Below are 57,224 nucleotides of genomic sequence, written 5' to 3'. Positions count from 1 at the left end.
CACCTTGATACGCGCAGCGGTGCGAGTAGGGATTAAGAGAGGCCCAGCCGACAACCTGATGATCAGCCTCAGCCACTAGCACCGCATGTCTTCCTTGATGCCCTTCAAACCATTGTTGAATATAGACCTGATCCTTCGGATCGGTTTCCAGCGTAGCGATACGGTCTTCAATCCCTTGATTGTATATCTGCAGGATGCTCTCCAAATCTTCGATCTTTGCACTTCGGATCGCAACATCACTAGATACTACCATTATTTCCCCTCCAGCTCCCCTTACGGTTTAATGGCTTTGATTACAGCTGAGACAATATATTGTTCGATATTCGTACCCGGTACCCATTCCTTGATAAAAGATCTGGATTCGTCCTTCGGCTCAATTGAGATATCAACAAATCCGCTGCTGCGGAGCATTTCTTCGAGTTCCTGCACCGGGGATGCTCCGGAAATACAACCCGAATAATAGTCGGCCATATCGTTCTTAATATCAGCAGGCAACTCGGCAGTTGTGACAATGTCGGAAATCGCCAGACGCCCTCCGGACTCCAGCACCCGGTAAGCCTCATGAAAGACTTGCTGCTTGTCAGGAGAAAGATTGATCACACAGTTGGAAATAATGACGTTCACGGAATGGTCTGCTACTGGAATATGCTCGATCTCCCCAAGCCGGAAATCCGTATTGTTAAACTTCCCTTTATCGGCGTTGCTGCGTGCCCGGCTGACCATTTCCGGAGTCATATCTACCCCAATAACCGTACCGGTTCCCCCAACCTGTCGAGAAGCTAAGAAGCAATCAAAGCCCCCGCCGCTTCCCAGATCCAGTACAACCTCGCCAGGCTTGAGCTCTGCAATGGCCTGCGGATTCCCGCAGCCCAGACCGAGATTGGCTCCTTCCGGAACAGCCGTTAAATCATCATTTGAGTAGCCTAGTTTAGCCGAGATATCATTGAAATCCAGTGGGGAATTGCAGCAGCTGCTTGCTGTATGCTGAGAAGTTGGCTTTACCGCAATCTTTTGGTATCTTGCGCGAACATTCCGTCTGATCGCATCATTCGAAATTTTGCTCATGCATATCACTTCCTTAAGCTTCAGTTTCGCCATTAACAGGATGGCAGCAACGGTCGGATTTGGCCATCGCATCATTCATAAGCTGAATCGAACGGATGACCATATCTTTCTCAAAATCGCTCATATAGGAAAAAACTTCATCCAAATAAGCATTCATCTGCTGATCAATGGTGGCGGCCACATATTTACCTTGAACAGTAAGGGAGAGGATATAGACACGACGGTCAATCGGGTCTCGCGACTTGTTCACCAGTCCCATCTTAATGAGTGATTGTACTTGCCGGCTAAATGTGGTGATATCCGTTCCAAGGGCTTCCGCAATTTGCTGCATGGATGGGTTATGCTGCCGGTCTACCTCATATAAGATGTGGCTTTGCACAGGCGAGATATCACAGCCTCCAATCGTACAGCAAAATTTATTAAGCAGTCCAAAACGTCTTGTCAAAATTTGAAAAAGCTCGCGAGTGTTGCTCAAGGGAATTCACCTCTGAGTTAGTTATACCTCTTTTACTTGCAAAATGCAATTATAAAATCCGATGAAAAATGAGGTGGGGAGTACTGAATTACTCGCAGAGCCTATCCAACAAGGCTCCCAACTGTTCAGCCAATACGATATGGTTAACAGGCCTTTCGTTCATAAACCACCATTCGACAACCCCCACATACGAGGATGCCACAAATTGAACGATGAGATCTTTATTTAGTCCCTCATTTTTCCCCTTGGTGGTATCCACTTCATCTTTAAATTCTTCAATAAGAAACTCCAGAAAACGACTACGGAAGTAGGGAGCACCCTTGCTAGCCAGCATCGTGGAGAAAAATGCGTAATTAGCCTCGAAGTATTCCGTCCAAATGACGGACCCTGTAACAAAATCCAAATCGGCTGCTGCTTCGCATCGCTCCCGAAGTTCTTTGATATGGGTCTCGATCAGATTATTCAGCAAATCATATTTATCCATGTAATGGAGGTAGATCGTACCACGGCTGACGTTTGCTTTATCCGAGAGATCCTGAATGGTGATATCATCGAAATTTTTCTCAGCCATGAGTNTTTAGTAATAATTGCATCCGATAATGAACACTTTTAAGTATTTTATTCATTACTGAACAAATCGCTCCAAATTAACAATAGGCAACAATTTCGAGAAGATTATAATAATAGACATGTGCACATTAAAGTAATTATGCATATTAACTATTCATTTGAGAAGAAAGGGATGCTGTTAAAATGTGTAATCATAATCATGATCATAACATTACTACTCGAGTGTTAAGCGTTCCAAGCGCGAAAGCCCCGTTTGAACAAGCTACAATTGAGCGGAGAGCTTTGCGACCGGATGATGTGTTAATTGATATTCAATATTGCGGTATTTGCCACTCCGATATCCATAATGCACATAATGATTTTGGCAGAGGGGTATTCCCGATGGTTCCAGGTCATGAAATCGCGGGCGTTGTTGCGGCTGTAGGCAGTGAAGTAACAGCATTCGCTGTAGGGGACCGTGTCGGCGTGGGCTGCTTTGTGGATTCATGCGGAGAATGCGACTTCTGCCTTAGAGGTGAAGAACAGTTCTGCAGAAAAGGTGTAGTCGTTGTATTTAATTCCATTGGTTATGACGGAGAGCTGACCTATGGCGGATACAGCCAGAAAATCGTTGTTAAAGATAAGTTCGTTGTACGTATTCCGGACGGTCTGGAACTGGATGTGGCAAGCCCGCTGCTCTGTGCAGGCATTACAACATACTCGCCGCTGAAACACTGGAATGCCGGACCAGGCAAAAAGATTGCCGTACTCGGAATGGGCGGCCTCGGCCATCTGGCTGTTCAATTTGCCCACAAGATGGGTGCTGAAGTGACGGTACTAAGTCATAGTGCGAACAAAAAAGACGAAGCCTTCGCTTTTGGCGCAAGTCAATATTATGTTACAACGGACACTGCAACGTTCACGGAGCTGGCCGGTCAATTTGACCTGATATTAAACACGGTGTCTTCAAATATTAATGTTGACGCGTTTCTGTCCATCCTTAATGTAGACGGCGCTTTAGTCAATCTGGGTCTGCCCAACAAGCCGGACCAATATAATGTGTTCTCTTTGTTTGCCGGTCGCCGGAGCATTACAGCTTCCAACGTTGGCGGTATCAAAGAAACCCAGGAGATGCTCGACTTCTCGGCTGAGCATGGCATCGCCCCCATGATCGAGGTGATCCGTGCCGACCAGGTTGACGCGGCATATGAACGTGTCCTCAGCAGTGATGTACGGTATCGGTTTGTCATCGATATGTCTACACTATAGTCGTCTCTTTTGACAGGAACCGAAATTTAACGGAAGGAGAGGGAATAATGGGAATTACAGATGCAGCGAAGCAGTATCATGAGAGAATGTTTCCGGGTAATGAATCCAAGTTATTGGAGACTGATCCGGAATTTATCGAACGCTTTGATAACTTCGCGTTTGATGAGGTCGTGGGTCAGGACGATTTGGATGATCGTACCCGCATGATGGCCATTCTGTCTGTCTTGATCGGCTGTCAAGGCATTGACAAGTTCAAAGCCATGCTGCCGGCGGCCCTGAACTTTGGGGTTACTCCTGTTGAAGTTAAGGAAATTGTCTATCAGTCTGTCGCTTATCTTGGCATCGGAAGGGTATTTCCTTTTCTGCATGCGGTAAATGAGATCCTGATGGCAGGAGGCGTTGAGCTGCCTTTACCGGGTCAGGCCACAACAACCACGGATAACCGGCTGGAAGCGGGAATTCAGGCGCAGGTGGACATTTTTGGAGACGGCATGCAGGATTTCTGGAAATCGGGTCCGGAAGAGAGCCGGCATATCAATCACTGGCTGGCAGCCAACTGCTTTGGAGACTACTATACCCGAACAGGGCTTGACTACAAGCAAAGGGAGATGATTACCTTCTGCTTTCTGTTGGCCCAGGGAGGTTGTGAGCCTCAGTTGACCAGCCATGCCGCCGCTAATATGAGACTTGGAAATGACAAGTCGTTCCTGATCAAGGTTCTCTCCCAATGCTTGCCGTTCATTGGATATCCGCGCACTTTGAATGCTCTGCGGTGTGTGAATGAAGCAGCGGCGAAATCGGAATAGGAGATGAAGTTAATATAATGAATCGCACTTGGCTGATTACAGGTGTCAGCAGTGGCTTCGGTTATGAGATGACGAAGCAGCTCTGCCGCATTTGCGCGCTCAGGGTGGCGGCCGTATTATCCAGCTGTCTTCCTATGGCGGTCAGGTAGCCTTCCCTGGTAATTCCATGTACCACGCAACCAAGTTTGGCATTGAGGGCTTCTGTGAGTCGGTCGCTCAGGAAGTTGCGCCATTTAACATCGGTGTTACTTTGGTGGAGCCGGGAGGAGCCCGTACCGAGTTCCGTTATGGAAGCGCACAGGTAGCCAATCTCATGCCGGAATACGACGGAAACCCGGCACATGGCTTTTTGAAGATGCTGGACGCCTTCAACGGACTGGCTCCCGGTGATCCTGTGCGGATGGCTGCCCGAATCATAGAGAGCGTCCGGCAGGAACCCGCTCCGATGCGAATGGTGCTCGGCTCTCAAGCGCTGACCAACACCATTTCAACCCTGAAGGCCCGCATTGCCGATTACGAGACGCAGACTGATCTGGCAGCTTCTACTGACTTTCCTGCGGGGGGAGTAGCGCTGTGATTTTGTATAGAAGGAAGGTATTGAAGATGGAGAACGAACAGCTTAGCAACAGTACGATTTTTCCGTTGGGGGAAAGGGTGGCGGCCAACTTTACGGGAGACGCTTACCTGCAAATGGTGTTTACAGATCCGGCCCCGCTTAATACCGCAATTGGAAATGTTACCTTTGCTCCAGGAGCGCGGAATAACTGGCACGCCCATCGGGTGGGACAGGTTCTGTTGGTCACCGGCGGTAAAGGCTGGTATCAGGAAGAAGGCAAGCCCGCACGTCAGCTCCAAACAGGTGATGTGGTCAATATTCCGCCTAATGTTAAGCACTGGCACGGTGCGACAAAAGACAGCTGGTTCGTACACCTGGCTATGACTCCAGGAGAAACCGAATGGTTTGAAGCAGTCGATGATGAATGGTTCAACAAGCTGTAGATAATCACGCGAAACGGAGGTTTTCACTGTGGACTACATTAAATTTGGCAATACAGGAATGGACGTCTCCCGAATCTGCCTGGGCTGTATGAGCTTTGGAGAAGCACGGCCGGGATGGCATCAATGGGTGCTGAATGAGGAGCATAGCCGTCCTGTTATAAAAAAAGCGCTTGAGCTTGGCATCAACTTTTTTGATACCGCGAATATTTATGCGAACGGAACCAGTGAAGAGATTACCGGCCGTGCGCTTAAGGATTATGCCAACCGTGATGAAATCGTCCTCGCGACCAAGGTCTGGGGACGCATGCATCAAGGCCCCAATGGTGCAGGGCTGTCCCGGAAGGCCATTTTGAGCGAAATCGATAACAGTCTGAAAAGACTTGGAACCGATTATGTAGATCTCTACATCATTCATCGTTGGGACTATGACACACCTATTGAAGAGACTATGGGAGCCTTGCATGATGTGGTGAAGTCGGGAAAGGCCAGATATATCGGGGCATCCGCGATGTATGCATGGCAATTCCAGAAAGCCCAGCATGTGGCGGAAATGAATGGCTGGACCCGGTTCGTATCCATGCAGAATCACCTGAACCTCATTTACCGTGAGGAGGAGAGGGAGATGATGCCGCTCTGCAAGGACCAGAAAATTGCTGTGACTCCTTACAGCCCGCTTGCATCGGGTAGACTGATCCGCGATTGGTCGGAAACCACGCTCAGATCCGAAACCGATCATATTCAAAAATCCAAGTACGATGCAACCGCCGAAGTAGACCGGGTTATCGTTGAGCGTGTGGCGTCCATCGCAGAGAAGCACGGTGTGCCCCGTATTCATATCGCGCTTGCATGGCTGCTGCAGAAGGAATCGGTCGCTGCTCCTATTGTGGGCGTTACGAAAATCGCGCAGCTCGAAGATTCAGTGGGCGCTCTATCGGTGAAGTTAACCGCTGAAGAAGTTTCATTCCTGGAGGAACCCTATGTTCCTCACCCAGTCGTGGGTGCCCAATAAAATTTGAGGAGGACTTAACATGGAATATGTAACATTAAATAACGGAGTAAAGATGCCTATTTTGGGATATGGCGTATACCAGATTCCAGATCCGGTGGAGTGCGAAAGATGTGTGTCTGATGCGATAAGCGTCGGTTACCGGTCCATTGATACCGCTCAAGCCTACCGGAATGAAGAGGCGGTAGGTCGTGCGATCAAGAAAAGCGGGGTACCCAGAGAGGAGTTCTTCATCACCACGAAGGTCTGGATTTCGAATGCCGGATATGAGAAGGCGAAAGCATCCATTGAGGAATCCCTGAGAAAGCTTCAGCTTGATTACCTGGACCTGCTCCTGATCCACCAGCCATTCAACGATTACTATGGAACGTACCGCGCGATGGAGGAACTGTACAAAGCGGGTAAACTCAAAACAATCGGAGTAAGCAACTTCTTCCCCGACCGGTATATCGACCTTGTTCAATTCAGCGAAGTGGTTCCGGCTGTCAATCAGGTGGAAACCCATGTCTTCAACCAGCAGGTAACAGCAAATGAAATTATGAAGAAATACAATACACAGATCGAATCCTGGGGTCCTTTTGCAGAAGGTCGGAACGAGTTGTTCACCAACCCTACGCTGCAAGAAGTCGGCGGTAAATACAACAAATCCACGGCCCAGGTCGCGCTCCGATTCTTGATTCAGAGAGGCGTGGTGGTCATTCCGAAGACGGTAAATAAAAGCCGGATGGAACAGAATTTCAACGTATTTGATTTCGAGTTGACGGCAGAGGATATGGAAAAAATAACAGCGCTCGACACTGGAGAAAGTGCATTTTTCTCCCACTATGACCCGCAAACCGTTGAGTTTCTAACCAATTACGCTAAACAAGGTCTGGAATAATTGACTGATAAGGCGGGTTATCAGCCGCGTTGGTGTTCCGGCGTTCCACAAAGTTGCCGCGAAATGGACAAGTAAAGCACTCAAAGTATTGATTAGACCTTAATCAGGGTATTTGGCATGACATGATAGAACAATGTCGCTTACGGATAATTACAGAGCGTTGTTCATCAGCTAATATATAGCTTATCCAAAGAAAGGCAAGCAGAAATAGCTTGCCTTTTTAATATGGAGGTTTATCATCTTTTTAAAACACATCCTAATATGGGAGGTTCTGGATGGACATTGCGTTTTACCGGCTGTACAAGGACTTTTCCCCGCAGGTTCGTCCGTTTCTGCCCCCGGATCAAGCGCCGTATGTGCTGTTTGATACGATTAAATGCAATCTGTACCCCGGGGAAGAGCCGAATGCGGAATTATGGGAGCTGCTGATCGAAGCCGCCCGTTTCCAACTGAACACCTATGGGATCGACGGCTTTAGAATCGACATCGGGCAACAGCGAACTGCTGGACATCCTTATTCCCGCACTGGAAAAATCATTGGTCGAGCAGCGGAACAGCAAATCCATTACCGAGATCGTGAAGTGGATAGTGAAACGTAACCTCGACGGGGGCGCCCCGATATTAAGGATATCGCTGTAGAGCTGGGGATCAGCGAGCGCACCTTGCAGCGCAGACTCTCGGATGAAGGCACAAATTTAAAACAGTTGGTCACCGACTCCAGGCACGAGAAAGCGATCGAGTATTTGGCAGACCCAATGCTTGATATTAAAGAAGTCGCCTTCCTGCTTGGGTATGCAGAGCAGAATTCTTTTTACCGCGCTTTTCGTCTTTGGGAAGGCGATACACCTTCAAACTGGCGCGCTGTACGATTAGGAATCCAGTAAGTAGAAACCGGGTTTTTGGCGTATGAAGCTATAACAATGGCGTGTGATTTTGGAGTCCCAAGGACGTATCGCCGGGAGTGCTTCCGCACTGCTAGGTATCTTACCGTTTTTATTGGGTTCAATTACTTCTCCATTAGTAGGAATCAAGGGTGAATATTCTGCAATCTCATTAGGGATTATCATTTTTATCACCACTTCATTGGCCATATTCTCATACTTAATCTTAGTAAAAGGAGCCCGGATAGTACAAGAGAGAGGCTGATCCTCTGTGTATATTGACGCCAGAACCGGTGTCGTAATGGAAGATGGAAGCACCTATACTGCGGGTATGTACGTAACGTATAAACATACACGAATAGATGAGAAGCATACTGCTTGATAAGCAAGAGAAAAAGACTGTTGGCGAAATCTGCCGGCAGTCTTTTTTTCAGTGCGTCATGCATGGCTAGTCATGATTAAGCTATCGGATCCTATAGTTTTCTTGCCTTGATTACGAAAGTGACAGGAAGCATCTTGGCTTTTTTTGCAAAATCATCATTATCGTCCCGCGATAGTATCATTTCTTCATCAGATTGCTCAATCATTTGCTCAATGACGAATCCCGCTTTTGACAACGCATTCACATAAGTTGATAGTTTGCGATCCGATAATGTTAGCGTACTTTCGTCAAGAGATACCGAATACCATGACTCATCGAAATAGTTTTTCTTAAAGACAAGCCTATCATTCTCTGCTACAACACATTTATGAATTGGGTGAGACCAGCTGAAAATAAATGCGCCGTCTTTTTTTAGGTAAGAAGCAATCCGGCTAAAAGTACCCTCAAGGTCGGTTGTCCAGCCTATGGCATAAATCGAATAAACAAAGTCAAAATATTCCTCTGGTATACCACATTCTTCTTCCATGGGAGAACAGATTAATTTTGCTGAAAGACCGCTCGCCGTCAAATATTGCCTTGTCTTCTCGATTTGGTTCTCTGACAGATCTATGCCCCATAGCTCGGATGCTTTGCGTTCCCCCTGATATTTCAAGGATTCACCACTTCCACAACCGATCTCCAGCATCTTTTTTCCTGAAACATCGCCAAAAAGCCGGCATTTTTCTTCTGAGAGAAATGCTCCATATAGAGGAAGTGCGGTAGCTCCTAAGACATCATTTCCTTTGGTATCCCAAAAGATGCTGTTCGTCTCATGGATAGAATCTTGGTCCATGTCGACCGTGATAGCGCTCCCAACCTCGCCAGCGCCAATAATGTTTGTTCTATTACTTGAACTCTTGTCCATGCAGACACTCTCCTCAAAATGCGTATTAACCAAAGAGTAATCTACCATTTTTCTTTGAATAAATCCACCCATAATCTTCCACTTATCCTTTTTTCCGGATTGGCAGCGATGAGATTGGTAACAGATAGGATACAATAATAAATATATAGTTTGTGGAAGCTCGGTAAGTACAATTAAACTGTAGGAATGGAACTGAGTGCGTGTTTAGCTAACTTTATAAACCAAAAGGAGAAAAGACATGAACAAGGAGCAAGTTCTGGAGAAAACCAGACAATTTGTGAAACAAAAACTTGAAGGAGAAGGCTCTGGACATGATTGGTGGCATATTGTCAGAGTATGCAATAATGCATTGGACATAGCCAGACAAACAGAAGGAGTCGATAGCTTTATTGTAGAATTGGGAGCGCTGTTTCATGATATCGCCGACCATAAATTCGGATATACGGATGAGGACCGGAGAACCATCATATCTGAATGGTTAACCAAGCTGGATGTGCCTGCTGCAATCATTGAAGAAGTCGTTTACATCGCTAACCACATTTCATTTAAAGGCGGAACCAATAAGCACGAATTGAGAACCGTAGAGGGGAAAATTGTTCAAGATGCGGACAGGCTTGATGCAATCGGAGCTATAGGTGTAGGAAGAACCTTTGCTTACGGTGGGCATGTCAACAGAACCATGTATAATCCGACCCTTAATGAACAGACGGCAGCAGTGATGGATGGGCATTCAGAAAGTGATACCATTAGTCATTTCTATGAGAAGTTGTTTCTGCTGAAGGATTTAATGAATACGGAAATTGGAGCACAAAAAGCGCAAAGAAGACATGAAATTATGGAAGAATTCTTAACTAACTTTTACGCTGAATGGAATGGGGAAATTTGACTGCCAGAATAATCACTACAGAGCTCCCAACCATATGGGTCAATGTTGGACCTGGCGGGGCTGTCAAGATTTTGGTGTAAACTCATTTCAAGCAATCCCCTTAAGGGGGGATTATGGCGATTCTAATCCCCCAGGAAAACAATACTATTGGCAGGGTCGTACATTTCCTTTAACTGCTTCACATCAGACTTGGGTGGTGAACCAAACATCCGGGAATATTCACGGCTGAACTGGGAAGCACTCTCATAACCGACCCGGTATGCAACTTCAGCAGCTTCTGCAGATTCGGAAAGCAATAAACGGCGTGCCTCCTGCAATCTCAATTGCTTCTGAAATTGTATAGGACTGAGACCTGTCACTTCCTTGAAGTTACGGTGGAAGGAAGAGAGGCTCATATTCGCTGCTTCGGCAAGCTCCTCAACACGCATCGATTGGGCGAAATTGTCATATATGTTGTTTCCGAGATACATACATATGTACAAAATACGGGTTTTGTGAAGAAGTAGAAATGTAGAAATCAGGATGAGTATTTGACTGTTGTTTATTTGGCCGTTTTGGCTGGTTTAAGCTTGATTCCACTAAATCCACAAACCATGCTTTTTCACTAGAAATCATCGCTTTACTATCTCTAAATGTGCTTTTCATCAATTTCGTAATCTTGCTTCTGAAATAAGTTGCTAGTGAAACTGCGTGTGACGTTCACGGATTTTATTTTGTTGTGAATCCAATCCCGATATTGAATATATTTCGGCAGTTTTACGTCTCAGGCTTATTATTGGCCATCTGTATCCATGTAATTCATAAACAACAGCCAAACTATGGTTAGTTCAAGCGGCGCGTCCGATTTCTTCGATTTCATAGTCATTTCATAGTCAATGTATGACTTGGTTTTTGCGATTGAATTCTTCAGCACGCCAATAACCGCCATCAATTACTGATCCATCTTCTATAAATGTAAGCGTTATCATGCCATGTGCAAAAAGGAACTCCGTCAGCCCCTCTCACATGATCGGCAGCCACTGGATGTTCCTTTTTTTGATCCCCTTCATCAGTCCCGGATATGAAACAGCTGATATTTCGTATTCTTATCCCAGCCCAAATCGAACGGAACCCGGTAGCGGTCCGCTGTATGGGAATTAACGAGCGGATAGCCGTGCGCGTCATATCCAACTATGATCGAGAAATGATCGGTGTCGTCATTCTCCATAATATACCCGATTAAGTCGCCAGGCTGCAGCTGCGAGATCGCTCCATCCGGATATTTGGCTGTCGGCGCCACAACTTGCTGATAGGTTCCCTTGGCAACCAGTCTTCCGCAACCCGAATACATGAGATATCGGCTGAAGGAGTCGGTCTGCACCCAGGATTGAGTGCCGCCGGATTTATTAAAATACCGCCAGCTGCCCCACATGGGAAGACCTCCGCCTTCCTTCGGATCTCCGATAGCCTGGGAGGCAAAATTCGTGCAATCCCCGCCCTTTCCGGTGTAATCCAGATAATGGTTATTATACCGATGGCGGTTTCCCGCTCCCCAAGCCGCTCCGGCATATTTGTTCGCATAATGGACGGCACTCGCTCGTTTGTACTTGTTACCGTCATGCACTTCCTCGTTCGCCTTAACAGAAGGCACCAGGCCCCCAGGCCCCACAGCGATCTTCTCCGGATTCTCTTCCAGCGGGTCCAGATACCATTCCTTCGCAATTTTCCAGGCACCGTCCGTCTTCCTGAGTGTCAGAAAATGCCGGGTGCCGACGCCGAACCACTGCTCCGGAAGAATCGTATTGCAGTACACATAGCCAATTTTTAAAGATTGAACGAGCGACACTCTGGCTGTATTTCCGCTTAGGCTCAGTCGATTAATTCGGACACCGCTATCTGCGCGGCTGATCTTGATAGCACGCTTATCCGCCCACGCATGAACATACCGCATACGCTCCTTCTCATGCATGAACGCAAACCGGCTGAGCTGCTCGGCGGTATAAAAAGGCTTCATCGATTCCATGCTCCCTGTGACCAGTGACTCCGCACGCAGATCAAAGATATGACTGAGCTCGGCTTCGACCTCCCGGGCTTGACTGTTTTCTGCCGCAAAGCTGATGTCTCCCCATAAAGGGGTTACCATAACCAACAACACCATCATCCATATGATTCGTTTAAGTACGATCATTTCATTCCGCCTAACTTTGCAAAAATAACGAGTCTATGTTCATGTTCCTTCTTCTTTCGGCTATATCTGCCCGTACAGGTAATGAGGTTCAACCGCCGATCACCACTTGGCCCGAAGATCCGTTCGAGCGGCGCTTCAGTGGGCTTGAACACCTCAACCGATTCCACCTCATAGGTCAGCTTCCGGCCACCGGCGCCGGTCAGAATGATGTCATTGCCGGGAAGCAGTTTCTTCAGACGGAAGAAGACGGCAGGCCCTGTGTAGCTGTCCACATGCCCGTCTATGATTACATTCCCCAGCTGCCCCGGGAGGATACCGGGATACAGAATACCGGCAATATCCGTGTCACGGGGTACGTCTACCTGGCCGTTCTCAAGCACGGTGACGGGCTTCAGCTTCGTATCAACATGGATCGCGGGAATGATGAGCCTGTCCGGCAGAAAAGCTTTCGGCTCCGGAAGCGGAGCGGTATTCTTTTTCAGAAGCTGAGGTGCGCTTGTCTGCAATGGGCTCGGCGACGGCAGAGCTTCCGTTTCCGTTCTCGATCTTTCAGCAGCTGGAGCATCGTCCCCGCCTCCTCCAAAGCATCCCGTCAGCCCAAGGCATACAACGGCCGCCATACCGGCATTTATCCATCGTCTCATCATATGAACATAAAAGAGGGGGAGAATTCCCCCTCTCCGACCCTCCTACTCCGTCTGTTCGCTGGCGCCGCCAAATCCGGATTTCGGCAGTTCAGTAGCCTTTGTACGAATGCTCTTTGTTTTGAGGCTCTTGGCTTTCATACCTTTTTCGTGAATGATCTTGCCAGTTGAGCTCTTGGCTTTCAGATGTTTGGTGTGCTTTTTGACTTCTTTCTGATGCAGTTTATGAGCTTTTTCCTTGTGTACCTGCTCTGCATGGATCTTCTTCTCATGTTTCTCATGCTCGACAGGTGCAGCGGATGCGGAAGCGGCAGAAGTCAGAACAAAGCATGCAGATAAAAAAGCGACCATCCATTTTTTCATTGCGATATTGCCTCCTGTAATTTGATTTTCCCCGATTACTACTATCCCCATTTTTGCCGCAAATCGTGCTGTAAGTTTTCGCCAGTCCGCTGCTGTTAAACATTAGTCATTAGAGGATAGTTGAGAAAAAAACAGATTTTTGATAAAATTAAGACATCTAAAATTTAGATATCTAAATACTTATCATTGTAGGATCAAGGAGGAATAAATAATGGGACGGTTAGATAACAAGGTTGCTATTATCACAGGTGGTGCCTCGGGAATAGGTGAAGGCATGGTGGATCTTTTCAGTCAGGAAGGGGCTACAGTTATTGCGGCAGATATCAATGAGGCGGCACTTGAACTCGCAAGTCAGAAACAGAATGTGCATGGCATGAAACTAAACGTCGCTTCTGATGAAGATTGGGTTAAGTTAGTTCAACAGGTGAATGATCGCTTTGGAAGAATCGATATCCTTGTTAACAATGCAGGGATCTCTTCGGAAAAGCCTTATCAGGATATTGACATTAACGATTGGCAAAAGATGCTGTCCATTAACGGTTATGGCCCTTTTGCCGGGATTAAGCATATTGCACCCTACATGTCGGCCCAGAAGAAAGGTTCAATCATCAACATTTCGTCATATACAGCTCAGATCGGCCAAGGATTTAACCATTATTCCGCTTCAAAAGGAGCCGTTCGTGCTTTGTCCAAAGCGGCTGCAACGACTTTTGGCCGGCAAGGTGTTCGTGTAAACACACTTTTTCCTGGTATAATCGAGACACCAATGACTTCAGCGCTAAGCACATCAAAAGAACTCCTGACTCACTTAATTCAAGCAACGCCATTACAACGGTTAGGTCAACCTGATGATATTGCAAAGGCTGCGCTGTTTTTTGCTTCGGATGATTCGTCGTACATTACAGGTGCGGAATTGGTCATCGACGGAGGGTTTTCTGCACAATAAGCAGGTAGCATAATTGTAAAGTCCCCCTTTATCCATTATGAACGAGGGGGACTTCCATCAAGAAGGAGATTCACTATGACAGAACAGACAATCTTCGAACTCATTCATTCCATGGATCAAATCACGAACCGTTTGATGGTTCACTGGAACAAAGAGTTCAACGAAAATCTTGGCGTCTCACATATTCTTGTTCTTGCTCACTTGAACCATAATGGAAAAAGCAGGCCTTCCGACATCGCCAAAGCTCTGGGCCTTACTCCCCCTACTCTTACACACTTATCAGATAAGCTTGTAAAAAGAGAACTCGCCGTTCGTCTTGTTGATGAAGAAGATCGCAGGATCATCTACCTGGAAATAACCAATAAAGGTGAAGAGGTTCTAAATAAGGCTCAAGAAAAAGGGAAAGCTCTGCGAATGAAACTGTTCGATAAATTAACAGAGGACGAAAGACAATCATTATTGGCTACATATGATAAACTGATTCACCTTTTGGATGAATTCTCCCAGTGACCTGGATTCCGGATTAAAGTCTACGCTCGTTGTCTAAAAATCTGCATGATCCACTGAACGCAAATCCCCAAACTTAGCAAGCTGATAAACAGCTGCCACAGCCATCCCAATACAGGGATATTGCAGAAAGCCGCCGCTACGAGGCTGCCAAGCAGAATCTTTTGCCAATCCGGTAAATGTGCCGCAAGCTTGAGGCTATCCCCTATCCGATATCCGATTACTGCCATCCCCGGAATGAGAGGAATGCAGCCAATCAGGAGCACGATCAGTATGAACGGGATGCCGACGATGCTGAGCAACAGCAGGATGGATATCGCCAGCAGCAGAAGTCCGGTGAAGAATCCGATATACAGCATCCGTCCTGTCTGTTTAATAGCAAAACGCCCCACAAAAGATTCCAGTCTCTTTCGAAGCGCAAGGCCAAAGACTGTCGGGAGAAGGATGAGCAGGAGACTCCCTCCCAATTGCAGCAGCCACACGCCGAGAACAAGTCCGCTGCCAAGCAGCAGGCTGTTCTGCGTGCCGCTGTCCAGCGACAAGCTATATACATCGTCCCCGATAACGGCGCCCGGCGATTGGGTGACTTGTCCGCCAAGAACAAGCACCATCCCGTCGACCACAGCCGTGTCGGCCAGCACTGCGTTTCCATTAACGACTACAACAATCCCCTGAACATGGCCCCGGATGTCCGCGTCTCCGCCAACAATATACACATCGTCCACCGTTTGACCCGCAGGAACCGTTGTATGCTGGTGCTCAAATACACTGCTCGCCGACACCGTACCCGGGATCAAGGCAGCCAGCAGGATCAAAGCTAAGATCACAATCCATTTGTTACGCAACGCCTTTCCTCCCTTCTTAGCTTGTCGTGGTCCGCAGCAGCCGATGCAGCGAAACTGCAGACAGCGCGAGTACAGCCACTGCGAACAGTATTACAACGCCCAGCAGAAGCGGCATATCGGCAAGCATGTGAGTCGATAAGAATAGCAGCGGCTTCATCAGTTTAACGGCTCCCGCAAACATTTTAATATAAAACGCGCCCATGATTAGACCGATCACGGCAAACAATGAAATCGCCGACAGCGCAAAGGAAAGCATCCGTTTCAGCACGGGTAGCGGCTGAGCCTCTTTGGAAATAATAGCGGCAATCGAAGCTTCAAGGTCATCCGGCGGGCTTATTGTCTCAAAAGCCGAGAACAGCAAACGCTGATCATTCAACAGATCCTCTGCAAGCATCCTGCAATCCGGACATTCCTTCAGATGGGATTCCACCAGCAGCCGATCCTCTTCGTTCAGCTCGCCGTCCAAGTATGCCGACAGCTGTTCTTCAGGATGGTTCTCCGGATGGTTACTCATTTCAGCCCTTCCTCCTTTAACTCGTTACGCAGCGCCATTCGGGCCGCGAACAGCCTGGATTTCACCGTTCCTAGCGGCACATGCACCAGCTCTGCAATTTCATCATATTTGAACCCTTGCACATCATGCAGCAGCAGAACCTCTCTGTGATCGACGCTAAGACGGCCGAGTGCTTCGTCCAGGGACAGCTTCCCGATCAGATCAGACCCCGAAGGGTCCGGGACCGTTTCATCCGGAGGCGGGGCTTCTTCATTGCGCGTCTTTCCTCTTTTTCGTAAATAGTCCTTGCAGAGATTGGATACGATCCGGAACAGCCAGGAGGTAAAGGCATAGTCATGCTCCAGTGCATCCAGGGAAAAATAGGCCTTTACAAATGCCTCCTGAGTCACGTCTTCGGCATCGGACCGGTCGCCGAGCATGCCTGCTGCATAGCGGTAGACTCTTCCCTTGTACCTGGTGACCAATTCCGAAAAAGCCTCCTGGTCGCCGCTTCTTGCCCGGCGTATCAGTCGATTCAGTTCTTCATCCACTTGCGTTTTCACTCCTGCCGCATACACGGGTACGTTCATTAAGGAATCTGTTCAACGGTTTGCAGCCTTCTCGTCACTTCCAGCAGGGTAATATTGAGACTTACCCATACACCGCCAAAGACATAGCCTGCGGCGACATCGCTCGGGTATTGAACATGGAAGTAGATTCGGCTCAGACCGACGAGAAGGCAGATCAGCAGAACCGCCGCGAAGGCCAACAGACGCTGTGCATGGCTCCCGGAATGCCGGACCAGCAAATAAGCGGAGAAGCCGCACACGATAAAGGTGGTCAATGTCTCCGTGCTGGGAAACGTATTGAATAAGCGGTACCCCGCCAATACCGGTCCAGGCCGGTGGAACAGCTCGCGGAGACCGGTATCCAGCAGTTCGCCGCCCAGCATTACCCACACCAGAAACCCGAGTTCCAGCAGACGGTCTTTATTATGCAGCAGAATACGCAAGGCCGCCAGCAGGATCACTGGGCCGTAAAATATTACCGTACCGAGCTGGGAGAACAGATTCATCGCATCTTTCCATCCTGGACCGAAACCTGTCAGGATGAGGTAGGACGCCAAATCGTCAAAGGTATCAAAATCCCGCGCCAGAAAATCCTGAATGAGGCCCAGCATCAGCGATACGAAGCCGACGAAGGCGAGAAACGAAACCAGTACGAGAAACCGTACCTTGCCCAGGGAGCTGAAATGAAGCAGCGCGGTGCGCAGCAGCGACATTGCCCCTTCCAGAATTCTCTTCTTATAACGGCGAAATGCATAGACAGCTGCTGCCAGAAGCGCCGAGCCAATGCCGAAGATCAGCATATAACGGTTCACGGTGGAATGATAGACTTCCCATTTAGGTCCGAGCACTTTGCCAAGCGTAATGAACACCCCGGTCCAGAATAGAGCGCCCGAGAATGCATAGCCTGCGAAGCGCCGGAAGGGCATCTGCGTAATTCCGCAGAAATACCCCGTGATGTGGCGGACGCCTGGAATAAAGAAAGCGATAAATAGCAGCTTGTTGCCGTATCTGGCGAACCATCGGGTCATGGCATCCATCTGGGGCTCGCCGAGATGAACTTTATGGCCATGCTTCAGTACGAACGGCTTACCCAGCCGGTAGCCGATCCAATAGGAGAGCGAAATCCCCACCGAGACACCCAGCCATGCGGCGGCTATGCTCATTCCCATGTTCAGCTTTCCTTCATAGACGAACAATCCGGCATAGCTCATCATCATTTCCCCCGGAAGGGGCAATGCCAGCATCTCCAGCAGCAATGCCGTGAACAGGATGCCATAGCCGTAGTGCAGAAGAAGCGTCGTTAAATGGAGCATCCTGCATGCCTCCCTTCCACTCTTTATGAATCAATAGCAGTTAAATGATTTTCGTTTGCGCGCTTCGCGTGCATCCATTCATAGATGATCGGAATGATTACGAAGCTGTTTAACGTCGAGGTCACCATACCGCCGATGACGACAAGTCCCAGCACCTGTGAAACCACTGAATCTGAGCTCTTGGACAACGCAAGCGGAGCAAGAGTCAGGATCGTAGTCGCCGCAGTCATCAGAATCGGACGAACGCGGGACAGGCTGCCTTTCATCACCGATTCTCGAAGCGGGAGTCCGCTGCGGCGGTTTCGCTCAATCTGGTCAATCAGGACGATACCGTTCGTTACGACAATACCCGTCAGCATCAGAATGCCGATTAAAGCGGCGAGATTCCATTGTGCCCCGGCTGCATACAGCGTGATCACGACACCAGACAGAGCAAGCGGGATGCTGATCAATACGGCAAGAGCAGGCTTCCAGGCTTTGAATACAACGCGCGTGATGCCCAGCACAAGAAATACCGATACAGCTACCGCAATTGCAATCTCAACGATCATCTGCGTAACCTGCGCTGAAATTCCGCCCATCGAGTACATGACGCCAGAAGGAAGCTGCACCTGCCCCAGCGCCTGGTTCACCGCCTTGGAGACCCCGCTGATGTCTTTGGAAATGATCTGGGCGGATACCACCGCAAAAGGTTCACCATCCCGCTCCTGGATCATGGACACGGCCGTGCTTTGCTCAACGGAAGCCAGCTGATCAATCCGGTACGTCGCACCGTTCGTGCCGGTTACCGTCTCGGCCTTCAAGGCTGCGAGTACCTGCTCAGGCTTGTATACCGGGAGCTGCGTGTTGTCAGATGCTGCATTTCCCAGCGGATCGATATATACATCAACCGGAATGCTTCCGTTAACGGAAGATGAGGTCTGGGGAATGTCGAAGTCTTTTGCCTTAGCCATATAGCGGGCCAATATCTTGTTGATATCTCCGCTCTTGACGCCGTCCTGCCGGATGGCTTCGCGGTTCAGCGTCACACTGAATTTTGGAACGCCGTTCGTTAGATCGCTCTTGCCCGCCACACTGAGTCCCGAAATACCGGCAAGCTTGCCTCTGACAAGCTGTGCGGCCGATTCAAGCGTCTTGCTGTCTCCGCCGGTCAGCATGATATTCAATGTGGAGTCGTCTCCCGACAGCTGCTGGTTGCTTACCGTCACAACGGCGCCTGTAGATGCCGTCGACAGCGCCGACTGCAGTAACGGGATATCTTCATCCGTCTTCCGCTCATTTTTCAGCGAAACTGACAAATTAGCCACATTCGGCTGCTGTAAATAGCCGCCACCCTGGTCAAAGACGTCATCCGCCTGTGGCGTGAACGAAGATCCATAAGTCGCCGAGTAGTTCGCGATATCCGGGTTCTGCTTCAAGACGGCTTCAGCCGCTTTCACCTGCTGACCCATAACGGATAGAGGCGTTCCCTTCGGCATCTCAATCTTGACGGCGATTTGGCCGCTGGTAGAGCCGGGAAGCAGGCTGAACGGCAGCTGTGCAGCAAAATAGACGGAAATCAGAAACAACAGCAGTGAAGCCGAGACAAATGCTGCCCGATGCCGCAGCCCAAGAGCCAGGAAAGGCCGGAATACAGGTTCCAGATCGGCGGCGGCCTTACCCGGCTCCCGCCATCCGGAGTAGGCAAATGCAGGAATGACGAGCATCGCCACCAGGAAGGAGACGGCAAGCGATATAACAACCGCCCAGGCGAACCCTGAGTAAGAAGCCCCTATAATGCCTCCGACCAGCGCGATCGGAACATAGACGGCAATTGTAGTCGCTGTCGAGGCCAGAATAGCGGGGATCATCTCGGCAGCGGCAGCAGATAGAACGCCGAGCGCCGGCTCACCGCGATGCTCCCGAACCCGCCGGTGTATGTTATCCAGTATAACGATTGCGTCATCAACGATGCGCCCCATAGCGACAATCATACCAGAGACAGTAAGAATATTCAGCGTAACCCCCAATTCCTTCAGCACAGCCGTGGCGGCAAGGAGAGCAATCGGAAGGGACACGGCGATCAGCAGCGTTGAACGCACATTCCGGAAGAAGATCAGCACAGACAGAACGGAGAACAGGCAGCCAAGCAGCCCTTCCCGTATGAGTCCCAGCAGTGAAGCGTTCAAATCATGGGCTCTGTCCACCAGCAAATTAAGAGAGACATCCCCGCTCTTAACAAGGGGAACAGTGGCGGCCTGCTCTTTAACCTGCTTCGCTACCCCGGTGATGTTCACGTTTGGTGTCTTCATCACATTCAGGATTACGCTCGCCTGTCCGTTGCTCCGCGAGACGGTCTTCACATCCGTAAGGGAGGTTGAGATCGAGGCAACGGAAGACAGCGGAAAGATGTTCCCCTGTTTATCCTTGATTGGCAGCTCCTTCAGTTCATTCTGGCCAAGATCCCAGCCTTCGATCCGGATCGGAAAAGACGATTTCACATTTGCGGCGCTGCCCTCCAGAGCCGGAATATCTGCAGCAATCGATTTATTGAAATCGTCCACCGTCAACCCGTTCTTGACCAGGTCCTTCATACGGATCAGAACAACATAGCCCTTAATCGCTCCCCCGACCGTCTGTACGCCGGACACGCCGGGAACGGCTTTTAGCCGGTTCACGATATCAGTCTGAACCGTAGACTCAAGCGTCAGATCATTGATCTTGTCTGAAGCCGCGGTCAGGCTGTAGCTCAGAACGGGAAAGCTGTTCGTCGTCAGCCTGCTGACCGAAGGCCGGTTCACGCCATCCGGCAGTTCCGCCTGACCGATGGCTTGATTAACCGCACTTTCCGCTTTGGCCATATTATAGTTCATCGGATAGTAGAGATTCATCAACAGGCCTCCATCATAGGAGGTAGTCTCCACATTCAATATCCCATTTGTTCTGCGGATGGCATCCTCAAGGGGAACTGCAATGTCCTGCTTGACCTGGTCGGCTTGATAAGAAGAAGCCCTTATGGAAACCATTAAAGTTGTATTGTTGATGCCCGGCAAGTAATCCCGCTGCATCTGAAACGCCGATATTCCTCCCCATACGAGAATCAGCAGCACACATATCAGGATCAGCCCGCTTTTTTGCATGGCGGCTTCCATCACTTTTTTCATCCTAAAGTCTCTCCCTCCATTGAACTCTTAGAAAAAGACTCAAGGAAGCTGCTTATTGTTCATTGTGCGGAAAAATTTTTTTGGAGAGTTTTTTACCTCCCTGGATTGGAAGCAAACAACAAGATAAAAACACCGGGCCTGTCAGGCCCAGTGTCTGAAGATGAACTGCTATGTACATATGCTTACCGGTAATTCATCGTCCAATCTCCGATATCGCGGAAACCGATCCGCTTGTATATGGAGGCAGCCTTTGGATTGTCGTAGAAGAGGCACAGGGATTTGCCTTCTGTGGTAAGCTCGCTGCACAGGGCGGTCACTACACCGGAAGCAAGACCCTTCCCCCGGTAATCCGGATGGGTAGCAACGCTTATTACCATGGCTGAAACCGAGTTCTCAGCGGTAGTGGAAGCTGTCGCGATCACTCTTCCCTCGCGTTCCACAAGATAAGTCCGGCCCGTTCCGGTCTCAAGTGTCCGTCTTAAGCTGGATCTTGAGCTCTCAGGGTTAACCTCGAACTCTTCAATAATGTCGGTCAGTGTGCATACGGCTTCGACGTCCTCAAGTCCCGCCCGCCGGACGACCGCATCTCCCGGATCGGATACAGCGTCCTCATTAACCTCCTTGAGTTCTGCGAAATACATCTGCTTCCGTTTGCGGAAGTCAAGGAGGCTTAAGTATGGTTCCACAAATTCCGAGCCTCCGGACAGCATCTCCATATGGGGATCATTCCGCAGAATCTCGGCAAATCCCTCCGTGTCAAAGCGGCCCTGCGCATACGACAGATAGCCTTTTTCATAGCGCAGCAGCACCGCAATCAGCTGTCCTTCTGCATCAAACTCTCCCCACAGCTCTTGAAAATCCCGGTTGAATCCGAAGTTCTCCACATCCGAAATAAAAAACAGATTGCGCGCCGGCTCCTTTCCCAGGAATGCCAGCAGTCCTTTCCGGTCTTCTTCCGAAAGCTTGCGTATCATCTGATTTCCTCCCTCTTCCATTTTTATCTTTTCGAATGAATCTACCATAGCATGGAATACTCATCCGGTAAACGGAAGTACGGGAAATGAATTTCAATTCGGCTTAGCTATGCGCGGTTTCGGGCTGGTTCTTTGGCGCAGTCGAGGCAGTTGAACTGTACCCGTAGACCGGCCTTTCATTCAGCACGCGAAGCACTTCATTCACAATGGCGCCGGCAGCGTCGCTCCGGGAGAACTCTTGCATCTTCAGCTTCAATGACTCAAGGGCTGTATCGGAGTCCATGCGGCGAAGGCGGTCCATCAGTTCCTCTTCGTCGCCTGCCACAAAGATCGCCTCCCGGCTCTCCAGCGCTTTGGCATTGCCGGCCTCCTGGCCCGGCAGCGGCTTATATACGATGACAGGCAGCGACATGGCAAAAGCCTCGGTCAACGTCACGCCTCCCGCCTTGGTTAGCAGACATGAAGAGAGCGACATCAGCTCATGGATGTCCTCCGTATAGCCGAGCACTCGAACGCGATCACTGGCGCCGTACTGCTCCATCAGCGACCGGCGCAGCTTGTGGTTGCTTCCGCAGAGAACCAAGAGATCCAGTTCGGTCTCCCGGAGCACCCGTCTGATAAGAGCGCGAATACGGCTTGTGACGCCATAGGCTCCCGCCGACAGCATCACATACTTCCGGTCCGGCTGCAGACCGTGTTTCCGGATCAGCTCCGTGCGTTCCTGCGGAAGGGTGAACGCTTCGCGGACCGGGATTCCGCTGACTTCGATCCGCTCCCCGGAGACGCCGGCCTTCAGCATATCGTCCTTGATATAGTCGGCAGCGATAAAATATTTGGACGTTGTCGGATGAATCCATCTGCCATGCAGACAATAGTCCGTTACCACCGTAAAGACCGGAACCCCTTCCCCTGGGCCGGCCGACAGCTGGGAGGCGGCCAGATAAGGGAATGTGTGAATAATGGCATCCGGCCGAAGCTCATTGAGTATCCGCCGCACTTTATGTCTTCCGAGGGAGTGCAGCATCCGGCCGAACGGATATTCCGGCTTCATGCCGCTGGTCATGTTATAGAGAGCGCCGTATACATGCGGGGCGTACTCGGAGCTCTTCAAATAGAACGCGCGGGACAGTCCATTCAGCACCGGATGGACTTCGCCAAATAAATCCAAGACATGCACCTTGGCTATATTCCGGGAACGGAAAGACTGCTCGATCGCCTGAGCGACTTTGGCATGGCCACCGCCATACGCCGCCGATACAATTAGCACCACTGGATCCGGATTCATGGGAAGTCTCCTTTTTGAGGGTATGGGAAGCCTTACACTCCACTAATCATTAAATACCCTTTAGTAATCCCAACTGCTAAAAGTATAATGCGCCTCACGTCCAAAACATGAAAAACCTGCCGCGAAAGTTGTTGCGGCAGGTTTTTTTTCAGCGGATATAATTGTCCAAAGCCTTGTTGAGATCCTCCAGAACCCTGGATTCATTGCCATGATGGACAGCCTTGACCACGCAGTTCTCCAAATGATCCTTGAGAAGCAGCTTGGCCGCCTTATCCAGCGCTTTCTGAACAGCGGCGATTTGCAGCAGCACCTCCGAGCAGTCCCTGTCGCCTGCGGTCATTTCCTTAACAGCCCGAATATGGCCTTCGATCTTCGCCAGGCGGTTGACGATCTGTTTTCGGTACTTATGTTCATACTGGTCTTCATGTATTTCCGGTTCATGCTCCATTTCGGACACCCCTCCAGCCCGCAATCTGCAAGCCTGATTGTATGTCCTCATTATAGCAAGCGGACGCTTAAAGGGAAAATAGAGCAAACGCTTAGTTCTTGAACGATCCTGAATTGATCCTGGGCCCGGTCCCGCTCCCGCCCAGTGCTGTTAACGCAGCAGCCGGAGTCCGCTAATAATAACGGCAAGCGTGCTGCCTTCATGACCGACGACGCCGTAAGGAAGATTAATCCCTCCTCCGAAGTTCGAGATCACCAGAATCGCGATCACCGCAAGCGCAAATGTGATGTTCTGGCGAATGACCCGGCGCGCCCTCTTGCCAAGCGACAGCGCGAAAGGGATTTTGGAGATATCGTCGGTCATCAGGACGACATTCGCCGTTTCCAGCGCAACGTCCGTTCCCGCCGCTCCCATCGCAATGCCGACGGACGACGCCGCCATTGCGGGAGCATCGTTGACTCCGTCACCCACCATGGCAACTTTGCCATGGGTCTTATCCAGCTCCCGGATCAGCTCCAGCTTCTGGTCCGGCATGAGGCCGGCATGCACCTCGTCCACTCCGGCTTCACGGCCGATCGCTTCGGCGGTCGCCAGCGCATCGCCGGTAAGCATGACAACATGCTTGTTCATGTCCTTAAGCTTCGATACAGCTTCGCGGACGCCAGGCCGAAGCACGTCCTGAACCGCGAGAAGCCCGGCTGGTAACTCATCCGCTTCGATAAAAATAACGGTCTTCCCCTCTGCCTCAAGCCGCCCGGCCATGTCGTCGATGCCTGAGCTGAAGCGCTCCCCGGCGCTCTCCAGGAGCTCCTTTCTTCCGATCCGGCAGCTTCGGCCTCCGACTCTGCCGCTTATGCCAAGTCCAGGCACCGCCTGCATGTCTTCAGCCTGCAACAGCGATAAGCCGAAATCCTGGGCATATCTCACGATCGATCGTGCAATGGGATGCTCCGATAAATGCTCCAGGGAAGCAGCCAGAACCAGCAGCTCCTCCCGGCTCACTCCATCGGCAGGAATGATATCGGTCACGCTGGGTTTGCCTTCCGTCAGCGTACCCGTCTTGTCGAATGCCACAACCTTCACCTCAGCCATCTGCTCCAGATGAACGCCTCCCTTGAACAGCACCCCTTTGCGGGCGGCGTTCGAAATACCTGACAGGATAGCCGGCATGATGGAAGATACGAGCGCACAGGGAGAAGCCACAACCAGAAAGATCATCGCACGGTATACGGTAGTCTCCCATGACCATCCTAGCAAAAGGGGCGGCAGGACCATCAGCAGCAAGGCAGCGGCAACCACGATTTTTGCATAAATTCCCTCAAACCGTTCCACGAACAGCTGGCTTGGGGGCATTTCATTCTTGGCCTCCTGGACGAGATGAATAATGCGGGCCAGCAGCGTGTCCTCCGATCCGCGGTCTGTTTCAATGCGAAGCGCTCCCTGTCCGTTGATGGTTCCGGCATAGACGGGATCTCCTGCTCCTAGATCTGCTGGTATCGATTCGCCTGTAATAGAGGATTGATCGACGGCTGAATGCCCCTCCAGAATATGTCCGTCACAGGGGATGCGTTCGCCCGGACGGACGAGCACGACATCTCCCTTTTGCAGAGTTGATGCCTTCACCCGCTGTTCGCCGCCGTCTTTCAGCAGCACCGCTTCATCCGGACGGTATTTCAATATTGATGCAATATCCTGATTGGTCTTCTCCATTGTGTAATCTTCCAACGCTCCGCTAAGGCAGAAGATGAAGATCAGAATCGCCCCGTCCATCCAGTAGCCGATTCCTGCTGCGCCGAGCGCCGCAACCACCATGAGCAGATCGACATCCAGATCCTTCTCCTTGATCAGCGTCTCAAGTCCTTCCCATGCCTTGCGGTGGCCGCCGATCACATACGCCAGAATGAAGAATACAAGCTCCCCGGCACTCTGCCCGCTTCTGCCCAAGAACCAGGCGATCCCGATACATAAGAGACAGACGCCCGCGATCAACAAGCCGCCATGCTGTTCCCACAGCGACCTGAGCGGTTTCCCTTCCTCTTTCTCATTTCCCAACATAAGCTGTCCCATCGTCATCCTCCTCCAGGATTTTCTCGAATACTGAGAACCGTTCTCAAAATTCTATCCCCCCAGGGGGGTTCCTGTAAATGGAGAATGTCAGGTTATTTGTGACAAAATGAAGGTATTATGCTACAGCTCGGCAGCGACCCCGTAGTGATCGGACACGACCTCACCTCTTTTGCCGTTCATAACGACCAGACAGGATTTAGCCTGAAACGGGCGGTTGGCAAAAATATAGTCAATGCGCAGCCTGCTCTCATTATCATCCCAGCCCTTGATCGCTTTGGTCACCGTAGCGCCGTCATCCCGTTCAGCCGCAGATGTATAGAGGTCGGTCCAGCCCCGCTCCACTACATAGTCATAGCCCTCTCCCCGAATCTCCGCCACATTGTTGAAATCCCCCATTATGTATACCGGCGCTTCCTTCAACGTATCCAGCTTGGCCTGCACGCAGTCCCATTGGCCCTTGAAAGGCTCCTCGTCCTGCCACCAGCCGAAATGGCCGCATACCCACCAATGATCCTCCCCGCCTGCTTCCGTCTTGACACCGAGAATCTTCCGGGTCCGGTAACTCTCATAATCGGTAATCCCGGAGACATACATAGCAAAGACATCCCGAATAGGAGCACGAGTCAGGATGGCCAGGCCTTCATCGAATTTATGAAATCCTTGATGAACCGGTATCCAGGTCCAGTAATACGGCAGCTTCAGCTGCTGCAGCAGGACATAAGCGTAATTGTCTTCCCGTATAACGGCCCCTTCCTCGGCGGGAACAAATCCGATAAGCCGCTCTTTCGGAAGGATCGCTCCATTCATGGACTGGTTAACCTCCTGCAGGGCGATTACATCAAACTGCGATTCATTAATGAACTCAGCCAATGCCGCAATCTTCGCGAGCTGATCTTCCTCCATCCAGGCATGGGTGTTTAACGTCATCATTTTCATCAGGCATTCTCCTATCTTCATTCTGTGTGTAAAAAAGCCGCATCATTTTCATGGTCATTATACTTTGTTTCATCGGTCTTTCCAAAACAAGATTCGTTTATAGAAGTTTATCAATTAATCCAATTAATCATTTATCATTAATCCACTTTACATTTAATATGATAAAATTAAAAAACGGCTGTCCAGACGCCTTTTCCAGAGCCTGAACTGCCATTTTCGGGTAAAAAAATGAATTCTGCCGGGTTATGAGCGTTCAGACAGCCGGTGCAGCGACCAGATCAAAAAAGCAATCAGCACCAGGCCTCCGCCCGTCCCGCATACCCCGATCCAGCCCCAGGCATGCCACGCATAGCTGCCTGCGGTCGAACCGATCGAGCCTCCGGCAAATGTGCTGACCATAAATACCGTGTTGATCCGGCTTCGAGCCGCGGGCTCAAGTGCATAAATCCGGGCTTGATTGCTGATCTGCGTTCCCTGGACGCCGAGGTCCAGCAGAATAACTCCTGCAAGCAGGCTGACGATTGATAGGGCTCCGATTCCGAGCAGAGCAAAGGAAATGAGAGTTGCGATCAGCATAAAGCCGATAATCCGTTTGGGAGCGGTCCGGTCCGCCAGACGTCCGACAAGCGGTGCTCCTGCCGCGCCTGTAACGCCGACCAATCCGAATAAGCCGGCTATGGAGCTGCTGTAATGATAGGGCGCCCCTTCCAGGAAGAAGGCGAGCGAGGTCCAGAATACGCTGAATGAGCCGAACATACAGGCGCCGATCAACGATGCTTCCCGCAGCGTGGCGTATTTCCGCACCAGGCTTCCGAGGGAGCCGAGAAGCTGGCCGTATGTCGCTGTTGTCTCCGGCTTCGCGACCGGCAGCACCCTGCGGAGCAGAAGCGAGAGTGTCAGCATCATGGCGGCGGCGATCCAGTACATCGCTCTCCAGCCCAGGAAATCGCCAACGATCCCGGCTGCAGTCCGGGCCAGCAGGATGCCGAACAAGAGACCGCTCATCACGGTTCCGATCACCTTGCCCTGCTCGGCGGGACTCGCAAGCTGCGCCGCCAGAGGGACGATAACCTGCGGCACCACGGTCGTAATGCCGATCAGAAAGCTGGCGGCATACATCCAGGTCAGGCTGCGGGATTCCGCGAACCCGACCAGGGATAAGGCCACACAGGCCAGCAGCAGGGAAATCAGACCTCTGCGCTCCCGGATATCGCCAAGGGGCACGAACAAGAGCATGCCGAGGGCATAGCCGATCTGCGTGAGCATGGAGACATAGCCAACCTGAGTAGAGGTTGCGTGGAAGGTCCGGCCGATATCGGCAAGCAGCGGCTGATTGTAATACAGGTTGGCCACACCGAGGCCCGATGCGACAGCGAGCAGAAGAATCAATCCGCGGGTTAATTCTCCACTGCGCGGTCCGGCTGCGGATTCAGCGGCAGTTGATGTCATAGCGGATAGTTCCCTCCGTCACTTATTCGCTGCGAATATTATAGCAGCTTTATGTTTGTACTCATTATACCAAGCCTGTCAACGACTTGACCTTGAGACCTTGAGGGCATAAGTCGAAATCCGAGCGGTAAGGTACTGGTGGAATATGAAATATAAAAAAGCCGGCCCATAGGGACCGGCAGCTTGTGCTAATTAATTCTCTCCCGCTTGCGGAAACCGTTCCCGCAGCCAGGAGGTTACCGCCGCTTCCGCTTCATCCAGATTCCGGACCGTGAAGGCGACTTTCTCGGAAGCGCCGTACTGATTCGACGTATAGGAATACTTCGGATCGTAATAGTACTCCAGCAGCAGCAGCACAGCCTGATGGAATTCGCCCGAACTCAGGCTCCGGTCGATCTCCGCCGCAACTGGAACATGTATCCGTGATTTGATCCGCTGGAATGCGGCCTGCAGCTCTTCCTGATGCTCCTGTGGCTGATAGTCCTCCATGATTTGCTTGACCCGGGCTTCGATTGGCATTTCGATCCACAGCTGCGTTCCAGTCTCTTTCTGCTGGCCCATAAAAGCAGGCATTACAACCTTGCCGATTCGCATACTCTCCGCTTCATACAGCACATACGGCGACGATTCCAGCGTCAGCAGCTTCTCAAGCAGCAGGCTGTCAAACGTCTTCTGATTGTTGGCCGACAGTCCGACCTGTCCGAAGATGGAGCCCCGATGTCCGGCCATGCCTTCAAGGTCAAGCGCCGGATAGCCTTTCTGCTCAAGGCGGTTCAGCAGGGCGGTTTTGCCGGTCCCGGTATTGCCGTGAATAATGCAGGAATGCGGCCTGAACTCGTAAGACTCCAGCGAGTCGGTTACCCATTTCCGGTAAGCTTTGTAGCCGCCCTGCAGGCGGTATACGTGAATATCCATCAGGGACAGCAGAGTGGCCGTCGTACGGCTGCGCATGCCGCCTCTCCAGCAGAACACGGCTTTGCTGCCCGGAATTTCTCCGAACCGGTGAATGAAGGCAGGAAGCTTGGCCGAGACGATCTGAAGCCCTCTTTCCTTCGCTGCCTGAACGCTGGTCTGCGTATAGAGTGTCCCAACCTCCGCGCGTTCCGCATCATCGAATAAAGGAATATTCAAGCTAGAGGGCAGCGTCGAATTCTTGAATTCGGATGGGGAGCGTACATCGATGACGGTGATTTGCTTTTTCTCCTGAAGCGCCCGAAGCTCTTCTAGTGAAATGTCCTGAAACACGATTCTCTCTCCTTCTATGCCTTCCCTAGATGACCGTAATGATGCCCGGATGCTTGTCCGTCACTTCACCGATCTCCGCAGCCTCCACACCTGCCGCCAGCAGGTCGGCGAGAAGCTGTCCGCTCTCTTCGGCACTGATGGAGATCAGGAGCCCGCCGGAGGTAACCGCATCACAGAGAATGTAGCGGCCAATTTGATCAAGCGAATCCGGGAACACGACCGAACCCTCTATATGGGCAAAGTTGTTGCGTGTGCCGCCCGGCACAAAGCCCTGCTCCGCAAGCTCGCGGACTCTCGGCAGCACCGGTACGTCATCCTTGCGGATAATCAGCCCGTGTCCGCTTCCTTTTGCCATTTCGGAGGCATGTCCAAGCAGACCGAAGCCCGTTACATCCGTGCAGCTATGCACATCATAAGCACCCATCACTTCGGCCGCCGTTTTGTTCAGCGTGGACATGACGGCGGTCAAACGGGCCGTCTCCTCCGGAGACAGCTGGTCCTTCTTGATGGAGGTTGTCAAAATGCCGACACCGATCGGTTTGGTCAGAATAAGCTTGTCTCCCGGGCGGGCGGACGCATTGGTCCGCACCTTGTCGGGATGCACAAGCCCAGTGACGGCAAGTCCGAATTTCGGCTCCTTATCGTCGATGGAATGGCCGCCGACCAGCGTCGCGCCCGCTTCGCTTACTTTCTCCGCAGCGCCGCGGAGGATGTCGGCCAGAATGCTCTTATCCAGGGTGGAGATCGGAAAGGCCACAATATTAAGAACGGTCAGCGGCTTCCCTCCCATGGCGTAAATATCGCTCAGCGCGTTGGCTGCGGCGATCTGTCCAAAGGAATACGGATCATCCACAATCGGTGTGAAGAAATCGACCGTCTGCACAAGGGCAAGGTCATCCGTCAGCTTGTACACACCCGCGTCATCGCTGGTGTCGAGACCGACAAGCAGGTTCGGATTCGGCACCGGCTTGGGGAGTGTCCGGATCACCTGCATCAAATCGGCGGGGCCGATTTTACAGCCACAGCCGCCTTTGCTGGACAGCGCCGTCAGTTTTATTGTTTCGGCTTGAGACATTCAAGACTCAGCTCCTTTGATTAATTAATAGATGCTATCAGTCGAGATGGCAATATCTAGTATATTACATCAACAGAACGGATTTTCGCAAAAATAGCGAAGCTTCGCCTGATCCCAAACTGTGAGACTGCAAGGCCATGCCGCTTGCGGCTGTCTCGATTGCTTGAAACGATTGCGTATATCAAAACTCCCGAGCCCGTCCAATAAGGACGCTCGGGAGTGTTGCAATTAATGGCTGACTTAACCGTTGTATAAAGCGGCTAATCCGCCATCCAGCGCTTCGTCATTTCCTTGAACCCGGGAATATCGAGCCCGTCTACCGTGAAGGCGCTGCGCAGAAGGTCCGGCGGTATCCACTCGTCATATTTGCCGAGATAAGGCGCCTCGCCCGGCTCCAACAAGCCGAACGGGTCCAGGTCTCCATGGCCTTCGTCCAGAATGGCGGATTCAAGCCAGTCGGCATCCGCCTTGCCGGCGACGACCATGTAATACGGCTCCATGGGCACAACGGAGCGGAGACCGAGTGGCACCGTCAATTTATGCTTCAGCAGCCTCTCCAGCGTACGGAACGTCCGGCTTCCAGCCCAAGGCATAATGAACATGGAGTCTCCCCCCGCCGGCAATACGGAACGCAGCAGGAGACCGCTCTCCCGCGCCAGCCGGCGGGCTCTCTCGAGGCGGGCGGCCGCATTGGGCGCCAGATACGGATAGATCGTCTGAGCATTCAGGATCTCCCGGATCTTCGTCATGATGCGGGTATGAATGTCCCCGCCTCCGCCGACCCAGAGCGTGTCCACCTTGCCCCGCGAAGACTTCACGTAGATCGCCTTGTGACGGTTGTCGATCTCTTCCACCTTCCACAGCTTGCCTGCCAGGGTGAAGCAGTATCCGGGAGGCGGAACGGTCGTGATCGAGCCGATTTCCTCAGTGCCGTTATAGACGACATGCTCCTCGTCGTCCTTGAAGACGGCCAGAAACCGGAAGTTGTTCACGATCTTCTCGCCAGCCAGACCGACGATCAGGCCGCCCTCGTCCATTTGCTCGATCTGACCCATCGACAGCATATATTCCATGAAGACATCGTAATGAGCCTCGGGAATGGAACAGAACGACGGAAGCGTCAGAACCGCGTGCTTCAGGTCCTCCGGTTCGACTTCTCCCATACTCTTGAGGATGCTCATGGTCTGATGGTACAGCAGGCCGACCGGCATCTGCCGGACGGTAAGCGGCTCCACCCATTTCTCGCGGGCATACAGCTCGATAACGGCAATCGCGCGGAGCAGGGTCCAGGGCATGCGCGCCGGAAGCTGCGCTTCTTCGTCCTCTTCCTCCGGCGTGACGAACATCATCTCGGCCGCAGCTCCTTCCCGGCGGCCGGAACGCCCGAGCCGCTGCACGAAGCTCGCACAGCTGTAGGGCGCTCCAAGCTGGACAACGCGCTCCAGCTCGCCGAGATCGATGCCGAGCTCCAGCGTCAGCGTCGCGGCGGTGACGGCCGGACCCGGCCCCTCCCGGAGAGCCGCCTCAGCCTCTTCCCGCAGCATGGCGGAGATGCTGCCATGATGGACGTGGAAGACGTCCTTCTCCTGCCGTTTCGCCGCAATACGGCGCATCTCCAGAATGGCGGTCTCCGCATCGGTCCGGCTGTTGGTGAAGACGAGCGCTTTTTTCAACCGGGTATGGTCGTAGATGTAGTTATAATAAGCCTTGCGGGCAAGGTCCAGCTGCTCAGACTGCTTCTCGTCCCTTGCATCCGGGAAGGAGAAATGCTCGATGCTGAGACGCAGCTTCCTTCCCCCTTGGGGAGCCGAGACCTGAACCCGCTCCCGGGTTCCGGCGGCAAGCCAGTTCGTGGCCGTCTCGTAATCGCTGAGCGTTGCCGACAGCCCGATCCGTCTGGGCGAGCAGCCTGCCATCCGGTTGATCCGGCTAAGGAGGCTCAGCACTTGAATGCCCCGGTCAGCACCCATGAACGCATGCACCTCGTCGATCACGACGAATCGCAGGTCACCGAACAGCGCCGGAATCGCATTGGGCCGGTTCATCAATAGGCCCTCCAACGATTCAGGTGTAATTTGCAGCACCCCCGACGGCTTCTGCACCAGCTTCGTCTTCTCGGCCTGCGGTACATCACCATGCCAATGCCATACCGGAATTCCGCCCTCTATAAGCAGATCGTTCAGCCTGGTAAACTGGTCGTTGATCAAAGCCTTCAGCGGCGCAATGTACAGAATTCCGACCGAAGTCGAGGGGTGCTCATAGAGATTGGTCAGAGCAGGAAAAAAGGCCGCCTCCGTCTTCCCCGACGCGGTTCCCGAGGCGATCAACAGGTGGTCGGGGGACTCCAGCAGTACCCGGCAGGCATCTACCTGAGCTTCCCGGAGCGTCTCCCACTTATTGCGGTAGATGAATTCTTTGATGAACGGGGCCAGCTTGTAGAAAGGGTTATCGCTCATAGCTCGAACTCCGCAAGCAGATCATCAACCAAAGGTCCGTTCTCTTCCCCGCCTTCGTGAGGCTTCAGCTCACCTACGAGGCTCTCAAAGGTGGTATCGGGACTGCCTTGCAGTGTATGCAGCAGATCCATAAAATCGCGAACCAGCTCCCGTGGGGTCAGCAGTTCGTCCGCTCCCAGCCGGGAGGATGCCTCCTTCATGAAATGAAGAAGCTGATCATCTGTCAGCTGCGGTGCATAGTCATAGTGCATGGCATGGATATCCCGCAGCTTCTGAAGAAGAACCAGAATTTCCTCGGATGACAGCATCTCCAGCGGAATGATCGGTCCCGAGAAATTGTTCGAAGCGGCGGTCCCGTAACGTCCAGCTGCCAGCCGCGACCGCAGTGCTTCATAGCTGAAGAGACCTCTGCGGTGGTCCTCGACGAACTGCGGCGTTCCGCCAATGAAGATGCCCAGATGCTCCGCCTTGCCCTGCATCGTATCGTTGAACATGGTGAGCAGCTTCTCATAATTGCTCTGGCGGGACACGCTGTTGGTGATTTTGTACAGATTGACGCCTTCGTCGATGAACAGCAGCAGGCCCTTGTAGCCGATAGCGGCAGTGAATTCCGCCCACAGCTTCATATAATCATACCAGTTGTCGTCATCGATAATGACACCCACACCCAGCGCATTCCGGGATTCCGTACGGGTCGCGAATTCACCGCGCAGCCACCGGAGGGCATCCTGCTTGAGGTCCTCGTCCCCCAGTTTATGGCCGTTCCAGTATGAGGCGAGTACCTTCGCGAAATCAAAGCCATGAACCAGGCTTCTCATTTCCGAGGCCACGGCGAAGATTTCCTTCTCCACTTCTGAGGCCATTTCCGGCTGTCCCGGGTCCATTCCCTTCTCGCGCATCACCTTCTGCTGAAGCCCCGAAATCCATTTCTGCAGAATCGTCTCCAGCGCCCCGCCGTCCGGCCGGGTTCGCGTTGACAGGTGGCTTAACAGCTCCCGATAGGTGCCCAGCCCCTGGCCCTTGGTCCCGACCAGCCTGCGCTCAGGCGACAAATCGGCGTCGGCGACGGCAAATCCCCGGTCCATCGCATAGTTGCGGATCGTCTGAAGCAGGAAGCTCTTGCCGCTGCCGTATCGGCCTGTAATCAGCTTGAATCCGGCTCCGCCCTCGGCGATATTGTTCAGTTCCCTTAAGATCGCTTCGATTTCCGCGCGCCGTCCGACCGCGACATGCTCCAGTCCGATTCGCGGCACCACACCGGCCGTCAGCGAATTGATAAGGGCGGTGGTCATTCTCTTCGGTATCTTCCATTCATTCATGCTATCATGTCACCTCTTCAAATATGGCAGCACAAGCGTATATTCGGGCGAGAATTGATCGCCGTCGATCAGCAGATCGCCCAGCACATCCATCCCCGTCTCGTTAATTTCGTCAATAAGCAAATCAGGCAGCCCGCCGCGTGCCTCAGCCAGCTTGTACAGGCCGTCGATTCCGTCCGGTCCGGCCAGAACAAGCAGCGCCTCCCGCTGAAGCGGAGTCAGGGCATCGGCCAGCACCTCCCACATGTTAGTTGGAGCAGCGGTAATGGAAAGGTCCGGCGTTTCCAGAACGGCTTGTCCGGCGCTTCCCGATTTCTCAGGAGACTCTTCCAGAGCCAGTCCCGGCTGAGCTTCCAACCGCATCGTATCGACCTGTCTCATTTCATTCGTCGTTTCGATTGCCGCTTCAATCGTCTCCGCGATCTCCATAGAATCAAACGTCTCTACTCCCGCTTCCCCTTGCTCTTCGACGGTCAGCAGCTGCCGGACAACATCCGAGTCGGAACGGAGCTGGTGGAGTCTCTCGCTGTCGATCACAATTTCCACGGATCTGGCTTCCTTCTCCGCCTTCCGGAACTCCCTCTCCAGAAACTTCTCGACCAGTTCCTCAATCTCCTTGTCGATGCTGATCCCTTTCAGCCGTCCCCGGTAATCCATCAGCGCCCGTAGCTTGTTCTCCGTCAGGCGGAGAAGACGCGTGATCAGGCTGCGCAGCGGCGGGGATTTGCTGATCCGCGCAACCGGCACAAGCACCGAATATCCGTACAGCGAAATGTCATACACCGCGCTGCGGAACAAATAGCGCTCGCGCACGACAGGCGGACCGGGCGGATACATGTCCAGCAGCTTCTGGCCGTGCTTTCGAAGGGCATAGCTGTCTACCAGCGCGACGACCAGGGGAGCATAACGCTCCAACGCTTCCTGCCCGGGACCGGTATAGAATTTGGACTTCGCAACCTCATAGTCCGACATCAGCGCCAGGGCGGGCAGCGTCAGCTGCTCCGGCGCAGAGCCCAGGCAGCGGACAAGCTCCAGCTCGGCCAGATCGCCGCCCAATCCCTTAGCCCGCATCACAATATCCCGCAGCGGGATATCCAGCTTATGGACAAATGCGAAATCGGCGATCCAACCGCCCAAATAATGATCCAGCCTTTTGAACGAGCCCCGGTAAGCCTCCCAAAGGGCGGTCAGCTGCTCATAACCGTCCCGGGGCGTCTCCCAGCCGACGCCATTAATCAATTCATACACATGCAGAAAAACATAAGACAAATCCGTCTCTGGATATTGTCCATGTCTGACTTCATTCCGCCAGTAAAAATACCATTTGCTCTGAGACGCAGTCATATGTCCATAGGTCGGCCAGTAGCTCTTGAAAGGAATGAACTCGGCAGTCTGTTCCGTATAACCTACCATCTCCTTGGCTCTCTCCACAAAGAGACTCTCGGTGGTTGCCGGACGGGCGGCTGTCGCTGAAGCATCAGGCTGCCGATTAGGACCTTCGTCCGGACGGAATGAAGACCGCTGGTCCTCGAAATCTGTCCGGCGGATTGAAGTCCCGTCGCCACCCCCGAAAGCAGAGCCTCTGCGCCCGGCGCTTCCCGCTTTAGTTGAAGCTGCCGGCGGCACAGATACTTCGCGTCCGGCAGCCCTGCCCGCGCCGCCTTGTTCTCTGCGGTCCCGCGGCAGCTCCGCTTCCCAGAGGACCAGCTGCTCCGGCGGGCCGGATGCCGCGGTCCGTTCCTGTGCGGCATGTTCGTTACGCCCGGCCTCTTCGCGCGATCTTCTGGCTTCCTCAAGCTGTGCCTCTTCGCGAGACGGAATCGCTATATTCTGTTCTTCACCTTCCCAGATGAGCTCAGTGAAACGCGTCTTGCCGTTATCGCTCATATCTCCATCCCGCTCCAACCTGGACGCTGATATCCGCCCTTTTTGTTCCTCTCATTATAGCATCGAAATGTGTAACATGCTTCCTATTCGGCGAACATTTATTCGGATTATAATGAAAGCCTGACCCACATAAGGAGGAATCATACGTGCAGGTTCATTTTCAATCTATCATTATCGCTTATAAATCCGATCCCGAATCCGTATATAACACATGGTTTATCAATATAACCGACTGACCGGCGGCAATCTGAAGCTAGGCTCCTGGCCTGCTTATCTGGAGATGAGAGGACGTATGCTGGAGTGGAATGAACTTCACAGAGATGAGTTATCCAAAGATCTGGGCGCCCTGGTCGGCCTGCTGTTTGAAATCGGCGGCTTGAGAATCCCCGTGGAGGAAAGTACCAGTTCTCCTGAGCCATCGACAGATCAATTACAGACAGCCTCTGCCAAATCAATAAACAAACGACATCAGGAACTGAAACGACATCAGGAACTGATTTCGGATTGCAATGAGAGTGAGGAGCATAGCGAGATGCAGGTTCATCTGGCCCGGCTCGGTCGCTCCCTTGGATACCGGGTATGGGTTGCGCAGAATGATCACAGGAGGGTTTGGGAGAACTGCTGTCTCGGTGAGCTGAGTGAATCGGAGTTCTTGCTGACTGATGTGGAGAAATTCGTGAGAGACACGATTGCTTTGATTAACGTTCTGTGGCGCAATGCAGAGGGTGATATTGTATGCGCCTTCGAGGTGGAGAAGAGCACTTCGATCTATTCGGGCATTTTGAAACTTCAGGACTTGGCGCTTTCACTGCCCTCTTTCGGTACTTCTTTGTTCTTGATCGCTCCTGGCAAAAGAGAGAAGGAAATCATCGCTCAGCTCTCCAGACCCGTTTTTCGCCAGGAGCCATTCCAGAGCATTTCCTATATTCTATTTCACGATTTGCGGCAAAACGCCGAGGCGATGGCCCGGTTCGGCTCAGACGCCTCAGTACTGGACAAAATCGGGAAGCAGGCGTCCGGCTTGTATTCAATCTAAGAATCAGGAGGAGCGCATTTGGAAAGTTTTCTGAAAATAGCAAAAGCCGTCCCGGAGGACAGCTTTCTTCTCTCCTCAATAATCCAGCGCTCTTTTAAAGATCAGGCAGTCATGTTGGGTATTAGCGAAGAACGATTTCCCCATTACGTTGCTTTTGAGCATGAGTCGGCCGCACGCTCCAGAATAATTGGAACTCATGTAAATCTGTTATATCTCGGCGAAAAAGCTATCGGGACGGTTGGCCTCCATGCAACCGGCAATCAAGGTTCGATCGAACGCCTCGCCGTTCTGCCGGAATACCGGGGCAACAAGTATGGCGAGTATCTGATAACCGAAGCAGAGAAAAGCCTGTCTGCCCTTGGCTGTACATTGGTTGTTCTCTCCATTGTCGCAGCATTTACCGGACTAAGAACTTTTTATGAGCGTCTTGGCTACCAGTGCACGCATGTCCAAAACTTTGCCTCGCTGCCTTTTGAGGTTCAATTTTTAAGAAAAGCACTAAATCCATTGCAAGACTCATCTAGTCCAAATCTATCCCCTTAGTCTCCCGGCCCAGGAACAACACCGCAACCGCCCCGATCAGGATTGTAACGAAGAACATCACGAAGATGGACGGGAGACCTACCGAACGCTCTACCAGAAGGCCGACAAGCAGCGGCGCGATAATGCCGCCGATCCGGCCGAAGGAGGCGGCCAGGCCCACTCCCGTTGAACGGACGCTCGTCGGGTACAATTCCGGCGTATAGGCATACATGCCGCCCCATGCGCCCAAATTGAAGAATGAGAGGCAGATGCCCGCGGCGATAAGCGTTCCCTCCGTTGAGGCATACCCGAACCATACGGCGCTGAAGGCGGTACAGACGAGATACACGACAAGCACGAATTTGCGTCCGAATTTCTCAATGAAATACGCGGCTGTGAAATATCCCGGAAGCTGCGCCAGCGTCATAATCAACGTGTATTCGAAGCTGCGCACCAGGCTGAAGCCCTTGATCACCATGACGGACGGGAGCCACAGAAAGATGCCATAGTACGAAAAAATTACGGTGAACCAGAGAATCCACAGCATTATTGTGGAACGTCGGTGTTCGGAAGACCAGACGGCTGCGAAGCGTTCGCCAAGCGGCACGGTCTTCTTGTTGCGGATGCCCTCAAATCTCGGCGAATCGTCAATGGCCCGCCGCAAATACAGGGCGTATAAGACCGGTACTGCCCCAATCACCAGCGCGATGCGCCACCCGTAGTCTGGTATGATGAAATAGGCGATTAGAGCGGACACAATCCACCCCACCGCCCAAAAGCTCTCCAGAAGCACGACCGCCCTTCCCCGTTCCCTCGGCTCCACGCTCTCGGAGACAAGTGTTGAAGCTACGGGAAGCTCTCCCCCAAGCCCGAACCCGGCGATAAAACGCAGCAGACAGAGAATCGCGAAGCCTGCCGCCAGCGCCGAGAGTCCAGTTGCCACAGAGAAGATCAGCAGCGTCCAGAGCAGAATATTCTTGCGGCCGTATTTGTCGGCCAGAATGCCCGCTGCGGCGGCTCCTGCCGCCATGCCGAGCGAATTGATGCTGGTCAGAAGACCGATCTGTCCCGAAGACAGGCTCCATTCCTTGGCCAGCGCCGCCACGACGAAGGAGATCATTCCGACATCCATCGCATCGAACATCCAGCTGAAGCCTGCGCTGAGCAGCAGCTTGCGCTGCTTCGGACTTTTTAATAACGTATTGGCTTGCGTTCCCATCCTGATCCCCCCTTCTAATTGTTATAATCTTACCCCTTTTGACCTTAATCTTTCATTCCGTTCTCGAATATTGTCAAAAATCAAGAAAAAGCGAGGCATGAAAGTACTGTCTTGCCAGCGCCTGAAAGCAGCATGCCTGCACCGAAATCGCCGCGATGATCAGCGTATTGCGCACCGTCTCCCGCTGTCTTCGGTTCAAATGGACGAGCCGCGTGACCGCCTTCTCGGCGGCTGCGGACATCGCGTCACCTGTCAGCCGGTCAGAGGCTGCATTTGCCTCAGATGCGGGTTCTCCGGCAGGAGCGGCCGTTATCTCCCTGTGTTCTTCAAACAGCTGGGCGTAAGCGGCGTACAGCCTCACCGGCTCCAGCAGATCGTCATCGTCGCGCTCCGGCTTCAGGAACAGCTTCCGGAACAAGCGGGAGATGCTGCGGAAATCCAGTGACGATTTCAAATCCTCGACCATAAAGAGCATCGCTGCCTGGTTGATCGAATACTTCTTCCCTTCACGGGGTGCACCCAGGTATTCTTTGAAATCCCGTTTAACCCAATTCTGCATGGCGGTAATGGATATTGTGGAATACTCGATAAGAGCGCCGAGAGCAGCGATTTCCTGAAGCGACAGCCCTTTGGCTTCTCCTTTTTTCATCATTTTCAGCACGATTGGCGGCAGTTCCGTCGATCGTAGTTCCTGCAAGGGACTCTCTTCCACCGCATGACGGCGGTGATGCCGGCACCAGGCTTCCTGAAAAATATGAAGCGGCGTGTCAGCCGACATTCCTCTGAGCGCAAGCAGCAGGGAAGACATCTCCACACGGGTTAAGGTTAAAGATTCCAAGCCGTCTTACCTCCTATCCGGTGGCGGATTTCGGCCTTTTTACAGCAGACATTTGAAATCCGGCCAAAAAGTTCGTAAAATAAGTTCATATGAACTTATAATTCAGTATAACCTATTTTGCAAAGGAAAGGGATGGTTCGATTTATATGGGTATAGGAGTCAGTTTGACGTTGGTGGCGATTTTGATTGTGTTAACCGCTTTTTTTGTGGCGACGGAATTTGCCATGGTACGGCTTCGGGGAAGCCGGATCAGCCAGCTTGTCCTGGAAGGACGCAAGAACGCATTAGCCGTGCAGCAGGTTTCCGCTAATCTGGACGGATATTTATCCGCCTGCCAATTGGGCATTACGATTACAGCGCTGGGTATCGGTGCTCTGGCGGAACCCGCTTTTGAAGAGCTGCTCTATCCGTTCTTCCACTGGGCCGGCATCGGCTCCGAGGCAAGCCATGTCATTTCGTTCATAATGGCGTTCTTCATCGCAACATTCCTGCATGTCGTTATCGGGGAACTTGCTCCGAAGACCGCCGCCATCAATAAAGCTGAAGAAATCAGTCTGCTCACCGCCAAGCCGATTATCTGGTTCTACCGCATCCTGTATCCTTTGATCTGGCTGCTTAACGGTTCCGCCAATATACTGGTCCGCCTCTTCGGCATGAAGCCTGCTAGCGAGCATGAGGAAGCGCACTCCGAAGAGGAGATTCGTCTTATTCTGTCCGAGAGCTATGAGAGCGGCAAAATCAACAAGGCCGAGTACGGCTATGTGAACCGGATTTTTGCCTTCGACGAAATGCTGGCCCGCGATATCATGGTGCCGCGTACCGATATGATCTGTCTCTACACGAACCTGTCTCTCCGCGAGAATCTGGATATCATCCGCAGAGAGCAGTATACCCGCTTCCCGGTTGCCCAGGAGAACAAAGACAATATTATCGGTATGGTCAATACGAAGCAGCTGTATCTGGAGTATGACAGCAACACGGATTTTGACTTCGCGAAGCTGATTCATCCCGTGCTTACCGTCTCCGAGGTTACGCCGGTGAAGACACTGCTGACCCGCATGCAGCGTGAACGGGTGCACATCGCCCTGCTGCTCGACGAGTATGGCGGCACCTCCGGCTTGATCACGATCGAAGATATTCTTGAAGAAATCGTCGGCGAAATCCGCGATGAATTCGACGAAGACGAACGCCGCAACATCGAGAAGCTGGGAGAAACCCGCTACCTGCTGGACGGCACTGTATCACTCCCTGATGTGCGGGAGCTTATCGGACTCGATCTGGAAGATGAAGAGGTTACCACAATCGGCGGATGGGTGTACAGCCATCTGGAAGAGCCTGCCGTCGGCAAACAAATCACATACGGCGATTCCCTGCTGACCGTCCGGGAAATGAACCGGCACCGCGTCCGGAGAGTCGAAGTTGAACTGAATATAGCCAAGGAACCTGAAGGTTCGGAAGTCCCGCAGCATTAAGGCTGGGCCGGACACACGGACTCGCGCTCCTTAATAATCAAAGGCCATCCTTAAGCAGGTGGCCTTTTGATTATGGCAGGAAATTCTCCAGATTCTTGCCAATATGGGTTATGTACATGTATTCTAGGTGTCGGCGATGAATTCAAAATCTTTCAACATGTCATCCTGACTCATTAGTCCTAAACCTACCTTCCTGTAGTAACCGTCCAAGGAGGCCGCATTTCATGTTCAATCTGCTGCTTAAGAGGCTTCGGCTGACGCCTCCCAAAATTTTATCGCTCGGGTTCATCGTCCTGATCATCTCCGGCACCGTGCTGCTCGCCTTGCCCATTTCATCCGAGCAGGGGCATATGTCATGGATCGATGCGCTGTTCATGGCGACCTCGGCGACCTGCGTGACCGGACTTGCCGTGATCGACACCGGAACCGGCCTAACCACCTTCGGGCAGCTGATTCTTCTGGTGCTGTTCCAATTGGGCGGACTCGGCTTTGTGACGATGGCGACACTGATTACGCTTGTCCTGAACCGGAAAATTTCGCTTAAGGAACGACTTCTGCTCCAGGAGTCGATGAACCAGAACTCCATACAGGGCATCGTCCGCCTGATCCGCCGGGTACTCATCTACTCCCTCGTTATCCAGCTCATGGGCGCTTTGGTGATGGCGCTGCGCTTCATGGAGGACATGCCAGCCGGGAAGGCGGTGTATTACGGCATTTTCCACAGCATCTCCATCTTCAATAACGCGGGCTTCGATCTGTTCGGCGATGTGCATGGACCCTTCAGCGGCCTTACCCGCTATGCCGAAGATCCTGTGATCAACCTAACAGCCATGCTGCTGATCTTCCTTGGAGGCATCGGCTTCATCGTGCTGTCCGATCTCGTCGATTTTCCGAAACGCAAACGTCTGACGCTGCATTCCAAGGTGGTGCTGGCAACCTCGGCGATTCTGATCGGAGCAGGCGCCCTGTTCTTCTTCTGGCTGGAGGTCTACCACTCGCTTAAACCGCTGCATATGGGCGGCAAAATAATGGCTTCGTTTCTACAAGCCCTCACACCCCGTTCGGGCGGCGTGACTACGCTCGATATCCAGGCGCTTCGGGAATCCAGCCAGTTCCTGATCATTGTGCTGATGTTCATCGGGGCGGCGCCGGGCTCGACGGGCGGCGGCATCAAAGTGACGACATTCGCCCTGCTGCTCGCCGCCGTCTATTCCCGGATTCGGGGCAGAGAAGATGTCGTCCTGTTCCGCAACCGGCTTTCCAAAGACAATGTGTACCGCGCCATTACGATGACGCTGCTGTCCCTGCTTCTGGTCGTTGCAGCTACCATGATACTGTCCATAACTGAACAGGCCGATTTTCTTGCCGTTCTGTTTGAAGCCGTATCGGCCTTCGGCACATCGGGATTGACGATGGGTCTTACACCCGAACTGACCGAGGCAGGCAAAATCCTCATCGTCATTCTCATGTTCATGGGACGGACTGGCCCCTTAACGCTCGCTTACGCGATCCGGCCGAAGAAGGACAAGCAGCTCTATCGGCATCCTGAAGGGCAAATCATGATCGGCTAAGACGGAGGCTCGGCTTTATGCCTCCTCCGCATCAAGGGCTGCGTCAAGCAGCAGATCGAACAGCTCGTCATCTTCTTCAAGCCGGGCGTCAAGCTCCAGGAACTGCTCTTCGCTGCCGGGCTCGTCCGCGAAGCTCAGCGAGTAGTCCCAGTCCTTGCCCTTTTTGCTGAAAAAGTTAATTTCATAGCCGGCTTTATGCCCCTCAAGCTCAAATACCGTCTTCCCTACATAGCTGCCTTCCTCATCACGGCGCATCACCGCTTCTTTGATGCTGACACTCATTGTCTGCTTCCATCCTTTCCATGGTTACGGCTCTTTGTCTCGACTGGACAAGAGCCACCTGCACTTAGTATATCACCGAAACCGCTCGGAATCCCGCGCCTGTATTCCAATTGACTTTTTTCATCCGGCGGTTAATAATTTAGTACAATACTTAGAGTCCAGCAAACGGAGGAAATTTCGTATGATCGATTTTAACGCAAAACTCTCCAAATACGCCGAACTGGCCATCAAAATCGGCGTAAATATCCAACCGGGCCAGGCTTTGGTCATCAATGCGCCTACAGGCTCTGCGGAATTCGTCCGTATGATCGCATCCAAGGCTTATGAAGCAGGTGCAAGCCAGGTCAAGGTCAACTGGAGCGATGAAGGGATTACCCGTCTGCTGTTCGAACATGCTGACCCAGAGGTGTTCACGAAGGAACCGACCTGGTATGCCGGTGAACTGACCGAGTTCATGGAGAACGGCGCCGCCGTCCTTGCCGTTATCGCTGAAGACCCGGACGCGTTAAAAGGCATCGAGCAATCGCGTATAACCGCCTATCAGAAATCCCGTAGCAAAGCGCTGACCAAATACCGCGAGTTCATTATGTCTGACCGAAACAGCTGGAGCATCGTGGCCATTCCCTCACAGGCATGGGCCGACAAGGTATTCCCGGACGCTCCGGCAGAAGAGCGCGTGAACAAGCTGTGGGAAGCCATCTTTCATACGGTGCGATTGGACCGTGAGGACCCGGTCGCAGCCTGGCAGGAGCATCTGGAAACGCTGGAAGCCAAAGCAGCTGTCCTGAATGCGAAGAAGTACAAGAAGCTGCATTACATAGCTCCGGGCACAGACCTTACGATCGAGCTGCCTGAAGGACATGTGTGGGCGCAGGGCGACAGCATCAACGCCAAAGGCCACACCTTTGTTGCTAATATGCCGACTGAAGAAGTGTTCACCGCTCCGCTGAAGACCGGCGTCAACGGCAAGGTCAGCAGCACGAAGCCGCTCAGTCACGGCGGCAATGTCATTGATGGCTTCACTTTGACGTTCGAGAATGGACGCATTGTTTCGGTGACAGCCCGGGAAGGACAGGAAACGCTTGAGCATCTGATTTCTCTCGACGAAGGTGCCAAATATTTGGGCGAAGTCGCATTGGTTCCTCATCAATCCCCGATCTCGGAGTCCAATATTTTGTACTACAACACGCTGTTCGACGAGAATGCTTCCAACCATCTGGCAATCGGCAGCGCCTATGCCTTCTGTCTGGAAGGCGGCAAGAGCATGTCCAAAGAAGAACTGGCTGAACGCGGCCTTAACGACAGCCTTACGCATGTCGACTTCATGATCGGTTCGGCTGAAATGAACATCTACGGCATTACGGCCGACGGAACCGAAGAACCGGTCTTTAAAAACGGAAACTGGGCGTTCTAAGGAAGGAGGTCATAAGACATGGAATTCATACAAAAGCTGGAGAACTATGCCTTGCTCGCCGTCAAGATCGGCGTTAACATTCAACCCGGCCAGAAGCTGGTAGTCAATGCCGATATAGCCGCAGCGGAGCTGGTACGCCTGGTCGTACGCAAGGCATATGAGTCGGGAGCGACGCTGGTCAAGGTCAACTGGAACGATGAAGTCGTGACGAGAACGCGTTACGACCTGGCTCCGGAAGAGTCCTTCCTCGAACCTCCGACACGCCACGCGGAGGAAATGGAAGAGCTGGCGCTGAACAACGCCTGCTTCCTGACGATCATTTCAGCCGATCCGGATCTGCTCAAAGGTGTTGATCCCGTCCGGATCGCCAACAATCAGCGTGTAACAGCCGAAGCCATGGCCGGTTACCGCAAGCAGCTCATGGGCAACCATGCCAGCTGGAGCGGCATCGCCTTCCCTTCGGCTTCATGGGCAGCCAAGGTGTTCCCGGACGCTCCGGAGAATGAACAGGTTAGCCTCCTGTGGGATGCAATCTTCCGCGCCGTCCGGGCGGATCAGGAAGACCCGCTTGAAGCCTGGCAGCTTCACCTGGACGGCCTGAAACGCCGCTGTGACCGGCTTAACGCACGTAAATACCGCAAGCTGCACTATACCGCACCGGGAACGGATCTCACGCTTGAGCTTCCCGAAGGCCATATCTGGTGCCAGGCCGGAGCGGTCAACGGCCGCGGCGTTCCGTTCCTCGCGAACATTCCGACGGAGGAAGTCTTTACGGTTGCTCACCGCGACGGAACGAACGGGACGGTCAGCAGCACGAAGCCGCTCAGCTATGCCGGAAACGTGATCGACCGTTTCACCCTGACCTTCAAGGATGGCAAGGTTACGGATTACACCGCCGAAGTCGGCCAGGATCAGCTGGGGAAACTGTTCGCGATGGATGAAGGCGCACTTTCGCTTGGCGAGGTAGCCCTCGTTCCCCATCGCTCCCCGATTTCGGAGAGCGGCATTCTGTTCTACACCACTTTGTTCGACGAGAACGCATCCTGTCATCTCGCGCTCGGCGCCTCCTATCCGTTCACGCTGGAAGGCGGTACGGCAATGACGAAGGAAGAACTGGTCGAACGCGGCATGAATCAGAGCCTCATTCATGTGGACTTCATGATGGGCTCGCCAGAAATGAACATTGACGGCATCACCGAGGATGGCAGCGTGGAGCCGATCTTTGTCGGCGGCGGCTGGGCTGAATAGAAACGTTTCAGACTGACTATTTCTTATCATTAAACGAAGACACCCCTTATCTGCGGCTGTTCGATCAGCCGTAAGATAAGGGGTGTTCTTGTTAGTTAGTGAAACCTGGATTTCGATTAATGCGTCGGGCTGCCCTGCGGATGGCGAATGGAGACCCTCTTCAGGAAGAAGCCGAGCACAAATCCGGCAATAGCCAGCGCCATGGCGAAGATGAAGGCGTTCTGAACACCATGGGTAAAGGCCGCAAGCGCCTGCGTCGGGTCCTGCGGGTTCTCGACGCCGCTGAGATAGCTCTTCGTGCCTGCTGTCAGGATGCTGACTGCAAGCGCCGTTCCGATAGCGCCCGCTACCTGCTGGAGTGTATTCATGATGGCTGTGCCATGCGGGTACAGTTCTTGCGGCAGCTGGTTGATGCCGTTGGTCTGCGCCGGCATGAAGACCATGGAGACGCCGATCATAAGCAGGCTGTGCAGGACGATGATGAAGGCTACTGTGGAAGCCGCGTTGATGTCCGAGAACATCCACAGCGCGGCGGCAGTCAGGGCGAGGCCCGGAATAACGAGCCATTTCGGTCCGAATTTATCGAACAGACGGCCCATCAGAGGCGACATAAGACCGTTCACCAAACCGCCCGGGAGCAGTACCAAGCCCGCTTTAAACGCACTGTAGCCCTGTCCGTTCTGCAAATACAGCGGCAGGATCAGCATGGAAGACAGAATAACCATCATGCAGATAAAAATCATCAGGAGCCCGACTACGAACATCGGGTATTTGAAAGCCCGCAAATCCATGAGCGGCTGTTTCATCGTCAGCTGCCGCCACACAAACAATGCCAGACCCGCTACACCGAGAGCCAGGGCGATCCAGACCTTAACGCTGTTCCATCCGTCAGCTTCGCCCGCGCTGCTGAAGCCGTACACAACGCCTCCGAATCCGACTGAAGACAGCACGATGGATAACCAGTCAATGGCCGGCTTCGTTACATTCGTAATATTTTGCATGAACAGAATGCCGAAGATCAGCGCGATTACGAGGAACGGGAGCGACAGCCAGAAGATCCAGTGCCAGCTCAGGTTCTCGATCAGCAGGCCCGCAATCGTCGGCCCGGTTGCCGGAGCAACCATAATGACGAGGCCGATCATGCCCATGGCCGCGCCTCTTTTTTCCGGCGGGAACAGAACCAGAATCGTATTAAACATCAGCGGGAGCAGCAGTGCCGTCCCCATGGCCTGAACAACGCGCGCCACAAGCAGGAAGCCGAAGCTCGGCGCCATGGCAGCGATGAACGTTCCGATAATCGAGAAGGACAGTGAAGCGATGAACAACTGTCTCGTTGTGAACCGCTGAATCAGCAGTCCCGAAATCGGCACCAGAATGCCTAGGGTTAGCAGATATACGGTAGTCAGCCATTGTGCGGTGCTTGGCGTAATATTGAGCACTTTCATCAGATCGCTGAGCGCGACATTAAGGGCTGTTTCACTGAACATGCCGATGAAGCCGCTGAGGAGCAGCGAGATCAGGATCGGCATCTTCCTGACTTTCTTCAAATTAACAGCTTGAGATTGCATGGTTTCTCCCACTTTTGATCTTCCTCCTGGAATAAGTTTGTTCTCTTCTCTATCTCTTTATTCTCTGTCTGGCCCTATGCCGGGTGATCCAGCATCCAGCAGTACAGCAGCAGCATGGGCAGCCGCGAGCAGCGGCCTTCCCTCCTTGCAGGTCAGCGCCTGAAGCAGCGCACCTTCAATCAGAGAGACGGTTGCCGAGGCTTTGCGGACCGCTTCCTCTTCCTGGAAGCCGTCACGGACAAGGCGCTCCCCGATCACATTCTGCCATTCCAGGAACACGGAGCGACAAGCCTGCCGCAGTTGGTCACTTATCCCTGAGGTCTCTACCGCCATCCAGAAGCTGAGCGGTACCATTCCCTCATAAGCACATTTATCCGCCTCCCAGGCGATACCATGCAGCAGGTCACTTACGGCCTCGCCAGCCGATCCACCTTTATCCATGTAGCACCGCAAATCCCGGGACATGTTCTCGCTTGTTCGATTGATACAGGCAAGCGCCAGCTCCTCCTTTCCGTCCGGAAAGTAATAGTATAATGACCCCTTGGGTGACTCGCTGTCCTTGATAATCTGGTTCAGACCGGTCGCGTGATAACCCTGACAATAAAAAAGCCTGGATGCGGTATCCAGAATGGCATCGCGCGTATTCGGTTTGTTGGTCATTTACCTTCCGGCCCCTCTCATTATAACAATCGGTCTATATATTTTAAACATAATTTAAAATAAAAATCAACCTCCAGTCTTTCCACAATTACGTTCTGGATATATAATAGTATTATTCCAACTAAAGAGGTGGGTTAAGGTGGCTAAAGAAAGCAAAGGTATTCCCCGGCCGCTCGTTAGGGTTAACCAATCCGTTATCGTATTGTCGGTTCTTCTAACCTGGTTCACAGGCTTGTACTGGATTCTTGCAGTGCCTCTGACAGCTGGTCTGCTCGGGCTAATATTCCGTTATAACCCGGTGATTAAATGGTCTGCGCGATTCCTGAAAAAAGACAGATCCGCATATATTCTGGAGGACGAGGAACAGCAACAGTTCAACCAGACAATCGCCGTAGCGTGCCTGGCTGCCGGGCTGATCAGCTATATCGCCGGCTGGCTGACCGCTGCTTATATTTTCACCACTATAGTGGCTTTGGCCGCATTCGTGGCCATTCTGGGCTTCTGCATCGGCTGCTTCATTCACTATCAATGGAAAATGTACACCTACCGCCGCAAGCAGAGCAGCACCCGTTGACAGCCGTCCTACTCCCATGAAAAAGCCCCTGCACCTGTCGTTATGACTAGTGTCAGGGGCTTTTGCCTTTTGCCGCAGATAGGGCCGCGCGCTGGGTCTCAACCGTTCTCTTCTTCCTCTCCGGCGACCGACCAGCGGTGGCTGTATTTCTGCAGCCGGGGATGAATCTCTCGGGGCGCTTCGGAGAGCAGCAGCCGGATCTTCCTGATCCACTCCTCGAAGCTTGAGAATGAAGCGAACTGATTCGCCATCTCCGGAGATAAATACAGAAAATGAGGCGCCGGATAACGCTCGGTCAAGTGCCGCAGGGCGGAATCGATGGGCGTGTATTTTTTGCGCTTGCCCTCCAGATTTTCGACGGTAATGAACGAGGCGCCGAAATCTCTTTTCCACTCATGCAACCGGTCTTCCCGTTTATAATACGAGCTGGCCGGCTCCTTCGACATGCGGCGGACCGTCTCTTCATGCAGCGGATACAGCACCAGCTTGCTGAATTTCTTGTCCCGCGCAGCCTCGGCGGCCGCGTTCAGTTCTTCATCGGTTATGTGTTCAAAGGAATCGTACACGATCAGCGTCCCCTTGCGCTCGGGCGCAGGCGGTTCATAGCCATAAGGCATATGCTGGATATTGCGTCCCATTGGTCGTTCCTCCCGGATTCGGTGTCAGTGTTTGCCTTGGTCTTTTGGACTCCAATAATCATACCTTGAATGGAACGAGGAAGCAAAAAGCAACATCAGTCAGCCATGCACCACTCCTTACATTTCCGCTTCCCTATGCCCTTTCATACCCGGGATCATGTCTTTCCTCCGGAATACACTAAGGATTAGGCCCAAAGCGGCATATTCGATCAGCAAGTGGCTTCCCCCGTAGCTTATAAATGGAACAGGAAGATTGACCAGTATAAGGTAGCCGGATAATTTGGCCAGTCCGTACAGCAGCTGCAAGATAATTGTCAGAGAGAGGCCTGCTAGAAGCGCTCTTCCGTAAGGATCGCGTACCGACTTCCAGGCCCTTATTGCCTGAAGCAGAAAGCCGAGCATGACAGCGGCAAGAAGAAGTCCCACCGACCAGCCGAAGCAGTAAATCAAATAAGGCAGCAGCATGTCACTATACAATAAAGGCAGATCAGGCATCGGCACTCCGAACCCATGACCACGCCAGCCAGCAGTGGCCAATGCCTCTCTCATTTGTATCATCATATAACCAGCGCCGTCTGCGAACCGCTCCGGATTCAGCGTTGATATCACGCGCATGCTCAAGTACTCTGATCGCCAAATAGCTGCACCTCCGATCACAACACCTACCAGACCAAGAGCTATTGGAAGGCCCCATTTGCCCGTCAGCCATATGTACAGAATCAAGATGACTGCGAGAAATATAAGGAGCTCCGGGATAGCATAACTGCGGACATAGAGAAACATCGGGATACCAATCAGCAGAAGATCCCGACACCTGACGATGATTCTGCCACGATACAAACTCAGGTTTGATAGCCAGATTCCCAGGATCGATGCAGGCAGCAAGTACAGGCTCCAGCCCACAACATCAATGGCAGAGCCTATGGGCAGAGTCAGCCACCTGTGCGATCCGTTAACACTGCGCGGGTATAAATTAACTAGGATCATCCCCGCTATTGTGCAGATGTAGATCGGCCATGACAAGCTTCGCAGCTTGCGGTAATCCAGCAGCATCATGATGAGCATAATCAATAGTCCGGGTATGATGAAACGTATATGCGCATTCCCCATCATAGCATGAAGCGGACTATTGAACTCGGGTCTGATTGCTGCCCGGCTTACTGAGAACATACCTAAAATACCAATCCCTGAGAACAGCAAGGTTGTAATCAGCAAGCCCCAATGAACTCTCGGCTTATGAATCCGGTTAAGGCTTCTGCCGATTTCCACGGGATCGCCCATCTGCCTGATGGCCCACTGAACCGCTTCTTCACGGCTGTAACCTTCCCTCTCTTTTCCGTCAGCCAGCTCTTCCAGATGGCTCCCCAGCTCCTTTTTCAGCTCAGGATGCATCTCGCGCGCCTTGATCTCCCTGCATACCGATCTTAAAAAAGGTAACGTCTCCCCGTAGTCCTTCATGCGCCTCCCCCTTCTCCCAAAATCCCGTCAACGGCGTTTCGGAAAAGCGACCATTCTTCTCTCTTGGCGGCCAATGTCTTGCGTCCCCGCTCAGTTATCCGGTAATATTTACGGTTCCGTCCGCCGACGGTCTCCCAATACGCTTCCACCCATCGCTCAGCCTCCATTTGATGGAGAATCGGGTACAGCGTGCCTTCCTTCAGGGCGAATACGCCATTTGACTGCCTGTCCAGCTCACGGATCATGTCATAGCCGTACAGCGGACCGCGGCTTAACAGCGTCAGCAGCATTGTGCCGGTGCTTCCCTTCAACAGCTCTTTATTCGGTTTCATATCCCCACCCTCTTCCACATTCTACTATTTGCGATTATACCTAGATTTACTATGCATTGCAATTCTATGTATTAACGAGTCAGGGATACTTCTTCGAAATTGCGGCTAATCCCTCTTTAAAAAGTAAAAAGCCTCCCTTGCGGGAGGCTTGCGAACGAACTCATTCTTTATGATCCTGCGCCCTTGTAGCGGCGCACTCCCCGGCTCCAGGTGAACAGCCCGATGCCGAGGAATATCGCGCCCATGACAGGCGTGAGCAGCGCCATCCGCGTCATCTCATCGCGCCCCAGGAAGAGAGCGGCGGGATATACGCCTACAAAAGCGAAGGGCAGTATCCAGGTGAGCAGCACCTGAATCGCCCGGTTGTAAATCGTTACCGGATAGCGTCCGTACGTCTGGATGTTGTACATTAGCGGAATAATGCCGGTCGGCGCGTCCGAGTAGAACGACAGCGAGGTCAGCGTCGTATAGATGCCGGTATAAATCGCCGTTGCGCTGAGCGTCAGCACAATTATCGCTGGAATGGTCCACCATTCGAATGGAAGGCCGAGGTTATACCCGCTGACCCCCATGATCACTAGGCCGATTAGCGAGCCGACCAGCGAAGGCGGATCGACATTTTCCAGAAAGATTTGAAACAGATTATGCGCCGGTCGGGTCAAGATTCGGTCCATCTCGCCTTTGACAATATAACGGTCGCTGAAATTCCACATATTGACGAAGCAGCTGAAGACGCCGTAAGGCACCATGAAGAATCCGTACACGAAGACAACCTCGTTCTGGCTCCAGCCTGCCAGGCTGTTCGTATGCATGAAGATTACAAAGATGAAGATCAGGTTTGTGGCCTGGAACAGCAGATCGGAGATGACTTCAACCCAGAAGTCGGCCCGATAGGTGAGGCGGGTCTTCATGTAATTTTTCAAATATTCCGACAAGAGTCCCAAATGATATCTCATGATGATCAGCCCCCCTGCACGAACAGCCGCTGCCTTGCAGAGCGGTACAAGAAGAATAGCGGAATGAGCAGCACAGCGAACCAGAAGATCTGGATGCCGAGCACATTCCATATCCCGACGCCCTTCACCCGGCCCGTAAAAACGGAGCCAGGCAAATAGGTGATCGCCTGGAACGGCAGCAGCTTCAGGATTCCCGACAGCCAGCCCGGGAAGAGGCTGATCGGAATAATAAGGCCGGAGAACAGATCGACGATGACGCGTTTCATCCGCATCAATCCCTCGTTATTCTCTACAAAGAACGCCAGCAGTCCGGTAATGACATTGATCTGCGAGTTGATCAGGAAGCTGAAGAACAGCATAACCAGGAATCCCGCCCACGCCGCAGGATCACTCGGCAGCTTCACGGGGAACAGCAGCATGGCAATCGCCATGCCCGGAATCATGAACAGCATGAACCGGAACATGCCCTCGCCGAGGCCCTGCATCATTTTGGCCAGGACATAATTGTAAGGACGGATGAACTGGATCGCAATGCTGCCGTCGCGGATATCGGTTGAAATCTCCCGGTCCAGATTGTTGAAATAAAATGCTCTTGCCATCCACGAGACGGCCACATAGGTCGTCATCTGTGAGGCGGTGAAGCCGCCGAGAGACTCCCCTTGTCCGTAAATGGCCTTCCAGGTGAAATAATTGACGCCAATATTCAGGGAGTAGATGAGAATGCCTGTATAATAATTCAACCGGTAAGCCAGCATCGTCAGGAAACGGATGCGGATGAAATCGAAGTAGGCGTCAAGCAGCAGACGCCTCTCGCTTCGGGCGGGCTTCATCTCTCCCCCAAATCCGCCTCCGGCCGGGGCGGCGGCTCCCGCTGTTCGCTTAAACATGGCCGGCTCCTTCCCCGGAGACCGCCAGAACCGCCTCTTCGCTCTTGCTTGCCGAGCCCGACTGGTAAATGCTGCGTACAATGTCATCCGTATTGGTCTCGATAATCTTGATGTCGGTAATGTCGGCCTGTCCCACGACACGGGCGAGCACATCGGAGACATTCAGCTCCAGCGGAATCCAGGCCGTCGCGCCCAGCTGGTTCTCGGCCGACCATTTAACCGGCATGCCGAATGTCAGCTCCTCCAGCTTGGCCAGCCTTGTCGGCGCGCCGAACTGGAACTCGACCTCGCGGCCGGTTCCCCAGCGCTGCTTCAGCTCATCCAGGCCGCCATCATAGATGATCCGCCCGTCATCGAGCATGATAACGCGGGAACAGAGTGCTTCGATATCCTGCAGGTCATGCGTTGTCAGCAGGATCGTCGTTCCGTGCTCGCGGTTCATGTCCTTCAGGAAGGAGCGAATCTCCGATTTGACCACGATATCCAGACCGATCGTCGGCTCGTCCAGGAAGACGATCGACGGGTTGTGCAGCAGCGCTGCAACCAGCTCGCAGCGCATCCGCTGGCCCAGACTCAGCTTGCGGACCGGACGGTTCAGCAGCTCCTGAAGCTCCAGCCGTTCGACCAGCTCGTCCAGCCGCTTCCGGTAATCGGCCTCGCCGACCCGGTACACCTTCCGCAGCAGCTCGAAGGATTCCACGACACCGATATCCCACCAGAGCTGGCTGCGCTGCCCGAAGACGACGCCGATATTGCGGACGAACTTCTCCCGCTCCTCGTAGGGAACGAAGCCGCCGACGGTCAAGCGGCCGGAGGTCGGCACGAGAATGCCGGTCAGCATCTTGATCGTGGTGGATTTACCGGCACCATTCTCGCCGATGTAGCCGCAGATCTCACCCTCAGGAATCTGAAACGAGATATCCTTGACGGCCATCACTTCATTGTATTCCCGCTTAAACAAATCAACGAAGGCCCCTTTGAGGCCTCCGCGGTTTTTTTGCACTTTAAAGGTTTTTCGCAAATCCTGTACATCTATAGCTGCCATATTCTACCTCTCTTGCCCGTTATGGTTCATTCAACATCCCATTATAAAGGAACGGGCGCGAAAGCACCACCTATTTGCCTCTTACAGATTGCCTGCCGCCATACCCGTGAACGGCTGGCTCTCTTCCGCCTCCAGATGTCCGGAACGAACTACCTTTGTGCGGAGATACTTCTCGTTGAATACGGACACGTCGCCCCACAGCGGAACGCGTCTCGCCACGTTCATGCCCGCAGCCTTGAGAGCTCTCAGCTTCTTCGGGTTGTTGGTGATCAGCGTTACCGGCTTCGACCGGAGTGCCTTCAGCACACTGATTGCGTCTGAGTAATCCCGGCTGTCATCTTCGAATCCAAGCTCCAGATTCGCTTCAACTGTATCCAAGCCTTCCTCCTGAAGCAGGTAGGCGAATGCTTTGCTGAACAGGCCGATGCCTCTTCCCTCGTGGTTCGCCAGATAAAAGAGCGCGCCGGAGCCGTTCTCCACGATCATCCGCATGGACTGACGGAGCTGATAGCCGCAATCACAGCGTTTGCTGCCGAAAATATCGCCGGTATGGCAAATGCTGTGCATCCGGATCAGCGCCTGTTCATCATGCTCGAAATCACCGTAGACGAGGACGCTGGATTGCTGGCTGTCGGCCAGCTTCATGGAAGGCAGACGGGCGATCAGCTTCTCTGTCATATCTTCGCCGGATAATTCCTGCCGTTCTTCTTCCGTAACATGCAGCCAGCTGTACCATTTGAAGGTGACCGTCTCTCCGTCCAGATTTACCGGAAGTGTAATGGGTCCGACCAGAATATTAGCGGAATCACCGCGATCAATGGTTTGAATTTTGTTCTTAAGTATGGAAGCAATCTCTGGTTTTATCATGAGAGCGCACCTTCCTTGATTATAAATGTCGGTTAGACTGCCGCAAACGGCAGCTCTCTTACTTTTCAAACAATTTTATGAAGTAACTATTTGTAAGTAAGTTTACCATTGTAATATAAATTCGTCAAGTTATAATGTATATATAAATATTTATAATTACTTTTTGTAAGTCTGTGTTATACTAAAGGCAGAGGTGATTCCATGAAGGACTTTGAAATGTGTCCACGCTTTGAGAAAGCGGTCGATTTGCTGAGCAAGCGCTGGGTCGCGCTCATTGTCTTCGTTCTCATGCAGGGCCCGCGGCGTTTCGGAGAAATCGAAAGCTGCCTGTCCAACCTCAGCGGCAAGGTGCTATCCGACCGGCTGAAGGAAATGGAGGCCGAAGGAATTATCGAGCGCAAGGTTTATCCGGAAATTCCGGTGCGCATTGAATATTCGTTGACATGCAAAGGCGAAGCGCTTGCTCCGATTCTCAAGGAAATCAGCGGCTGGTCCTCGGAGTGGGTCCAGCTGGAAGCCGTGAATTAAGGTTTTAGCCGAAAAAGCGCCTGTATTGTGTGCCCTCTATTGAGAGACAATACGGCGCTTTTTCAACGGTTTCCTGAGGTCAGGAGTCATCCGGGATCTATGCTGCTTCACTATTTCAGCTTTCGGGCTAAAAAAATCCGTTCCAGCTTAAGCTCGATCATTCGCTCTTTCCACGCAAGCAGTTGGTTCTCGTCGCCTTCGCCGTTCTCCAGCTTGCTGAACAGTTCCTTAAGCACGACATTGATATCCTCAAACCGGCACTGAAGCTCCTTCTGCCGGCGCTCGCTCTCGGTAGTACCGGCTACCATACGAAGGGATTCCATCAGCTCGGCCTGCCACTCCGCATCCCCGATTTGTTTCGCAAGGTTGTACAGGTCCAGATAATCGTCGATTGACATAGCCTTCACTCCCCTTTTCGGTTCATTTATACCAAGTATTATACTGAGAATAATGGATTTTGCAATACTGAAGTAAAAAAAGGAAGACCACCTCCTCATGGAAGCGGCTTCCCCAAATTAGGAGCAACTGATGAGAGCTTATTTGCCTCGTTTATTGTGCCAAATCAGGGCATGAAGCTGCGGCAGAACACGGGCCGCGTTCATCTCCGGATCGGATATCGCCTTATTGAACAGCCATTCCAGACGTCCGAGAAGCCGGGCCGAAATATCCCCTTCCTCGGTTACATTGTCGTTGCCCGGCTGCAGATAGAACGGAACATCCGGATAACGTTTATGAACTTGAACTGCATATTCATAGTCCTTGTCATCAAATACAACAACCTTCAAGCTAAATGTGCCCTGTGCATTCGCCCGAACCTCAGCCAAGATGGAGTCCAGCATCGCCCAGTCCGTTAACATGCCGGAGCTTGGCGGCTTCGGACTTATTGTGAGGGCATCCACCTGAAGGAACCAGTCCTGCCACCGGCTGCCCTGTGTCTCGATCGCAACCTTGATGCCGCGATCATGTAGTAGCCCGATCAGCTCTGAGATCCCTTCGCCGATCAGCGCCGGGTTGCCTCCGGAAATGGTCACAGTGTCGAACCGTTCTCCGCCGATCTCCAGCAGCCCGGACAGCACCTCCTCCGGCTGCATCATCACCCGCAAATCCTTGCCGCTCCCGTCCCAAGTGAAGGCGGAATCGCACCAGGAACACCGGTAATCGCAGCCGTAAGTCCGGACGAACATCGTCTTGACTCCAATGACTGCTCCTTCTCCCTGAATCGTCGGGCCGAACATTTCGATAACCGGAATCAGGGCGCTCATAGATCGCAGCCTCCATTCATACAGTAGGCCGGACCCTGCTCGGGAATATCGGCGGCCAGCACCTCGGCCCAGGCGGTCGGAGTCTCCCAGAGCTTCACGGAGTAGACAGGCAGTCCGCTCTCTTTCAGCGTATAAGCGATATAACCGGCCAGGTTCTCGGCTGTCGTGCGGAAGGATAGGAGCGCTACCTTGGAACCTGATGCCTGAAGCGTCTCGAGAACAGGCTCATCTCCTTTTGCCATAAAGGCGTGGTCCAGCTTGTCGACGATTCTCTCCTTCACCAACGCCTTGATATCGCCGAAATCGGCGACAAAACCCTCGTCAGACCGCCCTTCTTCGGTTACAGGCTGGCCCTTAAGCACAACTTCCAGCCTGTAAGTATGGCCGTGAACGTTGGCGCATTTGCCTTTGTGCCCGATCAGCTGATGCGCCGCATCGAATGAGAAGATTTTACATACGGATACTTCGTGCAGCATCTTACCCGTTCACCGTCTTTCGGACGGCCTCATACTGCTGAAGTCCGCGGTTCCGGAGCTGGCAGGCCGGACATTCGCCGCAGCCGCTTCCCTTGATCCCGTTGTAGCAGGTCAGCGTATGCTCTCTTACATATTCGA

The 57,224-nt window shown here is 52.5% G+C and carries 58 protein-coding genes and 2 pseudogenes (2 of these 60 cut by a window edge); 19 read left to right on the top strand and 41 right to left on the bottom strand.

Annotated elements, in window-relative coordinates:
• The 4 genes from KIH86_RS23035 to KIH86_RS23020 all read right to left on the bottom strand — a co-directional run.
• A protein-coding gene (locus tag KIH86_RS23035) for an arsinothricin resistance N-acetyltransferase ArsN1 family A (protein WP_223083715.1) crosses the window boundary here: on the bottom strand, nt 1-253 show its beginning. The gene continues 260 nt to the left of window position 1, outside the view; 253 of the gene's 513 nt are visible here — the first part of the coding sequence; it begins with the start codon at nt 251-253; its stop codon lies beyond the left edge, outside the window.
• A gap of 20 nt (nt 254-273) precedes the next feature.
• Nucleotides 274-1,065: an arsenite methyltransferase gene (locus KIH86_RS23030; RefSeq protein ID WP_223083714.1), complete on the bottom strand. Its 792-nt coding sequence runs from the start codon at nt 1,063-1,065 to the stop codon at nt 274-276.
• A 13-nt stretch (nt 1,066-1,078) separates the two neighbouring features.
• Nucleotides 1,079-1,540, bottom strand: a complete 462-nt coding sequence (locus KIH86_RS23025; protein ID WP_223083713.1) for a MarR family winged helix-turn-helix transcriptional regulator — start codon at nt 1,538-1,540, stop codon at nt 1,079-1,081.
• Nucleotides 1,541-1,628: 88 nt separating this feature from the next.
• Complete coding sequence (locus KIH86_RS23020; RefSeq protein ID WP_223110679.1) at nt 1,629-2,111, bottom strand: TetR/AcrR family transcriptional regulator; 483 nt, start codon at nt 2,109-2,111, stop codon at nt 1,629-1,631.
• 182 nt (nt 2,112-2,293) lie between these two features.
• Here KIH86_RS23020 and KIH86_RS23015 point away from each other — a divergent pair, with 182 nt between their 5' ends.
• The 8 genes and pseudogenes from KIH86_RS23015 to KIH86_RS22980 form a co-directional block, all read left to right on the top strand.
• Nucleotides 2,294-3,358, top strand: a complete 1,065-nt coding sequence (locus KIH86_RS23015) for an NAD(P)-dependent alcohol dehydrogenase (RefSeq protein WP_223083711.1) — start codon at nt 2,294-2,296, stop codon at nt 3,356-3,358.
• A 47-nt stretch (nt 3,359-3,405) separates the two neighbouring features.
• Complete coding sequence (locus KIH86_RS23010) at nt 3,406-4,164, top strand: carboxymuconolactone decarboxylase family protein (protein WP_223083710.1); 759 nt, start codon at nt 3,406-3,408, stop codon at nt 4,162-4,164.
• Nucleotides 4,165-4,246: 82 nt separating this feature from the next.
• Nucleotides 4,247-4,741 (top strand): SDR family NAD(P)-dependent oxidoreductase, encoded by a 495-nt coding sequence (locus tag KIH86_RS23005; RefSeq protein ID WP_262416448.1) that lies wholly within the window; start codon nt 4,247-4,249, stop codon nt 4,739-4,741.
• Nucleotides 4,742-4,767: 26 nt separating this feature from the next.
• Nucleotides 4,768-5,163, top strand: a complete 396-nt coding sequence (locus KIH86_RS23000; protein ID WP_223083708.1) for a cupin domain-containing protein — start codon at nt 4,768-4,770, stop codon at nt 5,161-5,163.
• A 28-nt stretch (nt 5,164-5,191) separates the two neighbouring features.
• Nucleotides 5,192-6,172 carry an aldo/keto reductase gene (locus KIH86_RS22995; RefSeq protein WP_235775557.1) on the top strand — a complete coding sequence of 327 codons (981 nt, stop codon included), beginning with the start codon at nt 5,192-5,194 and terminating at the stop codon, nt 6,170-6,172.
• 19 nt (nt 6,173-6,191) lie between these two features.
• Entirely contained in the window at nt 6,192-7,049 is an 858-nt protein-coding gene (locus tag KIH86_RS22990) for an aldo/keto reductase (RefSeq protein ID WP_223083707.1), read from the top strand.
• A 275-nt stretch (nt 7,050-7,324) separates the two neighbouring features.
• Complete coding sequence (locus KIH86_RS22985) at nt 7,325-7,648, top strand: hypothetical protein (RefSeq protein ID WP_235775560.1); 324 nt, start codon at nt 7,325-7,327, stop codon at nt 7,646-7,648.
• Nucleotides 7,536-7,933, top strand: a pseudogene (locus KIH86_RS22980) (helix-turn-helix transcriptional regulator); the annotation flags it as partial. The gene KIH86_RS22985 and the pseudogene KIH86_RS22980, both read left to right, overlap by 113 nt.
• Before the next feature lie 470 nt (nt 7,934-8,403).
• Here the strand turns inward: KIH86_RS22980 and KIH86_RS22975 are convergent.
• Nucleotides 8,404-9,216, bottom strand: a complete 813-nt coding sequence (locus KIH86_RS22975) for a class I SAM-dependent methyltransferase (RefSeq protein ID WP_223083706.1) — start codon at nt 9,214-9,216, stop codon at nt 8,404-8,406.
• Between the two features lie 238 nt (nt 9,217-9,454).
• Between KIH86_RS22975 and KIH86_RS22970 the strand changes: the two genes are divergently transcribed.
• The gene (locus KIH86_RS22970; protein WP_223083705.1) at nt 9,455-10,102 is read left to right on the top strand and encodes an HD domain-containing protein; all 648 of its coding nucleotides are present in this window, start codon (nt 9,455-9,457) and stop codon (nt 10,100-10,102) included.
• 122 nt (nt 10,103-10,224) lie between these two features.
• On the opposite strand, the pseudogene KIH86_RS22965 reads toward KIH86_RS22970, so the two are convergent.
• From KIH86_RS22965 to KIH86_RS22950, 4 genes and pseudogenes are all read right to left on the bottom strand, one after another.
• Nucleotides 10,225-10,536, bottom strand: a pseudogene (locus tag KIH86_RS22965) (helix-turn-helix domain-containing protein); the annotation flags it as partial.
• Between the two features lie 614 nt (nt 10,537-11,150).
• Nucleotides 11,151-12,269, bottom strand: a complete 1,119-nt coding sequence (locus tag KIH86_RS22960; protein WP_223083703.1) for an amidase domain-containing protein — start codon at nt 12,267-12,269, stop codon at nt 11,151-11,153.
• Nucleotides 12,266-12,913 (bottom strand): class F sortase, encoded by a 648-nt coding sequence (locus KIH86_RS22955; RefSeq protein ID WP_223110677.1) that lies wholly within the window; start codon nt 12,911-12,913, stop codon nt 12,266-12,268. The genes KIH86_RS22960 and KIH86_RS22955 overlap by 4 nt, the downstream gene beginning before the upstream one ends.
• A 45-nt stretch (nt 12,914-12,958) precedes the next feature.
• Nucleotides 12,959-13,276 (bottom strand): hypothetical protein, encoded by a 318-nt coding sequence (locus KIH86_RS22950; RefSeq protein WP_223083701.1) that lies wholly within the window; start codon nt 13,274-13,276, stop codon nt 12,959-12,961.
• Between the two features lie 211 nt (nt 13,277-13,487).
• Here KIH86_RS22950 and KIH86_RS22945 point away from each other — a divergent pair, with 211 nt between their 5' ends.
• Together KIH86_RS22945 and KIH86_RS22940 are read left to right on the top strand one after the other, a co-directional pair.
• The gene (locus KIH86_RS22945; RefSeq protein WP_223083700.1) at nt 13,488-14,222 is read left to right on the top strand and encodes an SDR family NAD(P)-dependent oxidoreductase; all 735 of its coding nucleotides are present in this window, start codon (nt 13,488-13,490) and stop codon (nt 14,220-14,222) included.
• Nucleotides 14,223-14,297: 75 nt separating this feature from the next.
• Nucleotides 14,298-14,732, top strand: coding sequence for a MarR family winged helix-turn-helix transcriptional regulator (locus tag KIH86_RS22940; RefSeq protein WP_223083699.1), 435 nt, complete (start codon nt 14,298-14,300; stop codon nt 14,730-14,732).
• Between the two features lie 20 nt (nt 14,733-14,752).
• Here the strand turns inward: KIH86_RS22940 and KIH86_RS22935 are convergent, their stop codons facing one another.
• The 16 genes from KIH86_RS22935 to KIH86_RS22860 form a co-directional block, all read right to left on the bottom strand.
• Nucleotides 14,753-15,574 carry a hypothetical protein gene (locus KIH86_RS22935; protein ID WP_223083698.1) on the bottom strand — a complete coding sequence of 274 codons (822 nt, stop codon included), beginning with the start codon at nt 15,572-15,574 and terminating at the stop codon, nt 14,753-14,755.
• A gap of 16 nt (nt 15,575-15,590) precedes the next feature.
• The gene (locus KIH86_RS22930; RefSeq protein ID WP_223083697.1) at nt 15,591-16,088 is read right to left on the bottom strand and encodes an anti-sigma factor family protein; all 498 of its coding nucleotides are present in this window, start codon (nt 16,086-16,088) and stop codon (nt 15,591-15,593) included.
• Nucleotides 16,085-16,618 carry an RNA polymerase sigma factor gene (locus tag KIH86_RS22925; protein WP_235775556.1) on the bottom strand — a complete coding sequence of 178 codons (534 nt, stop codon included), beginning with the start codon at nt 16,616-16,618 and terminating at the stop codon, nt 16,085-16,087. Before KIH86_RS22925 ends, KIH86_RS22930 begins: the two co-directional genes overlap by 4 nt.
• A 38-nt stretch (nt 16,619-16,656) precedes the next feature.
• Nucleotides 16,657-17,949: a bifunctional DedA family/phosphatase PAP2 family protein gene (locus KIH86_RS22920; RefSeq protein WP_223083695.1), complete on the bottom strand. Its 1,293-nt coding sequence runs from the start codon at nt 17,947-17,949 to the stop codon at nt 16,657-16,659.
• Nucleotides 17,950-17,972: 23 nt separating this feature from the next.
• Nucleotides 17,973-21,092: an efflux RND transporter permease subunit gene (locus tag KIH86_RS22915; RefSeq protein ID WP_223083694.1), complete on the bottom strand. Its 3,120-nt coding sequence runs from the start codon at nt 21,090-21,092 to the stop codon at nt 17,973-17,975.
• 182 nt (nt 21,093-21,274) lie between these two features.
• The gene (locus KIH86_RS22910; RefSeq protein ID WP_223083693.1) at nt 21,275-22,066 is read right to left on the bottom strand and encodes a GNAT family N-acetyltransferase; all 792 of its coding nucleotides are present in this window, start codon (nt 22,064-22,066) and stop codon (nt 21,275-21,277) included.
• Between the two features lie 103 nt (nt 22,067-22,169).
• Nucleotides 22,170-23,351, bottom strand: coding sequence for an MGDG synthase family glycosyltransferase (locus tag KIH86_RS22905; RefSeq protein WP_223083692.1), 1,182 nt, complete (start codon nt 23,349-23,351; stop codon nt 22,170-22,172).
• Between the two features lie 148 nt (nt 23,352-23,499).
• Nucleotides 23,500-23,799 carry a metal-sensing transcriptional repressor gene (locus tag KIH86_RS22900; RefSeq protein ID WP_223083691.1) on the bottom strand — a complete coding sequence of 100 codons (300 nt, stop codon included), beginning with the start codon at nt 23,797-23,799 and terminating at the stop codon, nt 23,500-23,502.
• A 150-nt stretch (nt 23,800-23,949) separates the two neighbouring features.
• Entirely contained in the window at nt 23,950-25,866 is a 1,917-nt protein-coding gene (locus KIH86_RS22895) for a heavy metal translocating P-type ATPase (protein ID WP_223083690.1), read from the bottom strand.
• Nucleotides 25,867-25,986: 120 nt separating this feature from the next.
• The gene (locus tag KIH86_RS22890; RefSeq protein WP_223083689.1) at nt 25,987-26,802 is read right to left on the bottom strand and encodes an endonuclease/exonuclease/phosphatase family protein; all 816 of its coding nucleotides are present in this window, start codon (nt 26,800-26,802) and stop codon (nt 25,987-25,989) included.
• A 243-nt stretch (nt 26,803-27,045) separates the two neighbouring features.
• A complete protein-coding gene (locus KIH86_RS22885) occupies nt 27,046-28,251 on the bottom strand; it encodes an MFS transporter (protein WP_223083688.1) in 1,206 nt (401 codons plus the stop codon).
• Nucleotides 28,252-28,443: 192 nt separating this feature from the next.
• Nucleotides 28,444-29,496, bottom strand: coding sequence for a tRNA 2-selenouridine(34) synthase MnmH (gene mnmH / locus KIH86_RS22880; protein WP_223083687.1), 1,053 nt, complete (start codon nt 29,494-29,496; stop codon nt 28,444-28,446).
• A 25-nt stretch (nt 29,497-29,521) separates the two neighbouring features.
• The gene (selD, locus tag KIH86_RS22875; RefSeq protein ID WP_223083686.1) at nt 29,522-30,571 is read right to left on the bottom strand and encodes a selenide, water dikinase SelD; all 1,050 of its coding nucleotides are present in this window, start codon (nt 30,569-30,571) and stop codon (nt 29,522-29,524) included.
• A gap of 260 nt (nt 30,572-30,831) precedes the next feature.
• The gene (locus KIH86_RS22870; RefSeq protein WP_223083685.1) at nt 30,832-33,027 is read right to left on the bottom strand and encodes a DEAD/DEAH box helicase; all 2,196 of its coding nucleotides are present in this window, start codon (nt 33,025-33,027) and stop codon (nt 30,832-30,834) included.
• Entirely contained in the window at nt 33,024-34,346 is a 1,323-nt protein-coding gene (locus KIH86_RS22865; RefSeq protein ID WP_223083684.1) for an ATP-binding protein, read from the bottom strand. Before KIH86_RS22865 ends, KIH86_RS22870 begins: the two co-directional genes overlap by 4 nt.
• A gap of 9 nt (nt 34,347-34,355) precedes the next feature.
• Nucleotides 34,356-36,233, bottom strand: a complete 1,878-nt coding sequence (locus KIH86_RS22860; RefSeq protein WP_223083683.1) for a TerB N-terminal domain-containing protein — start codon at nt 36,231-36,233, stop codon at nt 34,356-34,358.
• 211 nt (nt 36,234-36,444) lie between these two features.
• Here KIH86_RS22860 and KIH86_RS22855 point away from each other — a divergent pair, with 211 nt between their 5' ends.
• Entirely contained in the window at nt 36,445-37,269 is an 825-nt protein-coding gene (locus KIH86_RS22855) for a hypothetical protein (RefSeq protein ID WP_223110675.1), read from the top strand.
• Between the two features lie 18 nt (nt 37,270-37,287).
• On the top strand, nt 37,288-37,812 hold the full coding sequence (locus tag KIH86_RS22850) for a GNAT family N-acetyltransferase (protein WP_223083681.1): 525 nt from the start codon (nt 37,288-37,290) through the stop codon (nt 37,810-37,812).
• Here KIH86_RS22850 and KIH86_RS22845 read toward each other — a convergent pair.
• The gene (locus KIH86_RS22845; protein WP_223083680.1) at nt 37,790-39,010 is read right to left on the bottom strand and encodes an MFS transporter; all 1,221 of its coding nucleotides are present in this window, start codon (nt 39,008-39,010) and stop codon (nt 37,790-37,792) included. The genes KIH86_RS22850 and KIH86_RS22845 overlap by 23 nt on opposite strands.
• Before the next feature lie 73 nt (nt 39,011-39,083).
• Nucleotides 39,084-39,848: a DUF1836 domain-containing protein gene (locus KIH86_RS22840; protein WP_223083679.1), complete on the bottom strand. Its 765-nt coding sequence runs from the start codon at nt 39,846-39,848 to the stop codon at nt 39,084-39,086.
• Nucleotides 39,849-39,994: 146 nt separating this feature from the next.
• Between KIH86_RS22840 and KIH86_RS22835 the strand changes: the two genes are divergently transcribed.
• Both KIH86_RS22835 and KIH86_RS22830 read left to right on the top strand, forming a co-directional pair.
• Nucleotides 39,995-41,320 (top strand): hemolysin family protein, encoded by a 1,326-nt coding sequence (locus KIH86_RS22835; protein WP_223083678.1) that lies wholly within the window; start codon nt 39,995-39,997, stop codon nt 41,318-41,320.
• A gap of 224 nt (nt 41,321-41,544) precedes the next feature.
• Entirely contained in the window at nt 41,545-42,891 is a 1,347-nt protein-coding gene (locus KIH86_RS22830) for a TrkH family potassium uptake protein (RefSeq protein WP_223083677.1), read from the top strand.
• Nucleotides 42,892-42,906: 15 nt separating this feature from the next.
• Here the strand turns inward: KIH86_RS22830 and KIH86_RS22825 are convergent, their stop codons facing one another.
• A complete protein-coding gene (locus tag KIH86_RS22825; protein ID WP_223083676.1) occupies nt 42,907-43,173 on the bottom strand; it encodes a hypothetical protein in 267 nt (88 codons plus the stop codon).
• A gap of 181 nt (nt 43,174-43,354) precedes the next feature.
• Here KIH86_RS22825 and KIH86_RS22820 point away from each other — a divergent pair, with 181 nt between their 5' ends.
• Nucleotides 43,355-44,587, top strand: coding sequence for an aminopeptidase (locus tag KIH86_RS22820; protein WP_223083675.1), 1,233 nt, complete (start codon nt 43,355-43,357; stop codon nt 44,585-44,587).
• A gap of 18 nt (nt 44,588-44,605) precedes the next feature.
• Nucleotides 44,606-45,835: an aminopeptidase gene (locus KIH86_RS22815; RefSeq protein WP_223083674.1), complete on the top strand. Its 1,230-nt coding sequence runs from the start codon at nt 44,606-44,608 to the stop codon at nt 45,833-45,835.
• A 116-nt stretch (nt 45,836-45,951) separates the two neighbouring features.
• On the opposite strand, the gene KIH86_RS22810 is transcribed toward KIH86_RS22815, so the two are convergent.
• Together KIH86_RS22810 and KIH86_RS22805 are read right to left on the bottom strand one after the other, a co-directional pair.
• A complete protein-coding gene (locus tag KIH86_RS22810; protein WP_223083756.1) occupies nt 45,952-47,403 on the bottom strand; it encodes a DHA2 family efflux MFS transporter permease subunit in 1,452 nt (483 codons plus the stop codon).
• Between the two features lie 57 nt (nt 47,404-47,460).
• On the bottom strand, nt 47,461-48,063 hold the full coding sequence (locus tag KIH86_RS22805) for a TetR/AcrR family transcriptional regulator (RefSeq protein WP_223083673.1): 603 nt from the start codon (nt 48,061-48,063) through the stop codon (nt 47,461-47,463).
• A 139-nt stretch (nt 48,064-48,202) separates the two neighbouring features.
• Between KIH86_RS22805 and KIH86_RS22800 the strand changes: the two genes are divergently transcribed.
• Nucleotides 48,203-48,637 carry a DUF4395 domain-containing protein gene (locus KIH86_RS22800; RefSeq protein WP_223083672.1) on the top strand — a complete coding sequence of 145 codons (435 nt, stop codon included), beginning with the start codon at nt 48,203-48,205 and terminating at the stop codon, nt 48,635-48,637.
• A 98-nt stretch (nt 48,638-48,735) separates the two neighbouring features.
• Here the strand turns inward: KIH86_RS22800 and KIH86_RS22795 are convergent, their stop codons facing one another.
• The 7 genes from KIH86_RS22795 to KIH86_RS22765 all read right to left on the bottom strand — a co-directional run bounded on the left by KIH86_RS22795 (nt 48,736) and on the right by KIH86_RS22765 (nt 54,820).
• Nucleotides 48,736-49,275: a hypothetical protein gene (locus KIH86_RS22795; protein WP_223083671.1), complete on the bottom strand. Its 540-nt coding sequence runs from the start codon at nt 49,273-49,275 to the stop codon at nt 48,736-48,738.
• A gap of 117 nt (nt 49,276-49,392) precedes the next feature.
• The gene (locus KIH86_RS22790) at nt 49,393-50,733 is read right to left on the bottom strand and encodes an FtsW/RodA/SpoVE family cell cycle protein (protein ID WP_223083670.1); all 1,341 of its coding nucleotides are present in this window, start codon (nt 50,731-50,733) and stop codon (nt 49,393-49,395) included.
• Complete coding sequence (locus KIH86_RS22785; RefSeq protein ID WP_223083669.1) at nt 50,730-51,065, bottom strand: PadR family transcriptional regulator; 336 nt, start codon at nt 51,063-51,065, stop codon at nt 50,730-50,732. Before KIH86_RS22785 ends, KIH86_RS22790 begins: the two co-directional genes overlap by 4 nt.
• 167 nt (nt 51,066-51,232) lie before the next feature.
• Nucleotides 51,233-52,021, bottom strand: coding sequence for an ABC transporter permease (locus KIH86_RS22780; protein ID WP_223083668.1), 789 nt, complete (start codon nt 52,019-52,021; stop codon nt 51,233-51,235).
• A 5-nt stretch (nt 52,022-52,026) separates the two neighbouring features.
• Nucleotides 52,027-52,821, bottom strand: coding sequence for an ABC transporter permease (locus KIH86_RS22775; RefSeq protein ID WP_223083755.1), 795 nt, complete (start codon nt 52,819-52,821; stop codon nt 52,027-52,029).
• Nucleotides 52,822-52,900: 79 nt separating this feature from the next.
• Nucleotides 52,901-53,953 (bottom strand): ABC transporter ATP-binding protein, encoded by a 1,053-nt coding sequence (locus tag KIH86_RS22770; protein ID WP_223083667.1) that lies wholly within the window; start codon nt 53,951-53,953, stop codon nt 52,901-52,903.
• An 81-nt stretch (nt 53,954-54,034) separates the two neighbouring features.
• Nucleotides 54,035-54,820 carry a GTP cyclohydrolase II gene (locus tag KIH86_RS22765; protein ID WP_223083666.1) on the bottom strand — a complete coding sequence of 262 codons (786 nt, stop codon included), beginning with the start codon at nt 54,818-54,820 and terminating at the stop codon, nt 54,035-54,037.
• A 201-nt stretch (nt 54,821-55,021) separates the two neighbouring features.
• Between KIH86_RS22765 and KIH86_RS22760 the strand changes: the two genes are divergently transcribed.
• Nucleotides 55,022-55,348: a winged helix-turn-helix transcriptional regulator gene (locus KIH86_RS22760; RefSeq protein WP_223083665.1), complete on the top strand. Its 327-nt coding sequence runs from the start codon at nt 55,022-55,024 to the stop codon at nt 55,346-55,348.
• A gap of 110 nt (nt 55,349-55,458) precedes the next feature.
• Here KIH86_RS22760 and KIH86_RS22755 read toward each other — a convergent pair whose 3' ends face one another.
• The 4 genes from KIH86_RS22755 to queC all read right to left on the bottom strand — a co-directional run.
• Nucleotides 55,459-55,746, bottom strand: coding sequence for a hypothetical protein (locus tag KIH86_RS22755; RefSeq protein ID WP_223083664.1), 288 nt, complete (start codon nt 55,744-55,746; stop codon nt 55,459-55,461).
• A 138-nt stretch (nt 55,747-55,884) separates the two neighbouring features.
• A complete protein-coding gene (queE, locus tag KIH86_RS22750; protein ID WP_223083663.1) occupies nt 55,885-56,610 on the bottom strand; it encodes a 7-carboxy-7-deazaguanine synthase QueE in 726 nt (241 codons plus the stop codon).
• On the bottom strand, nt 56,607-57,086 hold the full coding sequence (gene queD, locus KIH86_RS22745) for a 6-carboxytetrahydropterin synthase QueD (RefSeq protein ID WP_223083662.1): 480 nt from the start codon (nt 57,084-57,086) through the stop codon (nt 56,607-56,609). The genes queE and queD overlap by 4 nt, the downstream gene beginning before the upstream one ends.
• Nucleotide 57,087: 1 nt before the next feature.
• Nucleotides 57,088-57,224: the 3' portion of a 7-cyano-7-deazaguanine synthase QueC gene (queC, locus tag KIH86_RS22740; protein WP_223083661.1), read on the bottom strand. The gene runs 526 nt beyond the window's last position; only the last 137 of its 663 coding nucleotides appear in the window; the start codon falls outside the window, past its right edge — the gene reads right to left on this strand; its stop codon occupies nt 57,088-57,090.

Origin of the sequence: Paenibacillus sinensis (assembly GCF_019904155.1) — a bacterium.
GTDB lineage: Bacteria > Bacillota > Bacilli > Paenibacillales > Paenibacillaceae > Paenibacillus_AQ > Paenibacillus_AQ sinensis.
This window is presented reverse-complemented; position numbering and strand designations above follow the sequence as displayed.

Coding starts and splice junctions, on each gene's coding strand:
- KIH86_RS22910 (WP_223083693.1), bottom strand. CDS start 22,066: ATGATACGCAAGCTTTCGGAAGAAGACCGGAAAGGACTGCTGGCATTC.
- KIH86_RS23015 (WP_223083711.1), top strand. CDS start 2,294: ATGTGTAATCATAATCATGATCATAACATTACTACTCGAGTGTTAAGC.
- KIH86_RS23030 (WP_223083714.1), bottom strand. CDS start 1,065: ATGAGCAAAATTTCGAATGATGCGATCAGACGGAATGTTCGCGCAAGA.
- queD (WP_223083662.1), bottom strand. CDS start 57,086: ATGCTGCACGAAGTATCCGTATGTAAAATCTTCTCATTCGATGCGGCG.
- KIH86_RS22895 (WP_223083690.1), bottom strand. CDS start 25,866: ATGGGACAGCTTATGTTGGGAAATGAGAAAGAGGAAGGGAAACCGCTC.
- KIH86_RS22755 (WP_223083664.1), bottom strand. CDS start 55,746: ATGTCAATCGACGATTATCTGGACCTGTACAACCTTGCGAAACAAATC.
- KIH86_RS22790 (WP_223083670.1), bottom strand. CDS start 50,733: ATGAAGGACTACGGGGAGACGTTACCTTTTTTAAGATCGGTATGCAGG.
- KIH86_RS22960 (WP_223083703.1), bottom strand. CDS start 12,269: ATGATCGTACTTAAACGAATCATATGGATGATGGTGTTGTTGGTTATG.
- queE (WP_223083663.1), bottom strand. CDS start 56,610: ATGAGCGCCCTGATTCCGGTTATCGAAATGTTCGGCCCGACGATTCAG.
- selD (WP_223083686.1), bottom strand. CDS start 30,571: ATGTCTCAAGCCGAAACAATAAAACTGACGGCGCTGTCCAGCAAAGGC.
- KIH86_RS22990 (WP_223083707.1), top strand. CDS start 6,192: ATGGAATATGTAACATTAAATAACGGAGTAAAGATGCCTATTTTGGGA.
- KIH86_RS22905 (WP_223083692.1), bottom strand. CDS start 23,351: ATGAATCCGGATCCAGTGGTGCTAATTGTATCGGCGGCGTATGGCGGT.
- KIH86_RS22890 (WP_223083689.1), bottom strand. CDS start 26,802: ATGAAAATGATGACGTTAAACACCCATGCCTGGATGGAGGAAGATCAG.
- KIH86_RS22855 (WP_223110675.1), top strand. CDS start 36,445: ATGGTTTATCAATATAACCGACTGACCGGCGGCAATCTGAAGCTAGGC.
- KIH86_RS22915 (WP_223083694.1), bottom strand. CDS start 21,092: ATGAAAAAAGTGATGGAAGCCGCCATGCAAAAAAGCGGGCTGATCCTG.
- KIH86_RS23010 (WP_223083710.1), top strand. CDS start 3,406: ATGGGAATTACAGATGCAGCGAAGCAGTATCATGAGAGAATGTTTCCG.
- KIH86_RS22940 (WP_223083699.1), top strand. CDS start 14,298: ATGACAGAACAGACAATCTTCGAACTCATTCATTCCATGGATCAAATC.
- KIH86_RS22810 (WP_223083756.1), bottom strand. CDS start 47,403: ATGCAATCTCAAGCTGTTAATTTGAAGAAAGTCAGGAAGATGCCGATC.
- KIH86_RS22985 (WP_235775560.1), top strand. CDS start 7,325: ATGGACATTGCGTTTTACCGGCTGTACAAGGACTTTTCCCCGCAGGTT.
- KIH86_RS22780 (WP_223083668.1), bottom strand. CDS start 52,021: ATGAGATATCATTTGGGACTCTTGTCGGAATATTTGAAAAATTACATG.
- KIH86_RS22930 (WP_223083697.1), bottom strand. CDS start 16,088: ATGAGTAACCATCCGGAGAACCATCCTGAAGAACAGCTGTCGGCATAC.
- KIH86_RS22815 (WP_223083674.1), top strand. CDS start 44,606: ATGGAATTCATACAAAAGCTGGAGAACTATGCCTTGCTCGCCGTCAAG.
- KIH86_RS23020 (WP_223110679.1), bottom strand. CDS start 2,111: ATGGCTGAGAAAAATTTCGATGATATCACCATTCAGGATCTCTCGGAT.
- KIH86_RS22900 (WP_223083691.1), bottom strand. CDS start 23,799: ATGGAGCATGAACCGGAAATACATGAAGACCAGTATGAACATAAGTAC.
- KIH86_RS22785 (WP_223083669.1), bottom strand. CDS start 51,065: ATGAAACCGAATAAAGAGCTGTTGAAGGGAAGCACCGGCACAATGCTG.
- KIH86_RS22830 (WP_223083677.1), top strand. CDS start 41,545: ATGTTCAATCTGCTGCTTAAGAGGCTTCGGCTGACGCCTCCCAAAATT.
- KIH86_RS22845 (WP_223083680.1), bottom strand. CDS start 39,010: ATGGGAACGCAAGCCAATACGTTATTAAAAAGTCCGAAGCAGCGCAAG.
- KIH86_RS22885 (WP_223083688.1), bottom strand. CDS start 28,251: ATGACATCAACTGCCGCTGAATCCGCAGCCGGACCGCGCAGTGGAGAA.
- KIH86_RS22860 (WP_223083683.1), bottom strand. CDS start 36,233: ATGAGCGATAACGGCAAGACGCGTTTCACTGAGCTCATCTGGGAAGGT.
- KIH86_RS22805 (WP_223083673.1), bottom strand. CDS start 48,063: ATGACCAACAAACCGAATACGCGCGATGCCATTCTGGATACCGCATCC.
- KIH86_RS22950 (WP_223083701.1), bottom strand. CDS start 13,276: ATGAAAAAATGGATGGTCGCTTTTTTATCTGCATGCTTTGTTCTGACT.
- KIH86_RS22865 (WP_223083684.1), bottom strand. CDS start 34,346: ATGAATGAATGGAAGATACCGAAGAGAATGACCACCGCCCTTATCAAT.
- KIH86_RS22920 (WP_223083695.1), bottom strand. CDS start 17,949: ATGCTCCATTTAACGACGCTTCTTCTGCACTACGGCTATGGCATCCTG.
- KIH86_RS22795 (WP_223083671.1), bottom strand. CDS start 49,275: ATGGGACGCAATATCCAGCATATGCCTTATGGCTATGAACCGCCTGCG.
- KIH86_RS22870 (WP_223083685.1), bottom strand. CDS start 33,027: ATGAGCGATAACCCTTTCTACAAGCTGGCCCCGTTCATCAAAGAATTC.
- KIH86_RS22825 (WP_223083676.1), bottom strand. CDS start 43,173: ATGAGTGTCAGCATCAAAGAAGCGGTGATGCGCCGTGATGAGGAAGGC.
- KIH86_RS22770 (WP_223083667.1), bottom strand. CDS start 53,953: ATGGCAGCTATAGATGTACAGGATTTGCGAAAAACCTTTAAAGTGCAA.
- KIH86_RS22970 (WP_223083705.1), top strand. CDS start 9,455: ATGAACAAGGAGCAAGTTCTGGAGAAAACCAGACAATTTGTGAAACAA.
- KIH86_RS22820 (WP_223083675.1), top strand. CDS start 43,355: ATGATCGATTTTAACGCAAAACTCTCCAAATACGCCGAACTGGCCATC.
- KIH86_RS22975 (WP_223083706.1), bottom strand. CDS start 9,216: ATGGACAAGAGTTCAAGTAATAGAACAAACATTATTGGCGCTGGCGAG.
- KIH86_RS23000 (WP_223083708.1), top strand. CDS start 4,768: ATGGAGAACGAACAGCTTAGCAACAGTACGATTTTTCCGTTGGGGGAA.
- KIH86_RS22760 (WP_223083665.1), top strand. CDS start 55,022: ATGAAGGACTTTGAAATGTGTCCACGCTTTGAGAAAGCGGTCGATTTG.
- KIH86_RS22955 (WP_223110677.1), bottom strand. CDS start 12,913: ATGAGACGATGGATAAATGCCGGTATGGCGGCCGTTGTATGCCTTGGG.
- KIH86_RS22945 (WP_223083700.1), top strand. CDS start 13,488: ATGGGACGGTTAGATAACAAGGTTGCTATTATCACAGGTGGTGCCTCG.
- KIH86_RS22835 (WP_223083678.1), top strand. CDS start 39,995: ATGGGTATAGGAGTCAGTTTGACGTTGGTGGCGATTTTGATTGTGTTA.
- KIH86_RS22765 (WP_223083666.1), bottom strand. CDS start 54,820: ATGATAAAACCAGAGATTGCTTCCATACTTAAGAACAAAATTCAAACC.